Origin of the sequence: Brevibacillus sp. MER 51 (genome assembly GCF_023714195.1) — a bacterium.
GTDB lineage: Bacteria > Bacillota > Bacilli > Brevibacillales > Brevibacillaceae > Brevibacillus.
Genome location: NZ_JAMAUS010000009.1, coordinates 57,672 through 115,342, shown reverse-complemented (window position 1 = coordinate 115,342; position 57,671 = coordinate 57,672). Strand labels below are relative to the sequence as shown.

The window sequence follows — 57,671 nt, the reverse complement described above, 5'->3', positions numbered from 1 at the left end:
ATTGGAATTGGGAGCAACCATTCACAATCTGATGATGACCGATGATGCTCGTCAAATATGGGTTGGTACGAATGCAGGGTTGTATAGCTCAGCTGGCGGTGGAACGTGGGGATCTCTCTCGACAGATTTAGAGCAGTATGCGATCGAAGGTTGGTTTGTGGACCCGGATGATCCGAAGCAAATATTTGTCGGCGGGATTGATGGGGTTCTTCATTCAACAGATGGTGGTAAAAAGTGGACTTCTGTCAACAAGGGGTTGCCAGAGCCAGCGAATATCAGCAGCTTTGTAGGGAATCGCCAAGGAGACGAAGTGCGTCTGTTTGCCTTTGTCTCGGGTGAAGGCATCTATCAGTCGACGGACGGGGCCCAATCATGGAGTTTGTGGCAGCCGATGGATCAGGAAGTATTTGCCATGGACTTTGATCCCGAACAAGACCGACTCTATGTAGCGGCCCAATTCAGCTTGCTCTATAATGAAGAGGGGCAGTGGAAGACAGAGGAGATTCCCGGAGCACAGCAGATCTATTCGCTAGCCATTAACAGACGAACTGGCACTCTCGCTGTCGCAACCGAAAAAGGTATCTACGAGAAAATCAAGGGCGAATGGCGTTTGCTTGATGCTCGCTCACCGGAAAAGCTGATTGTCATCGCTTCAGGTGGCGAGGATACAAAATGGGTGGGAATTGGCGAATCGGCATTGATCTACAAGCTCGAAGACAATCGATGGGTCAAGTGGAACGAATGATTTGTACATCGCCCACCTTTGGATACGAAAAGGAGTAATCTATGAAAGTGAAGTTTTTGACAGGATGCAGGTTCTTGACAGCTGTACTTCTTGTGATGGCATTGACTGGCTGCTCGTTGATACCTGGGGGCAAGGACAAAGCTCCTGAGCCTACTACACCGTCCTTGTCGGAGGTAGTGGAAGTATCCGAGGATTACTACGGCAGCATTACCCCGTACCAGCCAAACCAGACACGAGGAATGCTTGCTGATACGAAATATCGCGTCGATTTCAGTCACCTTGAATTAGGCTTGATGGAGTTTGCTCGGGAGACATACCCGACGTCCGATTATTATTTCCAAGAAGGTCAAGTGGTCAAAAAAGAGCAAGTTACCCAGTGGATCGCACAGGAAAAGACGGCTGGGGCCAACGGGAAAAAGAAAAACGGAATTCTCGTGCACGTACTGGAGCATGATTACCTGAGCAAGAAGGATAAGAGCCTGGCTGGCATGGTGTTAGGCTTGTCGCTTTCGCCGAACTATCAGGACGCAACTGGTCAGGACAAGGTGTACACGACACAAGAACTGCAAGCAAAAGGTCAGCAGCTTGCAGCTCGTATCGTGCAGTCTGTACGTGCAACTAGTCCGGAAGTTCCGATCCTGGTTTTGATGTATCAAGTACCGGAGGCGAATTCTACTCTGGTGCCGGGGCACTTCATCATGTCAGGAACAGTAGGGGCGAATGAAGCAACGATATCCAAGTGGCTGCCGATCGAAGAGGAATATTTCCTGTTCCCGAGTCCGGAGGTTGAGCAGAAATACCCAGAGCAGTCGTTGCAGTACGACAAGCTGATGCGCCAATCCAAGGGCTATTTCCCTGAATATATCGGGATGACTGGACTGGGACGTTTCATGGACGGCAAGCTCACGGAAATTACGATTACAGCCACGGCAGAGTATGACTCCAGAACAGAGGTTTTGCAGTTTACGCAATTTGCAGCAGGAAGCATTAATCAGCTCTTCGACAAAAGCGTTCACGTCAACCTGTACGTACAGTCGATGAATAAACCATTGTCGCTCTACATTCGACCGACAAGTGGAGAGCCGTATATGCATATTTACAGACAATAAGGAAAAGCATAAAACACCCGAATGATCACCTGAGAAGGTGAGGAGATCGGGTGTTTTTTTTGTACACAAAAGATAGTGGATTGAACAGATGTGTGAAATGTTGAACGGTGTGTGCACAAAAGTGTTCGGGATACTTCTTGAATCTTGTCGGTGATTTTTCTGCAAAAATGCAAACACTAATAGAGTCGAGCCTTTAATGGTTTTGTTGGTATGATCCTTGCATATGTTTTATGAGTGATCCGAACATGGAAGATATCGATAAGGAGGCGTCACAGATGCAAGTGGAATTCAAAAACGAGGCGTTTACCAATTTTAGTCTGCCAGAAAATAAAAAGGCATTTGAAGAAGCGCTCGCTAAGGTAGAAAGTGAGCTTGGCCGTGAGTATCCGCTTATCATCGGCGGAGAACGCATCACAACTGAAAAGAAATCCAACTCCTTCAACCCTTCTAATAAAGAACAAGTAGTGGGCGTTGTTTCCCAGGCTGACCAAGCACTGGCTGAAAAAGCGATCCAAACAGCTGCTAGCACTTTCGAAACATGGAAAAAGGTTCCTGCACAAGCACGTTCCCGCTATCTGTATAAAGCAGCAGCAATCCTGCGTCGCCGTAAGCATGAGTTCTCTGCTTGGCTCGTAAAAGAAGCAGGAAAAAGCTGGGCAGAAGCTGACGCTGACACAGCAGAAGCAATCGACTTCATGGAATACTATGGCCGTCAAATGGATAAGCTGTCCCAGCGCCATGATCTGCCTCGTATCCCTGATGAGGACAACGAATTGTACTACGTTCCACTTGGTGTAGGTATCGTTATCCCACCTTGGAACTTCCCTCTTGCGATCATGGTTGGTATGACGACAGCAGCTCTTGTAGCGGGTAACACCGTTGTGTTGAAGCCTGCTTCTACCACTCCAGTAATCGCTGCGAAATTCATGGAGATTCTCGAAGACGCTGGCGTACCAGCTGGTGTTGTAAACTTCGTACCAGGTTCCGGTAGCCAAATCGGGGATTACCTCGTAGAGCACAACCTGACTCGTTTCATCAGCTTCACAGGCTCCCGTGACGTAGGTCTGCGCATCAACGAACTGGCTGCGAAACATCGTCCAGGTCAAAAATGGATGAAGCGTCTGGTTGCTGAAATGGGCGGTAAAGACTCCATCGTTGTTGACAACGACTGCGATATCGAGTTGGCTGCACAGTCCATCGTGGCTTCTGCATTTGGCTTCTCCGGTCAAAAATGTTCTGCTTGCTCCCGTGCAATCGTTCACCAAGACGTGTACGACCAAGTACTGGGCCGTGTAGTAGAACTGACAAAACAACTGACTGTGGGCGACATCAGAACCAACGATTTCTACACAGGTCCTGTGGTTGACGAGAAAGCATACAACAAAATCCTCGAGTACATCGAGATTGGTAAAACAGAAGGCAAACTGGTTGCAGGTGGCGAAAAAGGTCCAGAATCCGGCTACTTCATCATGCCAACTGTATTTGCAGATGTAGATCCACAAGCTCGCATCATGCAAGAAGAGATCTTTGGCCCAGTGGTAGCGTTCTGCAAAGCCAACGATTTCGATCATGCAATGGAAATCGCGAACAACACTGAGTACGGCTTGACTGGCGCTGTCATCAGCCGCAACCGTGAGAACCTGGAGCGCGCTCGCGAAGAGTTCCACGTAGGTAACCTGTACTTCAACCGCAAGTGCACAGGCGCTTTGGTGGGTGTACATCCATTCGGAGGCTTCAACATGTCCGGTACAGACTCCAAAGCGGGTGGACCAGACTACCTCCTGCTCTTCACACAAGCAAAAATGGTGTCCGAAAAACTATAAGCTACGCAATAAAAAAGGCTGCCTCTTTTACAGAGGCGGCTTTTTTGTTTCCATTTTGTCCACACTAAAGACAAAATGAAGGGCAAAGCAGGTGAGGGTAGCTGTTTACTTATATCGTGTCAGGACTCTCCTCGTTTTTTGTTGTGTATTTGTTGATGCCAGTAGCAAATTGGCTGGCTTGGAAAACAAAGCTGCTGGATATGCCAAAGGGGAGAAAGGGACATAGCAGGCCGATCCCATTATCTGGTGGTTTGGCGATGTTCGTCGGTCTCTTGTTGGTGTCAACTTTTTTTGCAGGGGCGCAAAAATCCGTTGCAGTTTTGGCAGTTGGAGGGGCCGTGTTGGTGGCCATTGGATGGGTAGACGATACGTTTAAGTCGCAAAAAAAAGAATTTCCGGCACTGCCGAAGCTGATGGTGCAGTTACTGGTCGCGACGATGACCTTTCTCATGGATATTCGCTTTCGGGGAATCAATTTGATGTGGCTGGGGGGAGAGGATGGGACGTATATCTCATTTCCAATCCTTGTCTCCCTGCTGATGACCGTGCTGTGGATCGTCGGTTTGATCAATATGGTGAATTTTTTGGATGGAGTCGACGGGCTTGCTGCCGGTGCTACCGCAATCTCAGCAGTGACCTTGTTCTTTTTGTCGATGCTCAAAGGTCAAGAATTAACGGCATTATTGGCAGTTGCACTGGCAGGTGCTGCACTCGCTTTTCTACGCTTTAATTTTTATCCGGCGAAAATTTTTATGGGTGATGCGGGTTCGATGTTTTTGGGATTCGCTCTCGGCGTGATCTCGTTGGAAGGAACGATGAAAGGGGCTACAATCATTTCATTAGTCGTGACGGTACTGGCAGTAGGCTTGCCCGTCATAGACACTGTACAGGTCATCATCAGTCGGCTTTTGGCGGGTTCCCCCATGTACCAAGCGGATCGCCGACATGTTCATCATCGGCTCATGTCCCGGGGGTTGTCTACGAAGCAGACGGTTATCATTCTGTATGTGGTGAGCTTGCTGTTTTCCGTCTTGGCCGTGTTTTTGTTTTACAGCCAATAATCAAATAGGGTTAAAGAAAAAGAAACGATTCCGCCCTGTCTTTTTGGCCTGATAAAGTGCTTTGTCCGCATTGCTCAGCAGTTGTTCGGCTTCGCTTGCAGATGCCGGATAGAGGGCAATGCCTATGCTTGTCGAAAACGGTATAGTCCGGTCCTCGATCATCCATGGCTCTTGCGTTGCAAGCAGGATACGGTTCGCAATTTTTTCAACCTGACGTTCGGAGTGAATGCCGGTCAGGACGATGACAAACTCGTCTCCACCCAGACGTGCGACGATATCTCCATCTCGAACAGATGACTTGAGGCGAGTAGCCAGCATTTGCAAAAACAGATCGCCTGTGTCATGACCCCATGTGTCGTTGATTTCTTTAAAGCGGTCACAGTCCAGATAGAGGGCAGCTACTATTTCCTCTTTTGATTGGGCAGCACGTAGAGCTTGCTGGAGCTTTTCGGAGAGGAGCCGCCTGTTTGGCAATCCCGTGAGCACATCATGATACGCCATGTAGGCCAGCTGTGACTCCAGGTTTGTTCGTTCCGTAACATCGCGGGTAATGGAAAAGACATGCGTGCATACGCCATGGCTATCGTAGACAGGAGATAGAATGGATTCGCCAATGATGTCACCATTCGCAGTAAAATGGATCGGACTCCCGCTTTTTACTGCTTGTGTGTACATGTGCTGTAATAAGCTGGCTTTTTCATGAGGATAGACGTCCTCAAACTTTTTTCCGTATGCTTCCTCGCTCAATTGGGCGACGTGCATCGCCGATGGATTCATCAATACATAGCGAAACTGATACTCCCCGTCCACATCTTGTTCGACAGCCATGAGAAAGAACATGTCCGACATATGATCGAATAGACTGGTTAGGATATCACCATGCTGACTGATAAGTGTAGTAATATCGAGTTTCTTCACCATAACCGATATCTCCTGATAAGTGGCTTCTTAGAATGATTATAGTATAGCAAGACTGCCGAAGAAAATGATGAACCTCTGGTAATAGTGCGGGGTTTACTGGCTGTTAGCAGAAGTGGTAAAGTAAGGGTATTGTTGTTTTACGAAGGAGCATTTCTTATGGGCAAAAAGCTGCTCCCAGGTCTCATCCATCGCTTGCCACAAAACGCGATGTCCCGGACTATGGGCAAAATTACCGCTACTCCCTTTAGTCGATTAGCCATTCAACGATACATAAAGCACTATCAAATTGATACGTCGATCATAGAAAAGCCGGCGTCAGAATACCGCACGCTGAAGGAGTTTTTTTCCCGACGCCTGAAGCCCGCAGCGAGACCGATTGCACCTGGGCTAGACACTATCGTGAGCCCGGTGGATGGAACTGTTTCGCAGTTGGGTGATATTTGCGAGGGCACCTTGATTCAAGCAAAGGGAAAAGATTTCAGTGTAAGTGAGTTGTTGGGCGGTTCGGAGGAAGAGGCCAAGCGTTATTATGGTGGTAAATTTATCACCATTTATTTGAGTCCAAGGGACTACCACCGGATTCATATGCCAGTAACAGGCGATTTGAGCAGTTACTGCTATATGCCAGGCAGACTCTATCCCGTCAACAAGCTCGGGATTGAAAATGTAGACCGTTTGTTTGCTCGGAATGAACGCTTGGTAACTCACATCAAAACAGATAGCCTGGGCGATATGGCTTTGGTTAAAGTAGGAGCCTTGTTTGTAGGCAGCGTGAAGGTCTGCTACAACACAGCGACGACGAATATCAAGCACGGTCGACAAACCCACGAGAAGATTGCTGGGACACCTCGTTATGAAAAAGGCTCGGAGCTGGGCTGGTTCGAATTTGGTTCGACCGTCATCTTGCTGTTGGAGTCCAACGAGCTCGAATGGGCAACAGGCGTTGAAAAAGGGAAGTCTCTCTTGATGGGGCAGGCGCTCGCGACAAAGAAGGCGGAATAACGAACGACTGAAGAGATCACGGTCCAGGGCAAATGCCTTGGACTTGTTTTTTCTTAGTCTTCTAATGGATGTGGCTGCGGTGGGGAGAAGAATATTTCCAGACTAGGCTCCAGGCTTCGTCCCGCTGGGGGTTGAGGCTGTCCGCTCCGAAGGGATTTGCGGGGAAACGCAAAAGTGGTAGCCGCTACGTAGCTCGGGCACGTTGCGTTTCTACTTCCCGCAAATCCCTTCTCCGCTTGGTAGGACTCCACAAGTCGCTACGTCTGGAAATATTCTTCTCTGTCGTAACTGATTACTTTCTTCCATCTATTACGGCATTAAAAAATCGAATCAAACTGTTTCCTCCCCACCACAACAGCCGGACAGAGTGTTTTTACTGGTTAATAATCGATCAATATTTTTTTGCCGAAAACATTATTTGTTTTCCCCGTCGAAATCCCTGTGAAAATTGACTGAACCTGCTCTTTTCAAGTAAGATCAAAGTTATGTGATACGATTCGGAGGTGGAAAGAATGAGTGCCATAACTCGCAAAGAAGTGGAACACGTAGCTAATTTGGCCCGTTTGCAGCTCACTGAGGAAGAAGCGGAGCGGTACACAAAAGACCTGAATGCGATTCTTGATTTTGCAGCCAAACTCAATGAGCTCGATACATCCAATATTGAGCCAACCAGTCATGCTACAGACGTGAAAAACGTCATGCGCGAAGACGTAAACAGACCGTCCCTGCCACGTGAAGACGTGCTGAAAAACGCACCAGATCACGAAGACGGGCAGTTTAAAGTACCGGCTGTATTCGAATAACCTATTGGATAACGAGAAGGGAGGAACCCACTGTGTCGCTGTTTGACAAGCGATTGTCTGAGATACATAGCGCGCTGCGCGCAAAAGAGATTTCGGTAACGGATCTGGTGCAGGCTTCCATCGCTAGCATCAAGGAGCATGACGAAGAAATCAAATCCGTCCTGCATGTAGATGAAGAGGGAGCCTTGGCTCATGCCCGCCAATTGGACGAGCGTCTGGTCAAGGGAAATGAGGAGCTGGGTCTTCTCTACGGCTTGCCTGCCGGACTGAAGGACAACCTGGTTACAAAAGACGTTCGCACGACTTGCGCGAGCAAATTTTTGGCGAACTACGATCCTGTCCATGACGGGACTGTTTCCAAAAAGGTGAAGGATGCCGATGCAATCATCGTCGCGAAGCTGAACATGGACGAGTTTGCGATGGGCGGCTCCAACGAAAATTCCGGCTTTTTCCCAGCCAAAAACCCATGGAACACCGACTACGTTCCGGGCGGCTCCTCCGGTGGCTCAGCGGCGGCAATGGCTGCGCGTCATTTTTATTTCACCCTTGGTTCTGATACAGGCGGTTCCATCCGTCAGCCTGCTGCTTTTTGTGGCGTTGTCGGCTTGAAGCCTACTTATGGACGCGTATCCCGTTTCGGGCTGGTTGCCTTCGCGTCCTCGCTGGATCAAATCGGACCTGTGACGAAAAATGTTGAGGATTCTGCCTATGTGCTGCAAGCGATTGCGGGACATGATGAATACGACTCTACCTCTGCAAATGTGGACGTACCGGATTACTTGTCCGCATTGACTGGAGATGTAAAAGGACTGCGTATCGGGGTACCAAAAGAGTTGATCGGAGAAGGGATTGACCCTGAGGTTCGCGATGCGGTTCTGGCAGCATTGAAGCAGTTGGAGAGCATGGGTGCTACATGGAGCGAGGTTTCCATGCCGCACACGGAATATGCTGTGCCAGCTTACTACCTCTTGTCTTCGTCTGAAGCTTCGTCCAACCTGGCTCGTTTTGACGGCGTACGTTATGGTGTGCGCGCAGACAATGCGGCAAACCTGATCGAGCTGTACAAGGAATCCCGCAGCCAAGGCTTTGGCCCAGAAGTGAAGCGCCGCATCATGCTCGGAACCTACGCGCTCTCGTCTGGTTATTACGATGCTTACTACAAAAAGGCCCAGCAGGTACGTACCCTGATCATTCAGGACTTCAACAACATTTTTGCTGACTACGATGTAATCCTGCACCCAACCACGCCTTCTACGGCTTTCAAAGTAGGCGAAAACGTAGATGATCCGGTGAAAATGTATCTGGAAGATATTTGTACCGTTCCTGTAAACCTGGCTGGACTGCCAGCAATCAGCGTGCCGTGCGGATTCTCCAAAAACGGTCTCCCGATTGGTTTGCAGATCGTAGGTCGTGCATTTGACGAATCCACCGTATTGCGCGTAGCCCATGCGTATGAGCAAACCGCAGGCTTCTACGGGCGCAAACCGGAATGGGTGAGGGGGTAAGAGCATGAGCAAGTACGAAACCGTCATCGGCTTGGAGGTTCACGCCGAGCTATCGACCAACAGTAAAATCTTTTGCGGCTGCCCGACTGAATTCGGTGCACCGCCGAATACACATACATGCCCGATCTGCTTGGGACATCCAGGTGTACTGCCTGTAACGAACAAGCAAGCGGTAGAGTTCGCGATGAAAGCAGCACTCGCCCTCAACTGCGAGATTTCCCGCGAGACCAAGTTCGACCGCAAGAACTACTTTTATCCAGACTCGCCAAAAGCGTACCAAATCTCGCAGTTTGACCAACCAATCGGCTACAATGGCTGGATCGACATTGAAGTAAACGGTGAGACGAAGCGCATTGGGATCACTCGTCTGCATCTGGAAGAGGATGCGGGCAAGCTGACGCACAGCGATTTTGGCGGAGAGTCTCTGGTAGACTTCAACCGTGTCGGGGTACCGCTCGTCGAGATCGTTTCCGAGCCGGACATCCGCACACCGGAGGAAGCACGTGCGTATCTGGAAAAGCTGAAAGCGATCATCCAGTACACGGAAGTATCTGACGTTCGCATGGAACAAGGTTCCCTGCGTTGTGACGCCAACGTATCGATTCGTCCATATGGTCAAGAAGAATTCGGAACCAAGGCTGAGCTGAAAAACATGAACTCCTTCCGCAACGTACAAATGGGCTTGGAGTACGAGGTGCAGCGTCAAACGGAGGTAGTTTCTTCCGGTGGCAAGGTCGTTCAGGAAACGCGCCGTTGGGATGAAGCAAACAAGAAGACGTTGACGATGCGTTCCAAAGAGGAAGCGCACGACTATCGTTACTTCCCAGACCCGGATCTGGTTCGCATGCAGATTTCCGAGGAGTGGATTGAAGCGGTTCGCGCAACCATTCCAGAGCTGCCAGATGCTCGTCAGGCTCGCTATGTGAACGAGTTTGGCTTGTCTAAGGATGATGCCGGAGTCATTACGATCTCCAAAGAGACGGCTGATTTCTTTGATGAGACTGTGAAAACAGGAGCAGAGCCGAAGTCAGTAGCAAACTGGCTGATGGTTGACCTGTTGGCACACCTCAACGCCAACAACCTGGTGTTTGCAGATGTAAAAATGACACCAAAAGGCTTGGGTGAGATGATCAAGCTGATCGAGGACGGAACCATTTCCTCCAAAATCGCCAAAACCGTCTTCAAAGAGATGGTGGAGACCGGCAAAGAGCCGAAGCAGATCGTCGAAGAAAAAGGACTCGTTCAAATCAGCGATGAAGGCGCTCTGCGTCAAATCGTCGTTGATGCGGTCAATTCCAACCCGCAAGCCGTGGCAGACTTCAAGTCCGGAAACGAAAAAGCAGCTGCTTTCTTTGTAGGCCAAGTCATGAAGCAAACCAAAGGTAAGGCAAACCCGGGAATGGTAAACAAGTTGATTCAGGAAGTATTGAACAGCTTGTAGGGCAAAACATATGACAGCACTTTCTCTGTAAAGGGAAAGTGCTGTTTTTTTGTGCGGGGATCTATGCTAAATAGTGGGAAAAAAGTAAGATAGAATGCATAGCTATCATCATAATTGATTAGGAGAAATGTTCATGACACCAAATTGGAAAAGTGCGACGGCTGCTTTTGCAGTGACAACCATGCTGCTGGGAACGGGTGCGCAGGCTTTTGCTGCAAGTCCGGAAATGATTTTGAAAAATGCTGAAAACCCATCCAAAGAACAAGTCAAGCTGCCTGCTCGTGCGGTAGAGATTGTCGCTGCACTGGAGAAGCTGGAGCCTGCTTTAAAAGCTCTGACGCTCCGAGAGGTCGTTATTTCTGATTACGATGAAAATCAAGTGGATTTGTATATAAGCCATCCTGACGATACCGAAATGAGTGCATATCTGCTTTTTGATCGCCAGAGCGGTGAATTACTTGGTTACGAGGCTTCCCCATTCATTTGGGAAGAGAATGAAAAAGTAACAGACGAAGCCATCGTGCAAAAGGCTGAGAAAGCTGTGAAAGAGTTGTTCGGAGAAAAGAAGCGAAAAATGACAGATGCTCCACAATTGTCGAAAACGGTATACGGTGAAGAAGTGTCGTTTATATACCCGAATGTCTATTTTCCGATTCTGCTAAATGGTCTGGAAATAGACGAAGCACGCTACGGTATCGAGGTGGAAATGGATTCAGGCGGGCATTTGTTGGGCCTATCTTTTCAACCGCTCGATTTGACGGGTATACAGGTGGCTGATCCGAAAAAAGCTGTTACAAAAGAAGAGATTCAGAAGCAAATATTTACGCCCGAACGCCTTCGTTATGGCTATGTATGGGAAGGAACAGATGGGAAACCCGGTATTGAATATACCATGAGGACGTCACCAGTATTTGATGCATTGACGGGAAAGCAGATCGAAATGGAATGGGGAGCAGACGAAGGGGATGGAAATCTCCATGCATCTGATATCAAGGACATCTCTTTGAAACCCCAAGGAAAGCCATTCATTGCAAAAGGCGCAACGGATCAGCAAATTTTAGAGAACTTGTTCGGGGTTGATACCAAGAAGCTGTATACAACCTATCGAAAAGACGAACAGCAGGGTGAAATCACTTATGACTGGTCGAACACTATCGATTATAATCGGGCATCTATTGTGGTGAATGAAGTGACTGGCGATATCGGCGGATACGTAAATTGGGCACATATCGAAAATCTCTCAGTGCCCCTAACAAAGGAGCAATCCTTGCAAAAGGCGATTACGTTCCTGGAGCCTTATGCTAAAAAAGCCGAGTGGCAAGTCGAAATGTATGAGGAAATCAAGCAAGAGGACAAGAAATCCGTTGAGCAGTATGGCTTTTTATTTCTCGAAAAACAAAATGGGATACCACTCATGGAGTATTCCTACGGAGTAGCAATTGATCCAAATAAGGGAAAAGTTGTTGAATTCGTGGCATCAGTTCCAGCAGAGGATCGTAAATATCCTGTGTTCAAACCATCTGTAACGGCCCAACAGGCAGCAGATATTGTTTCCAAACAGGTACCGGTCAAGTTGACCTATATCTGGCCGAGGTCAGGAGAGAAGAATGCACCCATTCTCGTTTACAAGCTCGATACCAGCAAAGGCTGGCCAACCGTCGATGCCGTAAATGGATCGTTTAAATGGGGAGAGTACGAGGATTAGGAAAGAAGGAGGGGAATTAATGAAACGAAATGGAAAACGCACAGCAATCGCTTTGACAATAGCAATGATGTTGGCAGGAACAAGTGGAACAGCCTTGGCTGCAAGTCCTGAAATCCATCCTAGCCACATTGCAAATGTTACAAAAAGCGAGGAAAAGCTCCCGGAGCGGGCCACTCAGATCGTAGCTGCTTTAGAAAAGCTGGAGCCTGCATTGAAAACGTTGACGAAACGAACGATTGTGAAAAGTGAGATGGATGAAAATCTGTTAAACCTCAATCTGGAAAGTCCCGAATCCAATGACATGAGTGCCATTGTTGTCTTTGACAGAAAAACAGGTGAGTTGATCATGTACAGCGCCAGTTTGCATATTTGGAAACAAGGGGAAATTGCGACAGACGAGATTATTTTGCAACGGGCAGAAAAAGCAGTGCTTGAGTTATTAGGGGCAGACAAAAGAAAACAAGTAGGCTCGCCTACATTATCCAAAGCTGTTAACAAGGAAGACTCTGAAGATTTGACTGATAACTCAACAATATACCGCTCCGTTTATTATCCAGTTGAACTAAATGGGCTGGAGATATTGGGGAATAGGATGGGCATATATGTGTCGACGGATTATGCTGGTCATATCTTGGGTGTATCCAGTGAGCTACTTGATTTGAAAGAGACCAAGGTCCCAGATCCGAAAACGGCACTGACACCAGAAGCTGTCAAAAAGCAGTTTTTCACTCCTGATCGTCTTGAGTTGGGCTATGTGCTGGAAGGGAAAGATGCCAAGCCGGGCATGCAATACTTATGGATGAATAACGCTTACATCGATGCCATGACAGGAAAGCAGATTGACTTCATTCAGGGAACAGAGATTGCAGGGGATGGAAAAAGAAATCCTGCCAATTTGAAGAAGCTCACGCTATCGCCAAAAGGAGAGCCGCTTATTGTCAAAAGCAGGGCAGATGGAGAAAAAGTCGTCGCGGGCTTGTTTGACGTGGATACGAAGGTGATGTTCACAGAATACTACACAGGAGAAGTTGATGGTGAGATCATACATTCCTGGAGCGATGAGTTTGGGTATGAAGACGTGTCCATTTCGGTGGATGTTTCTACGGGAGCGGTCACTAGTGCGGATATTTTTATGGAAACAAAAAGCTTGCCTGTTCCCTTATCGAAAGAAGAAGCCTTGAAAAAAGCAATTTCCTTCATCGAGCCATATGCCGCTAAATCCTCTACTGAATGGCAGGTTGAGATATTTGATCCATATAAACAGCCGAAATTGGCTGATTGGATGATCGCGTTGAATGAAGGAGAGGGTGAAGAGGAGGAGGACACAGGAACAGGAGCGTATACCTTCATTTTTTATGAACTGCACGATGGGTTGCCTGTGTTCGACCGTTACTATTGGCTGAAGGTCGATATAGAGAGTGGACAAGTATTTACTTTCATTGTGAATATGCCGGAAAAAGAGGGTACTCTTCCCATCCTGAAGCCATCCGTAACGCAGCAACAAGCTGCTGAAATCGTAGCCAAAAATCTCCCTGTAAAGCTGTCCTACTTCTGGCCAACCTACAAAGGCAAACAAGCTCCTTTTCTCACCCTTGTCTATACGGTTGACAAGAGCAAGAGCTGGCCTTACGTAGATGCTGTAAAAGGCACACTTGAATGGGGCGAATACGAGGAATAATTCGAACGAAAAAGAACGCAGCTTTTCTGACTGCGTTCTTTTTTCTATCCCTTTTATGTGCGCGCCTGATTTGCAGTGAGTCCCGCCTGTATTTGTTCCAGTACCGATACGGCAGCACGTTCATTTCGCTCAATCGCCTGCAACAACGCAATAGCCTGCCTGCCCTTCTCCGCATCGTTCGGATCGCCCCCAGCCGGGAATGGGAAAAGCTTGCTTAACGTGTCAAAGCCATCAGCAATCGCCCCGTACAAGCCAGCTGCTTCTTTCATCAGCGGACGAACCTCATCAAATACAGAATCTGTCCACGTATCAACGATTTCGCTCCAGAAAAGAGAGGCGTAGCGACGTGCATCTCCGTTCACCACGGTCGTATATGCGTTGCCATTCGGCTCAACCGTTCCCTTTTCATAGGCCTCCTGCCAAGCAGCATAAGCGGCTAGACCATTGACACAGCTCGGGTCCTGCGGCTCTTCCCCACGATAATGAACGAGTGCAGATTGGAGAGCATTTGCGAGCATCGTACGTTGATCGATCGGAAACGCACGGTCGATGGCAAGGACAAATAACTCCTCGACGATACCCCGCCCCAAGTTTTCATAGGGAATGGTACTGTCATTTCGGCAGTTGTCTCCTGCGTAAAACACTCTTTTTTCATCATCATAGCCGTAGATCAATCCGAACTCTGGCATGAACAGGTCCCAAGCAAGCACAGCATGCCCTTTGTCGATGGAGCGGTGAACCAGCTCTAATGCTTCCGGCAAGAGGACAGACAGCTGGCGCTTTTCGCGGGCCTCTTGGCTTAATAGCGAGGGAGCAACTTGATTGGCATTCATGCTTGGTTCGCAGGAAAGATGATACGAGGTGACGGCACGAGATTCAAAGCCCATGTTTTTCAAACCCTGCTGCAAGACTCGTTGAAAGTGAAACATTGTCGGGCCCGCAATATGGATATTTCCAGGGACGATCGTCAGGCGAAAGGCATGGCCGCTCAAGCCAAGGATCATCGGCAAAGACATTTTTCGTTCGGTCGATTCTACCATTCCGTATAGTGCCGCTGCGCAAGTAACCCAAGTAGGCATCGTGAATGCTTCTGGTTTATTCAATACGGCTTGTTTCATACTCCCCGCAACCTTTCTCGTCTTCATGTATTGATCAACAACGACACGAGTTTTTTCCTGAATCAGTTTTTTGCGAGAACGCGATAGCACTTGATAGACATTCGCCTGGGACATCTGGAACATGTGGGCGATCTCCTGAGGGGCCAAATGATCAAAAAAATGAGATTCCACAATGCGTCTCTCCCGAGGATTGAGGCAGTACAGCAGGCTTCTGATCGTCTCAAACAGTTCACGCCGCACCATGACCTCTTCGGGATTGGTGTTCTGCGCAGAATGCGACCAAGATCGTCCCAGTCTGTGCAGGATACTATCGAGGTCCTCCCAGTCAGTCGGTTCCTGCTCATGTGTTTGTTTGCCCAGACTCGAGAAGAGGGTTTCTCTTTTTTGCGAACCCTTCGAAAGCCGTGTGTACGCCTGATTGCGTACAATCCGATGCAGCCAAGGAAGGAAACGTCGGCTGTCCACCAATGTTCCCAGGTGCAAAAAGGCGCGAATGAGAGCATCCTGAACGATGTCTTCGGCAAGAAAGGCTTCTTGTGTGTACGACCGAGCATAGCCGTATACTTTGGAGCGATGACGCCTGACCAGCTCGCTAAACGCCTCCTGATCTCCGGCTTTTGCCTGTTCAACCAAAGTTTCGTCTTCTATCTGGGTGTGTTCCTCATGAGTCTTGGGGCTGATTATCAAGTGATCCATCGCAATAACTCCTCGTGATTTGTTGATATACTGTGTAGACTTCGGGTTCACGGATTTTCTGACACGGGATGCGAAAAAAATTTTGGAGTTTTTTGACCGTTCTATTTAGTGTATCAGACAAGTAAACGAAGGGATTCTCCAACGGCAGATGACAAAGCAATTTGTAACAATTTCCACTCTCCCCTATAATGAACGTACAGGAAGAAAAAGGAGGATGGAAGTACATGAAGCTCATTTCTGTTGCAGGAGAAAGTGTGGCACCTGGAAAAGGTGGTTCACCGTCTGATACATTTGATCGTTCCATTGCTACGTGGCAAGAAAACGGTCAAGAAAAAACAATAACCGTCACCTACGTGCGTTATTTTGGCAAAGTACTTGCTGAGCGGGGCATTTACGATCAAGAGGCAGAAGGTGTTCCTGTCAGCCATTTAGTAGCGACTCTGTTTCTTGAAAAGCATCCAGAGGTAAAAGAAACCCGTCATTATATTAACGATACGGAAGCTTTCGTCGCGCTATTTGAAGGCTTTTCCCTGACCAAATGGAAAGAGCGGTATCCGCTGTAGGATACGAGAGTTACCGTTCTTGAAGTCAAAAGATTCTGATTCGCCAAAGGCACATACGGGTAACTTTTATGAGGGCATGCTAAGAGCAACCAATTATTGGAGGGAATTAGCATGTTTTCTATTTGGTTGCCACTGGTGATGACGTCTTCTTCGCTTGTGTTTGGTACAATGTCTTCGCATGTCCCTGCGACTACGACATCCTCGACGGCGTGGATGGTTGCTGTGCAGGAGTTTGACGCGTTTTTGCAGGACTGGAAAAAAGGACAGACGCTTGCGAATCTGCGTCACCCGCTTTTTGACCTCACGGGAGTGTCAGCGGTGTCAGGAATGATGGAGATCATCCGGTTTTCGGGAGAAGCCCACGGGCAATCGGGAGAAATCACCCTTTCGTTTTACACACTGGAAGGCGACAAGGTCTTTTTGCCTCCAGGCTCCGTGTCTGTCGCGCGAGTCGATGAGAAGCGAAGGGAATTTCATGTCACGGGCGTTATACCGCGAGTTTTTAGCGGGCGGACGGGTGTTGTACAGGTGACGTTTACGGGAGAAAAGCGAGCATCGTACTTGCTGAAGGTACAATTTTAGTGAAAATAAGGGAGAGGGGGGCTGCTGTTGATTGAAGTCAAGGATGTCAGCAAGCGATTCAAGGAGATCGCAGCGGTCCAACATGTATCGTTTCGGGTCGAGGCAGGTGAGGTATACGGACTTCTCGGCGAAAACGGAGCGGGTAAGACAACGACGATGCGCATGATGGCGACGGTTTTGACCCCGACCGAGGGAGACATCGAGATTAGTGGGTTTTCCGTTCGGCAGCAACCGCTTGAAGTGCGCCGCAGAATCGGCATTTTATTCGGGGGAGATGTGGGTCTTTACAGCCGTTTGACAGCACGGGAAAATATCGCGTATTTCGGTCGTCTATACGGTTTGGAGCAAGCGAGGCTTGAGGAGCGGACCCTCCGTCTGAGCCGGATGCTTGAGATGGACGCTTTTTTAGACAGGCGAGTGGGTGCCTTTTCCCGGGGAATGAAGCAAAAGGTAGCGATTGCCCGGACGCTCGTACATGATCCCGATGTCATTTTGTTGGATGAACCGACGACAGGATTGGATGTAACGGCTGCCACAATCTTTCGAAGAATGGTCAGAAAGCTGCAAGAAGAGGGGAAGACGATTCTGTTTTCCAGTCACAACATGGGCGAGATTAACAAGCTGTGCAAAAGAGTTGCGCTCATGCACAAGGGGAAGCTGCGGTTCGCCGGGGGATTGGATGCGCTGCGCGAGCAGTTTGGGACAGAGGATCTGGACGACATTTTCATGGCTGTCGTGGAAGGGAGCGAGGGCTGATGGGCTCACATGTCGTGTGGACCGTATTCAAAAAAGAGCTAATGGACTTGTTTCGCGATCGCAAGGCGTGGATAGGAACGCTCCTGGTGCCATTGCTCGTCATTCCGTTCGTCTTCTTTTTGCTCGGGACGTCGTATAGTAATGTGGAAAAAGAGGCAAGGGAGTACATCCCTATAGCTGTACAAGGATCATCTTCATTGATTGCTGTTTTGCAAAAAAATCCTGCTGTTCAAATCCTGGAGCCGCCCGATCCGAAACTGGCACTGCAAGCAGGTCAGCTACGTGCTATTTTGACAATTCCGGCTGGTTTCGATGAGGAGATCGCGGCGGGAAAAACAGCGCAGTTATCGGTTGCCTATGACTCGACTAATCAAAAATCTGTCTATGCCCGTGCGTTGATCGAGCAGACAGTAGAGGCTTACAGCAAAGACGTCGTAGCGAAAAGGTTGAACCAAGCGGGTTTGTCCGAGCAGACGATTCAACCGATTGTCTCCACCTTTCAAAATACAGCCTCTGAGGAAAGGAAGTCGGGAGGGATGCTGGCGGGCATCATTCCGTTGATGTTGGTCGTCTCGCTAGCATCCGCGGGAATGGCTGCTGCGAATGATCTCGTCGCTGGTGAGAAAGAGCGGGGAACGCTCGAATCGTTGTTGACGGCACCGATTGCACCCCAGCACATCCTCACGGCAAAGCTGTTGGCTGTGATGATCATGAGTGCCATGGGGGCAGTAGCGTCACTAATTTCTGTCACACTGGCCATGCGTCTGGGACCAATGGGGACGGAAGGAGATCATTTTACACTCGCCTTTTTCTCGCCTGTCACTTTGTTGGTGCTTATCGTGACCATTTTGTTGTTGGCGGCGCTCTTTGCAGGGTTGGAACTTCTTTTGAGTACGATTGCCAAGTCTTTTAAAGAGGGGCAGACGTACATGAGTGCGGTCATATTTTTGGCGATGGTCCCGTCGTACATGCTGATGCCAATCAGTCCGGTCGACATCCCCGCGCATTACTACGTGATGCCTGTTTTCAACGGTGTCGCATTGTCCAAGGAAGTGTTTTATGGCAAGGTCGACCCGATGCATGCGCTTCTGGGGATTGGTTCCTTGCTTGTCTATGTGGTTTTCACTATTTTTCTCGCATCGCGCATATTCCGCAGAGAAGGAGCGGGGTTAAAGCACTGATCGTAAAATTTTTCCCAGACCTGTCGCGTCACTCGTCGCTGTCATTTCGAGAAAGCTGGTGAAATGTTGTGAATCCGCTGTATGTCGGAGTCTTATATATTTTCGGATCGGCTGCTGGCTTTGGCGTCATGTCTATTTTTGCTGTGTACGCCTACGAAGCGGGTGTGTCTGTTTCGACGCTTTTGTTTTTGCGGTTTTTATTGGCGACTGCCCTGTTTTTTGGTTGGTTGCTCTGGCGCAAGGAATCGCTTCGCTTGGAGAAAAGACAGGTGCTGGCGATGTTTTGTCTGGGCGGGATTTTGTACACGCTGCAATCCCTTAGCTTTTTCTCTGCGGTACAGTACATCCCGACCTCCATGGCGGCCTTGCTTCTGTACACATTTCCGGTGTTTGTTGCCATACTGGGCTACTTCGTCGAGAAGGAGCGGTTGACGAAAAAGACTGTCATCGCCATGCTGATTACACTCGTCGGTCTTGGACTGGTGCTTGGTTTGTCATTTGGCGGGATTCAGCCGATTGGCGTGCTGTTGGCTCTTGCTGCGGCGTTGTTTTATTCCGTTTATATTGTGGTGGGGAATCGGGTGGTAAAAGGCGTTTCGTCCTATGTAACATCCGCGTACATCGCCCTGTTTGCTGCCATTTCCACCTTTTTCATTGCGCTAAAAGACGGAGGTGTTGACCTGTCTTTTGCGGCACAAGGGTGGTGGGCGTTGTTGGGGATCGTCGTTTTTTCTACGGTGGTCGCCATCAGTTTTTTCTTCCGCGGCTTGCAACTGATCGGGTCAACCAAAGCGTCGGTACTAAGCACACTGGAGCCGGTTGTCACGTTTGGGTTTTCGGCGTTGTTGTTTGGCGAAGCGTTTAGCTTGCTTCAGCTGTTGGGAGGATGTGCAGTGCTCGTCGGTGCTGCGCTGATTGTTTCGGGGAAAGGCGGAGAACGAGAGCTGGCGTCTCGGCAGGCTTCTTCATAAGGATATTCCAAAAAGACGCTCTTGCTGTGAGGCTTCATGTGCAGGAGCGTCCATTCTTTTTTATGGCTCGATCAGGTTTCGTGCATCTGTGAGCGGATTAACCAGCCCGCACCGTACACACCGGCATCATTGCCGAGTTTGGCCGGAACGATCTCTGTGGACTCGACGACGTAGGTGAATGGAACAAAGCGTTTGAATGATTCGCGGATTCGGGAAAAGAGAAAGTCACCTGCCGCGGCCACGCCTCCACCGATCATAAACTTCGCAGGATTGAGCACATTCGCCAAATGAGAAAGGGCGAGGCCGAGATAGAGCGCCACTTGATCGATAATCGCGAGAGCAGCTGCGTCTCCTGCTACGGCTGCCTCGAGGACATCCTTCGCGGCAATGTTTCCTTTGGTGGCGAGTACTGCGGCAAGCGCCGGGCTTGATCCATTTGTAGCGGCAAAACGCCCTTCACGAATGATGGCAGTCGCAGACGTGTATGTTTCGAGACAACCTGTTTTGCCGCAATTGCAGGGGGCACCACTATCCGGAGTCATGGTGATGTGACCGATTTCGCCGCCAACACCGTTAATGCCATGGATGACCTTTCCATTCAAAATGACGCCTCCACCTACACCTGTGCCGAGTGTAATGAGAACAAGGTCTTGTGCACCTTGGCCTGCACCTTGCCACATTTCCCCGAGGGCTGCGACATTGGCATCGTTGTCGACCGCGACCGGCAACCCTGTAAGGGCTTCCAATTTTTCTTTTAGTAAAACGGGCTGGCGCCAGTGAAGATTTACCGCTTGGAAGACGATCCCCTTTCCGCCATCGACGGGGCCGGGTACGCCCACACCGATTCCGCAGACTTGTGAAAGAGAATAATCATGCTGCGCAAGAAGATCATGAGACATGTCTACGATTTTTTGCAAAATGCCATCCTCGCCGTCCGCAACAGGCGTAGGTTCTTGCATTTTTGTAACCAGCTCGCCGTCTGGCGTAATCAAAGCCATCTTGATTGCAGTGCCACCCACATCTACTCCCACGATGATCTTCTTCACAAGCGTCTCCCCTATCTCCTTGTTTTCCATCTTTTTCTATCTTATCACGCTATATGGAGCATAGCGATTCCCAAAAATGGCTATACAGGATATGATGGAAGAGAGTACCCCCGTGAGCGAGGGAAGGAAGAAGGGATCTGCCTTGAAACGAGCCAGATTAATCTACAATCCAAGCTCCGGCCGGGAGATCGTGCGTCGGCGGTTGCCGGAAATCCTCGATTTAATGGAGTCGGCCGGATATGAAACTTCATGCTATGCGACCAGAGGGGAAGATGATGCGACAGAAGAAGCTGCTCGTGCAGTAGCTCGCGGTTTTGACGTCATCCTGGCCGCTGGCGGAGATGGAACCATATACGAAGTAGTCAATGGGATGGCAGAGCATAAAGCGCGTCCATCTCTTGGAATAATCCCCTGCGGAACGAGCAATGATTTTGCCCGGGCGGTCGGTATACCAAAATCGATCACACGAGCAACGGAGATTGTCGCCAAGGGCAAGAAGAAACGCATTGACCTGGGGCGCATCAACAACCGCTATTTTATGAATATCGCGGGTGGCGGCTCGCTGACGAACCTGACCTACGAGGTTCCGAGCAAGCTGAAAACGCTGATCGGACAAATGGCGTATTACGTCAAAGGTTTGGAGAAGCTGCCATCGCTGCACCCGATCCGTGTTCGTCTGGAGAGCCGCAAAGAGGTGCTGTTGGATGAAGAAATCATGGTGTTCCTCATCGCCAATAGCCGATCCGTAGGCGGGTTCGACTGGCTTGCCCCAGATGCGGACTTGTCAGACGGCAAGCTGGATGTCATCGTTGTGAAAAAGACGAATATCGCGGAGTTTATTCGCTTGGCGACACAGGCGGTTCGCGGTGAGCACCTAAAGGACCCGAACATCTTGTATTTCCAGGCAGATTATATCAAAGCCACTTCGCCGGGCGGAGAGAAGGTTCAGCTCAATCTGGACGGTGAGCTGGGCGGACAGCTACCTTGCGTGGTGGAAGCATTGCCGGGGCATATCGAGTTGTTCGTCCCGTAAGAAGATAGTAAAATGAATAGCAATAGCCGTGGGGATGCCGCTTTTCGCAGTGCATCCCTGCATGCTTCCTGGAGCGAAAACGAAAACCTATAGAGCAAGATAAAAGGAGCAATAGATAGTGGCGAAGACAACAAAGAAGCGGCGCGGTCCGCACCCGACAGCCAAAGTGGAGCTGGACGTCCCTGTACGTGTCGGACAAACCGTGGAAGTGGAGATAACCGGACTGAACCACGAAGGAGCAGGAGTCGGCCGGATTGAAGGATATACGCTGTTCGTGGATGGTGCACTTGCAGGAGAGCGGGTTCATGCGCGCGTCGATCATGTGAAGAAAAACTTTGGCTTTGCAAAGCTCACGGAAGTAGTAGAAGCGAGTACCCATCGCTTCCAGCCGCCCTGTCCGCTGTACGACCGTTGCGGAGGCTGTTCGTTGCAGCATCTCGCATACGAGGAGCAGCTGCGACACAAGCAGCAAATCGTGCGGGACAACCTGCGTCGCATTGGCGGTTTCCAAGTCGAAGGGGAAGGGGCCATTACCGTTCATCCAACACTCGGCATGAGCGATCCATGGCGCTATCGTAACAAAGCGCAGGTACCAATCGGAGAGGAAAACGGGGCGTTGGTCGGCGGCTTTTACGCGGAGAAATCCCACTCGATCATCGACATGAACGAATGCCTCATCCAGCATCAGGTGAATGATGAAGCAGTGGCAGCCGTGAAGCAGGCGGCGACCAAGCTGAATATCACGGCATATGACGAGGTGCGCCATTCAGGCTTGCTGCGTCATGTTGTTGTTAAGGTTGGCGTCAAGACGGGGGAAGTCATGGTTGTGCTCGTGACGACGGAGGAGCAGATTCCGCAGCGCGATGAGCTGGTGGAAGCGATTCGTGCACAAGTCGCGGGCGTGACGAGTATCGTGCAGAACATCAACCCGGACAAGACCAACGTTATTTTTGGTAAAAAGACGGTCACGCTTTGGGGCAGTGATGTGATTTACGATTATATCGGTCCGATCAAGTTTGCCATTTCGGCGCGTTCGTTTTATCAGGTCAATCCTGCGCAGACAGAGGTGCTGTACAACAAGACGTTGGAGTACGCGGGTGCGACTGGTACGGAGACGGTCATTGATGCGTATTGCGGTATCGGGACGATTTCGCTGTTTTTGGCGCAGAAGTCCAAGCATGTGTATGGGGTAGAGATTGTGCCGGAAGCGATTGCGGATGCGAATCGGAATGCGCAGTTGAATGGCGTGGAGAATGCGACGTTTGAGGCAGGGCCTGCGGAGGTTGTCATTCCTGCTTGGAAAGAGAAGGGCATACGGGCGGATGTGATTGTGGTAGACCCGCCGCGCAAAGGCTGTGATGAGGCGTTGTTGACGACGATTTTGGAGATGCAGCCGGAGAGAGTGGTTTATGTGTCTTGTAATCCTTCTACGTTGGCGAGGGATTTGAAGGTGCTTGCTGACAGTTACGCGGTGAAGGAAGTGCAGCCGGTGGATATGTTTCCGCATACGGGGCATGTGGAGAGTACAGTGTTACTTAAATTAAAAGGGGCTTCCTATTAAGCCCCTTTTAATAGTTCGCTCATTTCCTGAGGGTGAGCAAGATTGTAATGAATCTTGATAGAGCCATCTTGATGGACTTCTATCTTTCCAATTACCTGATGGAGCAATTGTTTTAGAACTTGTTCATCATCAATGTCAAGCTGTGCAAACAACGCAATTTTCTTTTGAAAGGCACTGAATTGTTCTTCCGTGTCTTTTTGCGTTTCGAGAATGGTTTCTTCTCTAACTGTTCTTGTTGCTTATTCAGCTTGTTCAACTCTTTTATTAGTGCGGATTGTTTTAGACCGACATTCCCTTTTACAGCATCGAATAGCCTGCCCAATCTGACGTTACTGCCAATCAAAGGTTCACTTTACCGTGAACCCTCGTTTGCTCCGTACCAAATTTATTTAAGAATTTGTTGTACGCACAAGGTCCTTTCTTAAAGTTACGGGCAGGATAGTTCAAAAGTTTTCGAGAATACCCTACATATGGGATTATTTAGGGAGTTCGTGAATAAGACGTTATGCGCCATTACCGGTAAATAGTAAAGATAATAGTTAAGGAGATAATTTATGAAAGGTAAGATACTCTTATTACTTTTTATTACGATAATGTTGTCATCTTGTCAAAATATTAGTCAATCGACTCCTTCGAACAGCGAAACTAAATCAATAATGAATTCTGAACTGCCTCCTGATGTAGTGAGTACAGGTAATGGGACAGAATCGAAAGAAATAACTGAAGGTCGATCAGATCCTTCTAACAATGAAGTGTTATCCATGAACATTGGGAACTATGATTTGACTGGAAAATTTTATGATGAAATGCTTCGGAATCCTATCGATCATGATTATGAAGTGGAATTTAATGAACTTCAAAATTCCAAAGAGATAATTACAACATTGGGATGGGGGGCTTTGGAAAGCAAATATACAGAGATTTGGGATAAAGAGTTGAATCAAATATATAAAAAGCTTCTTTCTAAGTTGGATAAAGAACCAAGAGAAGCACTAATTGAATCGCAGAAAGAATGGTTACAGTATCACTTAAGGGAAACAAAATTTGTAGAGAAGACATTTATTGATAATCGTTACCTTGGATCACAAGGATCGGTAAGCCTGGGCAGGGCTATACGGGAGAGAATTAGGGAAAGAACAATGCAATTATTTGAATATCGATATTTGCTAGATCGTGAAGTTGAGTTTTTATACCAAAGTAAAAAATAGAGTTGGAATCTTGATCAAAGGTTTTTAGGTGATGCTTCGAAGACAGTAACGGCGCATAACACTGTATTCACGCTGCGGGGCTATCACCCCTACTGTTTACTCGTCACATGTGGAGTGCTGTACACTGTTAGTACGGAAAAATGAAAGCAAGAAGCATTGGTGTCTAGACCCTTCCTAAATGTGGAAGGGTTATTTCGTTGGAAAAGAATTCCCCTACGCTCGCCTCGTAACAAAGGTTAAACATCCCTAGTTAGCATAATTTTTAATCCTCATTTACCTACCTTCGTTTTCTTGTATTTTCCTGAAAATATTTTATTTTCAAAAAAATCAAAAGATTGTTGACAGTCAGAAAAATACAAGCTATCATTACCAGTATATACCATACATTCGCGAATATGGTATAAATAACAATTTATCGGAGGCATTATTATGAAAAAAATTACTGTGCAAAAAACCGAGCCTGTAAAATTGACTTCAGTAGCTAACACAATGTACGACTGCACTTGTATGGAAGCATAAAGATTTTTTAGTAACACGGAAAAGTGGGGCATTTGCCCCTCTTTTTCAATTATGAAGATAGCATGACAACATCCGGGAGGAAAGTCATGAACGAAAATCGCATGATCCAATTACACCCGTTAACATTTCTGGAGGATAAGCAAGGAGTCCTGATTGGGCGGTTTGGAACGGATACGTTTGCTGTTTTTCCTGAGGATGGAGCAGCACTTGTACGAAAACTGCAAGAGGGCATGGGGGTTGCCGAAGCGCATTCCTGGTATCAAGATACCTATCACGATGAAGTGGACATGGATGATTTTTTGCAGACATTGCGTGACCTGACATTTATTTGTGATGTTGAGGAAAAGGAAACGAAAGCGCAGAAAGTATCGGGGCAATGGTTGGGTAAGCTAGCTTTTTCTCCACTTGGTTGGCTGATTTATGGTGCCATCATAACCTGTGCCTTGTGGTTGTTATACCAATATCCACAGATTCGTCCGGGTCGACAAAGCATCTTATTTTCTGAATACGCCATGGTGATTTTTCTTGGCATGACGATCGGTCAGATTCCAGGGATCTTGTTTCATGAAATGATGCACATGCTTGCCGGACGAAGACTGGGTATCCCGTCAGAACTAAGTATAGGCAGAAGAATGTACTTTTTGGTCTTCACTTCTTCCATGCCTGGTATTTGGGGATTCCCAAAACGAAAGCGTATTCTTCCATTTTTAATTGGAATGTTCGGTGATATTTTGTGGTATTCCTTATTGGTGATCGTTGCTGGTGCAATTTGGATAAATACAGGTGAGAAGACAATCATAGCTGCATATTGTATGGGACTAGCATTTACAACATTGTTGCGTTTCTTCTGGCAATTTTATTTTCATCTTCAAACAGATATCTATTATTTAATGATTACGATGTTGGGGTGTGTAAATCTTCAGGAGGCTACACGTTCCTATTTGAAAAATATATGGTATGGACTAATTGGAAAAAAGAACAAGATGGTCGATATGTCCAAGTATACGGAACGGGATCATCAGGTAGCAAGATGGTACAGCTTTTTTTACGCAACTGGCTGGATGATGATGGCAGGAATGATACTCTATATGATTCCGGTCGCTATTCAACTTTTAACGAATATTTTTCTCTCCATATTTACAGGAGAAGATATGAAATTCTGGGATTCCGTTGTTTTCTTGTCTATAACGGGAGTTCAGTATGGAATTGTATTTTATCTATACCTAAAAGAGCGTAAAAACAAAAGGGAACTTCGGAATTTATCAATGGAACAGAGGGGATGAGTCGAAATGAAACAATCGATGACACACCAATGGCTGATTGGATCTCGGCGCAGCGACCGAGAAAAGAAGTACTTCGAAGAGCAATACTCCACATGTTATGTCAGCAATTGTCATTGCAATCTCCGAGGACCCTATACAGGTACTGGTGACCTTCTGCGCCAGATTATTCCCGAAGCTTATTCGAAATGGCCAGACCTGATTTTATCACACTGTATTGAGATCTTATCCATAGCACCAGAACTGAAAGCAGTCATTCCTGTTAGTGTAGAAACACTTACCTCTCTTGCTATTCCGAAAGAGAGAACACGTTATTATTCGAAATTGCGTACACTTCGCATGTCGAATGGTTTGATCGATCTTTTATTGGCATTAGCGAATCGGGAACGAATGGGAAAACTGACCCTGGTTTTTGAAAATGTGCAGGCCTGTGATCCACTTGATGCAGAATTTATAAGTACACTTCTGCGTCGTGCGAAGTCTGACCTGATTCAGGTGATCGTAAGTTCAAGTGAAATAGCGGAAAAGGAAGCCCTGAAAAAGGCGTTACAAACGTATACGGAGCCTATTACTATTCTTTCTGACATCGAACAAGATAGGGGGATAGTAAATCTATCTGACGAACAGCGACTTGAGCTAACGAAACGATACATATTTTCTGACTGCACATCAGATTGTGAGCAGGAATTGCTCGCCTATGAAGCAACTCCTATTGAAATTCGTCAGAGCCTTCACGAAGAGCGGGCAGAATCTCTTAGAAAAGAAGAGCAGTGGTCACTGCACTTAGGCGCCATTCCGTTTCATCTGGAGCGCGGCACTTCTGAGAAATCAGCAAGCGAAGCGTTGTTTAAAGCAGTTAGTTATAGCATTAACATGGGTTTTTACGATGCGACTATCGATATGAGCCTACGTGGCCGGAAACTGACGAATTGGAGCAGCGAATTTGATAATAGCCGGTATTTTACAATGAAAATGGCTACGTCTCTGGCTGCATTGGGTGAAACTGATGATATACCGACGCTTTTAGGAGAAGTGTACGCAAACACTGATGATTTTAGAGTTCATATGCAAATTTCATATGGATTTTCGATGTACTATACGAGGCATCACCGAGAACGAGAACACGAGAAGGCGAGAGAATGGATACAAAAAGCCATTGATTTGGCAGAATTGATTGAAGATGAAAAAGAACGTGCATTTCAACAAGTATTTAACCAAAATGGATTGGCTTTAGTAGAGTTGCATATGGATAATCCTGAAGAAGCGCTTCGATTGGTTACGGAAGGCTGGCAAAGGTTAAATCAGACTCTTGCTCCTGATGAACATATGTTGCATCGCTCGGTGTTGCTTCATAATAAAGGGCTGATTTACGTAGCTTTAAAAAGGTTTGAAGAAGCAGCTGAAACATTTAGCCAAGTGATACAGATTGATTCCAATTATCCAGAATATTACTTTGATCGTGGAAACCTTTATAGCCGAATGGGGCGAATGGATGAAGCCATTGAAGATTATAACCAAGCGATAAAGCTTAGTCCTCCGTTTCCAGAGGTTTATTTCAATCGAGCAACTGCCTTCAATCGTCTTGGAGATGTGGAGAAAGCAATGGCGGACTATGACTACTTGCTTGATATAGACCCCGAAAATCTTGATGGATTACTTAACAGGGCTACATTATTGTATCAAGTGGAGAAATTCGAATTGGCCCGAAAAGATGCTGAATTCGGTTTAGAAATAGAGCCTGATCATGCGCGGCTCCTGTGTACACTAGGTTTAATTGAAATGTCGGATGGCAATAATGATCAAGCACTAAAAACGTTTACTGCTGCCCTAAACAAGGATAGGGAAATGATGGCCGCTTGGACAAATAGGGCTGTCCTGTACTATGAGATGGGGGAGTATGACAGGGCCATAGCTGATCTAACCGAAGCTATTGCACTAGAGAAAAATGCAACCGTCCTTTACAACCGTGCATGGGTCTATGAAGCACAGGAGGAGTGGCAATTATCCATTTCCGATTATACAGAGGCCTTAGTGTTTTCTGATGCAGACGAACAAGATATTTACTATCGGAGAGGTTTGTGTTTTATCAAAATGGGTGATAGGGAACTTGGCACGGAAGATTGGAACAAGCATCTCATGTTTGGAGAATCACCGCATGTGGATGAAATGATGCAACTGTTACCCTCCCTGTTCGTTTCGAAATAATGAAATATTTGTGAGATGATATGTGACTTACTTATCGATTGGGTGGGAAATACATCATATTTATTCTCACTGGATACTCGACACATGTGGAGTTTTGCTCACTGTTGGTCAGGAAAACAAATAATGGAGAGGTATTGGCATAACAGAGAGGTGAAACCCTCTCTGTTTTTTTATAACTCAAATAATCGAAGCGAATTCATATAACCAAAAAGAGGGGGAAAAGGGCAGTAGCGCATATTCCCCCCCTCTCAAATTTTACTTCTTCCTGGCGGGTGACCATTTGAAGCCGCAATTCATACAGCCGTTTACGATTTCATTTCTTCCGACAAAGCCAACTAGGATGCTGACAGGTATAGATAGACTAATTGAAATTTGACAAATTATTACAATAATAGCGAGAATAATTTCAGTCAAATCATATGGTGATTGATTCATGAGTAATACCCATCCTATTAATGCCACTATTACAAGCAATAAGGTAGGGAGCAACACCATCCATCCAAGAGTTTTAAACAGGTTAACAAAGCTGTAGCCTTTCTTGTTGGCTACAATTTGCGGTGACTTACATTTGCGGCACAAAACGGTGTTAGGACTGTTTGTTCCATTGTTTTGACTCCCTGCTCCCCCTTGGTTTGTTGCCCTATTTACCTGTGAGACAGCCGGCCTTGTTTGACCACCTACCGTCCTATTCGCTTGGTTGGTGGCTGACTTGTTGGGTTGATTAAGTGTTGTCCTAGAGGTACGTTGTTGCATTCTACGAACTCCTTTCTGACTGCAAATGCATGCAGGAATAAAGAACTATGACTAATTTCGACAAAGTTTTCCAATTACCCTGTTTTTAGCCCCATTTTGCGTTGCACCTTTTCCCCCTGCATAGGAATAAGAAAAAGAAAAACGGCTGAAGTCCTAATAAAAAGGATTTCAGCCGTTTCTTTTCATAACTATTTAAATGTAATACCACCTGTTGGGTTTAATGTCGTTCCGCCAATTTCAACTTTAATTTCATTCGATAATGGGATGTTGTACTCATCAATAACGGTTCTCCACCACTCCCAAGCAAGACCGGTACATTCTTTCGCAAAAATCCTTATGTTTTTTGCATTAGGTGGCAGAGGAATGACTGTCGTGAAAGGAGCGGTTCTGTCTTGGTTGCTTCCTTCCCACGTTTTATGTGTGAGTACTTCTTCCCCATTTTTATCATAGGAAACTTCATCCCAGGATACATCAAATTGAGCGACATACCAGCCATAATGACCAAGCGATATTTTACCTTTTGAATATTCTGTAGCGGTAGTCTCAATATAATCTGTATTGTTATGAACGGCAGCAATGGCATTATCTCTTAAGAAAACACTTGTATAGGAGATTGGATATGCTGGGTTCTTTAGGCTAAATTCCGCATTATCTTTGATGATATTCCGGATTTCACTAAAGTCTTTTGTAACGACCTTGTTATGCTCTTGTGAATCTCCGCCTAATACTACAGCTGTAAAAGAGCTGTCTTCAAAAATATCCTTGTACTCGGCATTCGTTTCTACATTGGCCGTATTCTGTAGCAAGGCTTTAAAAGCTGCTTTTACGTCTTTGCTCTTAGAGGTTGTTTCTAATTTTACATAAATGGTTCTACCATAAGCTACATTGGATACCATAACAGGCGGGGATTCGTCACTGACCCCTTTACGTTTTAAATCTTTGAAAGTAACACTATCATCGAAAAGATCGGATGGATCGTTAGGCAGTTCTGCACTTACCGTATAAAATATTTGTTTATAGGCCGCAACCATCACTTTTTTCTCTCCATTAGCAATCGCATGAAAGTCAATTCCTAAGGTAGAATCAAGATATTTGGCATTAACATTCAGAGCGCTACCAATTTGGGATTTGCTATAAACCATTGATTCTGCATACTGCAATCGGGCAGGTAAAGTATGTGTTGACGAATAATTATCGCTCCATTTTGATACAAGCTCATCTACTGCTCCAGAAACATTCCCGTATGTTGGATTATCCACAGTAATGGAATTTTCCTTTTTCAATCCCGGTAAATCAATACTAATCGTCAAAGGTTTTCTTGGTACCAGTAATAAACTCGGTTTATTTTCTGCAAAAGCTCGATTTGCAAGTTGTAGTGCTCCTGGGTAGGTGCGATTAGCCATAGAATCAATAATGGAAATATCTACTGGAGAAGTGGAAAGTGACTTCTTTTTACGTTCGACGACGATAAACTTACCATGTGGATTGAGCGCTTCTTTTGGAACAAAACTATCTATCTCATCACCACTTACTGCTAAAATTTCGTCATTATCATAGTCCAAGTCTGCTATACCGGTATTAATGTCATCTGCATTGCTTGTTTCACTGACTGCACTAGAATCAACTGTTTCGGCAAAGGAGATAACTGGATAATTAACAGTCGCGAAAATAACAGATAAACTGGCGATTACTTTTAAAATTCTAGTATGATTTCGAATCCTCATAAGATATACCCCTTTGAGATGTGAGCATAACGTCAATTATTATACTCCCATTAAATATATTTTTTGGAATACTAACTATATCGGTAGTTTCTGGAAAAATCTTTAGGGTGTGCCAGAAAAGTATAGGGTGGGACATATCTTTTAGCTTGTTCATACTGTCTACTCCGCACGTGTGATGCAATAACTGTTTTAACCTACTCATCTTCAAGGTGAAGTGGTGCAAATGACACAATTTATTTCGAAAAGTCACGGAATTGCTGTCCCGTGTCTTTTGGTGTTTCGAGAATGAAATTCCAATCGTTGCGGTTGAGACGGATAGCGTTATCATATAAGAGGTTGATTCTGAAGGCTTATGCAAAATATAAAGGATTTTGTCGATAATCTAGAAATTAATATTAGTATACAAGCTAATAAGTCCGATAATAGATAAGGATGACGATACTAACTGAAAACTGAAAGGACATTCTAATGCTACTAAAAAAGGTACAGATTGGATTTGAAGATCAGTTTAATGAATTCCCATTTGAAATAGAATTAGAGGGTTTCCATTATTTCTTGACTAAAGATGTAACCGGCTACAAGCTATTGTCTAGCACATGCCCTCATGCAGGTGGGAAAGTCGTGCACCAAGGCTCGTGCTTCAATTGTCCCATACATGGTTGGAAATTTGATTATTCAGGTGAGTCTATTAATGTGCCTAAACAAAAGTTGGTCCATTATAATGCCTTCGTTGAAAACGGCATACTTTTCGCTGAAATTCCACAGCCTATAATCACCAGTAAACCGAAACAAAATGCATTATTAGAACAAGACTTAATCGTAAAACTTCATTCTCATGCTTGTCTTGAGTTCAAGTATAAGGATTTCTCGTTGCTTACCGACCCCTGGTTAGTAGGACCTGCTTTTTTGGGAGCATGGCTTCAATATCCTAATCCAATGGTAGACGTAACTACACTAGAGCCATCTGCTATATGGATTTCACACGAGCACTCCGATCACTTCCATGAACCAACTCTAAAATATTTCAAAAGAAACACACCAATATATTTCCCCGATTTTCCAAATAAGAGAATAGAGGAGAAGCTAACTCAATTAGGTTTTCTAAACATCTATCCAATGAAGTTCGGGAGGACCTATAAGATTGGCCCACATGTAAACATTACGTGCTTCGAACCTTCCAGTCTATGGAACGATGCGATCCTACTTATTGAAATGGATGGTTTTAGGGTTCTGAACCTTAATGATGCAGGATTGAATCCGAGGATTGCCAAATATATAGGGCCGGTGGACGTTGTAGCTTCAGGATTTTCACCAGGGGCATCGGGATATCCTTTGACATGGACACATTTGGATGACACAAAGAAAGAACAAATACTGCAAAACTCGAGGCTTGGCTTGTTAAAAATGCTTAAACAAGCTGTTGATCTTTATGGGGCCAAATCAATCATCCCTTTTGCATCACATTTTACTCTGTGGCACCCTACTCATCGAAGTTATGTAAAAAAGTTGAGAAAAAATACAGTGATGGACGTTGTTGAAGCTTTTAAAGATACTACAATCAATGTCATAGATTTATTGCCTGGCGATTATTGGAACGCAAAAGAAAACAATGTAGTTTATGTTAAACGGGACCGCTCTAAATTATATAATCAGTCGGAGGTTTTAGCTTATGTAGATGAAGCATATAATGATGACCACTTTCTGGAACATCATCCGAATGATTATTCAATAACAGCGACAGAAGTTGAGGAATATTTTTTACTTTTAAATAAAACAAGTGAAATTGCTTACTGTGAAGACTTAAGAGTACGTGTTAAAGTAACGAATATTGATTCTACGCAACACTTTTTTGAAGTTTATTTTGAAATCGAAAATGGAATTTTAAAAATTGAAAAAGAAAGCCAAGATATAAACTTAACTATTGAACTCTCCGCAAATATATTAAAGAAAATTATCACTGAGAATTTATCATGGGATGAGGCTCATATTGGGTATTGGTGCAAATTTAGTCGAGATCCAGATGTATATCACGCTGGTTTTTGGCGTTTGTTGCAAACGCCATATCTTCGTAAAAGTCCGCAAATGCCGAAGAGCGTACATCCTCGAACGATTACAGGAGATACGGTGATCGCAGATGTATTGGAGTTCTACGGGGATGAGGCAGATAGAATCCTACGGCGATATGGCTTATATTGTTTGGGGTGTCATCATTCTACAAGCGAATCTATTTCAATAGGAGCTAGAAATCATGGACTAAATGATATTGATGTAGATAAGCTGCTTCTTGAATTAAAAAAAGCTTTCTTACCGGGGGGAAGGTAAATGGATAACAAAATGAGAGAGTGGGATAGCTCTTACTTAAATCGTGATAATTTTTTATTTTATCCTCACGAAGAAGTAATTCGGTTTGCAGCAAAATATATTGTCAAACAAGTAGGTTTAAATGAATTTAGTTCTATACATTCCCTTAGAGAACAACCCAAGATATTAGATGTAGGATGCGGAATCGGAAGACATATCTATTATTTTCATAATATGGGTTTAAATTCGTATGGAATAGACTTGTCAAATGAGGCGATAAAAGTTGCAAGACAATGGGGCTCAAATTTAAATATACCTGAAATAGAAAATAAAATTATTCAAGGTGATATACAGAATATTCCATGGGGCGCTGAGACTTTCGACTATGCAGTTAGTCATGGGGTATTTGATAGTACTTATTTTAGTATTGCTAAGAATGCATTTAGGGAGACGGCAAGAATCCTTAAGAAAAATGGACTGTTTTATTGTGATCTTGTTTCAGGAGATGATTCTAATCATGCCCGTGAATTCTGGGGCGAAGAAGTAGTAGAAACACAGCACGAAAAAGGAACTATTCAAATGTTTTATAATTACGCTAAGATTCAAGAGCTAATTCAGGATGAGTTTGATATTTTAGAGGTAAATCTTATTCGTCGAGAAAATGTTTTGTCAGGTTCATTCCATACAAGATACCATCTTGTGCTGAGAAAAAAGGATGTTGAGTGACGCATTATCTGTAGATGACAACTCATATCGCTATGTTAGGAGGGCTATCAGGCCCTCTTTTTTATTTGGGCAAAAACTAGCCGTGTCATAAGTAAGGAAAAGTCTTGTTGAGTCAGTTACGTTGTTAGTGAGAAAAAATTAAAGCAAGATGAATCGATGTCTAACCTATTTAACAGTTGATCGATAGCCTATGGTTTTAACAATTTTTCTGATGAAGAGCCTGCAGAAATGTTCTTGAACGAGGAGAGGGCTAGGAACGGGGGAGAGCGGAAAAACGAAAAGATTTGTCACAAAGAGGATTTCTATTGGATGGTTTGAAGATCCGATTCCAGCGAAAGGACAACCACAGCAGGGCCTTTAGAATTGGGAAACTACTCATCGCGATAGATAAGATGAAATTTTACTTGTAGAAAGCAAAAGATTTAGAGAAGCTGCTTGTACCACGTTTCTAAGCAGCTCTCTAAATCTAATAACAAACCTAGTTCCACCAAGGACGCTCACTCAAGGAATTGATACATTTCACATTGGGGTCAACTCTTATTGCATCTTGAGCACCAACTTTTATTCTAAATATCACCGTTAGTAGGCAAATACAATAGTCCATTTCAAAATCTGATAATCTAGGCTACGATTTCGATAGGTGTCAACATTGATGTAAAATGATTTTCCTTACACAGTGTTGTTCGCCCATCTAAAGTAGCCTCGATTCATTCCATATTCTTGTTTTGCGAAACTGTGGAAAAGAGGCTGATGTAGCACCAGCCTCTAAGCAAAGATTTAGCAGACTTTAATTCGTTCTACCTATCAACTAATTTGTGGACATTGAGGAACACCGATCAGTTTAAGCAGGTTATAAACCTCGCTCGAAATAGGGACAGTAACTTCTATCCCATTGAGCTTAACAACAGAAAAGAAACTTCCGTCAGATTCAAATATGCAGACAACTAATGTTACCATTTATCCTCTTCCTTTCTCCATAAAGCAGGGAGATATTTTGTTTTGTCCTCCCTGCTATTAAGTTATGGAGTTGGGAAGTTAAGTGACAGTGCTTGTATCACGTCATGGTAATTTTTGGGTATTTAACAGAAAAATCTGAGGAAGTGTTCCAGTAATATGAAAACGATAAGTGGCTGCTGTCCTATCCTAAGAAAATAGGATGGGACAGCCAGCATGGCAGATATCAGTTACTCCGATAGGTAAAGATATAATCGATATATTCTTTTGCACTATGATTGATTTCCTCATCGCTAGCTTGAAATGAAGCTCCGAAGACAGAAAAATAGGGTAATGCCACAGCACCCACATGTACTGTACTAGCTTTAAAAGGCGTAATCACTTCATCCACGGTAAAAGAAACAGAGCCCTTTGGCGAATAATTTTCTTTTTTATCGCCGATGGACATGGCAAGACCCAATTTCTTCCCTTTAAGCTTGTCCCCTTTCGATCCTATCATCTTGCTAGAGGATAAGTCACCGGAGGACGTTGGAGATTTCGAAAAGAGAGATTAATTGAATGAAGTTGGAATAGAATACAAGGGGCTAACGTTTAAGCCCCTTGTAGTGACTCACCCGTATAGTAATGTCTGGGCCGTTTCGTCTGCAAAATTAGAAGGTATTATAGACATTTTCACATTCTTTTGCGGTCGGCTCATAAAAACAATGAAGCTTGTATCGTCCTACATTTGGCTGATTATACCAGGTCGGCGGACAAGGCAGGGGATTTTGTGCTGTTCCCGGACGAAAATACCAGAGGGAGAATTTGCCCGGCCAATGCCGCTCTCCATTCACAGCCCGTCGTGCCAGACGGCGTTCTTTATCTCTAGCCCTTTGGTAGTACATACCATGTTGCAGAGCTTCAAACGCATGCGGCTGGTTGATCATTTGAGGAATTGTCCGTATCCCCTTAAAATCGGAGCAATTCGCTCTTATTCGGTTGATTCCAACGTTTCCCACAAGGAGCATACCCATTTCGCCTTCACCTACAGCTTCGGCTCGAAGCAACCTTGCCAACATGTCAATGTCACTGTTCCTGGCTTTTACGACTGCCATCGGCTCACCTCTTTAGATTGTTCTAGGCACATCATATTGTAGATGGAGCAGATATGTTACGCTTCAAATCGCTCTGAAGAGCAAAAACCAATCCGTGGACATTTTCTTTGTTGTTTTCACAGTCGAACCAACACATGTGGAAGGCATTGCATTTGACATTCTGCCGATAGCAGATCGTACTGATACCGTAACGTGAAAGTAAGAGGACTGTCTTAAGTAGAAATTGATCTTCTACCTAAGACAGTCCTCCTTATTTGCTTCAAAGTCATCCGTCCTTATTTCCAAATGAGCTATACGGCGTCAAGCGCAGTAGATCTTCCTGTTTTTTTGCCAATTTCGATAATGGGATCCGGTATGCCATTTCGATAATTTTGCTTGCGACCTCAGCCCCGTTAGTTGGGATAAGGCTAAATCTTTTTTGAATGCCCTCTTTATTGGCTAACGCATGCTCTATCTTTGGTACAATCTCATCCGGCTCCTGGATCGATACCTTATCACTATTAGCTATTTCTCTTAGCATATCTAATTTTTGCTCGCGTTCCGCATCATCCGGCGGGAGGAAAAGCAATGGTGTTCCTGTCGAGATGCAATCTCCTAAAATGCCCATGCCCGGTTTGCTAATGACCAGACTGGCCGCCTGAACAAGATTTTTGCCATTCGGGATGAGGGGGGCTTTGATGATTCTTTCATCGAATGGGTAATCTTCATCTGCCAATTGACCTGCCACAACAAATCGATAGCGGCCGGCAAGTGAGTTTATTTCATCATACCACTTCACGATCTGTTCATAACGGTTAGCGAGTCCGCCGCCCATGTGAACCAGAATAAACGACTCGTTCTGCTGAAGGCCGAGTATGCGTCGCACTTCTTTCGGAGACTGGCTGATTTCCCTGGTGATTAAAGGAATAGGGATATAGATGCAGTTCATTTGCGGATGGGTCTCTTTAGGCGGTATAAGATTCATGTGGAGAAAGATATCGGACTGATTGGCGATTTCTACAATGCGATTTTTGTATTCCTGCATTGGAGCTGAATCATTATGACCGATGATAAAGTCACTGTGGTAGAGGGTCACGAGCTTTGTGTTTCCACCGACTTTCCCCTCACTGCGAAAGCGAGGCACATCAGAGCGCCAATCATTTATTAATAGTGTGGTTTGTTTACCATCCTCGAATTTTTTGGATTTAAAGGCTTTTAATTGGACGTCATTGTGCAGGTTTTTCGATAAATAGGCATGTGTTTCCCGAAAAGCAAACACGTGAATGGGAAGATGGTGTTGCTGCAATTTTTCCGTTATGCTAATGCATCTACCGAGATGGCCCATACCTCTGCCAACCACAAAGGAGATCATATTTCATCACCCTTTTAAATAGGTACTTTCTTGTGCCCTGTCTGGAGCTTGGACAAATTACCCCCATACCGCAACTTATGGGATAAGGTCAGTGCCGAATTCGAGTCGTTCTCACAGCTTATATATTTTATGGGGATGGATGGAACATGCTCTAGTCGTATAACGGTTTTCTTATCGATCACAGAAAAAAGCGGCATCAGCGGAGGTTTGCAGCTGTGAATTGTGCTCCCATCTAGAAATAATTAGGTATTTCCATCACACAAACCAACGTTGTCCATGAATAGTGTGTATATATAGCTCAATTAGGATATGGGGTGGGAGAATAGTGGGCACGATTCATATTGTAACAGCCGTTAATGATGGTTTTGCTATACATCTCGCAGTTATGTTATATTCCCTTTTTGAAAATAAGGTTTCGAAAAACCCAGTCATCGTTCACGTTATCGACAGTCAAGTCTCTGGGAAAAATAAATCCATCTTAACGAAAACTGTGAAACGATTCCATGCTCAAATTAAATACGTCACTATTGATCCGACCCTATATGATGGATTCCTCGTCCGTGATCATCTTACGCAGGAAACCTATCATCGAATTTCGATTCCAGACCTGCTGGACAAAGAAGTTGAAAAAGTGATTTATTTGGACAGTGATATCGTTATTAAAAAAGACATCACTCCATTATGGAACACAAAAGTTGATCAATATTACCTTGCAGCGGTGATGGATTCTTGGCAAGGTTTAAACAAGTTAAGACATGCGGACCTTGCTATTCCGGATGACTGTGATTACTTTAATGCGGGAGTATTAGTCATGAATTTAAAAAAATGGAGAGAGCATAACATCACAAGCAAGATTATGGATTACATGAAAAAGAACCAAGGTATTATTCGTTATCCCAGTCAAGATCCGATGAATGCGATTCTTCATGATAATTGGCTTCAACTTGACACAAAGTGGAATTACCAGTCCAAACATCTTTATAAAAGCAACCTGCGAATAGACCCGGCCATTATTCACTACACAGGGGAAGATAGCAAACCGTGGTTGAGTAAAAAGCACCCGCTTCGAGAGGAATATTTTAAATATCTCAAAAAGGTAAAGAAGCTAAACTCCTTGTAGGCATCGAGCTTTTAAGGCTTTCCTAATTAAATAATATGGTGGAAATCCCTTCACATGGAGAAATGTTGGCTGGAGGGATTTTTGTGTTGGAACTTTTTTGGAATATAAGGGTTTATGCACAATACTAAACATCTTCATATAAAATATTGAACAAATTATGAAATATTTGGATTTTAGCCATTTTCACCACTGATCTAGCCTATAATGAAATGGAAACATTTTCTAGTTAGGTATTCTTTTGGAGGTGGAGTGAGTGGCACGCGTATTGTATGTTACGATTCCAGCAGATGGTCACGTGAATCCTACATTGGGATTAGTGAAGCAGCTAGTCGACAACGGAGAAGAAGTCGTCTATATGTGTTCAGAAGAATATCGGGATAGGCTTGCCCAGACTGGAGCGCAATTCCGAGCTTATCAAATGGATGAACTAGTATCTCGTGATTTAGGCTTTAACCCGACAGAATTCAAACACCCTCTTCATTTCACCGATTTTATGCTGCGTGGCATTATTGAACCCCACATTCCCGAGATTCTCAGGCAGATAGAAAACGAATCATTTGATTACCTGATTTTTGACTCTTTGTTTGGATGGGGAGGGGCGATTTTAGGCGAGAAATTAGGAATTCCGACGATCTGCTCCGTGACCAACCTGGCCTTTGCTGAACCGCTCAGCCAGATTGTCGAAGTGTTTGATGCAAGTGATGTAGATGTAGATGCACTAAACGAACGAGTGACGCAGACTGCACAGAGCATTGCTCGTATATGCAACGTAGCCGTCCCTGCTCTTGAAGATATTACCCGTCAGTATGGGGACATGAAAATTGTCTTTACCAGCCGTGAATTCCAACCGAATGCTGACAAGCTGGACGATAGCTACGTTTTTACAGGGCCTTCGATTACGTCGCGTCCCGATGCCCCTTCTTTTCCGTTTGAAAAGCTTCGTGCTCCATACGATCAGGTTGTATACATTTCCATGGGCAGTATTTTGACCAAAGATGTGGAATTTTACAAACTGTGCTTTGCAGCCTTTCAAGATGTTCCGGCACAATTCGTACTTTCTTGCGGAAGAGAAACGGAACGGGAGTCGCTCGGAGACCATATTCCATCCAACTTTATTGTTGAACCGTACGTTCCTCAACTGGAAGTGCTCCAGCAAGCCGACGCCTTTATTACACATGCTGGCATGAACAGTGCGAGTGAGGCTCTCTATTTTCATGTGCCCCTCGTCATGATTCCATTAAGCTCCGATCAGCCGATTGTGGCGAAGCGGGTGGAGGAGCTGGGAGCGGGTATCATGTTAGATAGAGGGAAGCTCACACCGACAGCTTTGAAGGATGCCTTGCTGCAAGTGTTGAATGAATCCACTTATAAAGAGCGTGCGATACAGGTGGGGGACTCTTTGCGAAACGCTGGCGGATACCAAGAAGCTGCAAGACGTATCATGTCTTTGTATTCCGTGCCGAATTAAAAGTGAAAAGCTTCTTGCCTCCTCATCATGAGCGGCAAGAAGCTTTTTTACTATACAATCTTTGTTCCCCAACACTCTCACCTCTTTTAACTCGTCCTTGTGTGGGGGTCAATCCGTTCGCGGCTTTTACATTGGCTTTGGACTCTGTTCCGACGCTAGTAGAAGTACCTGAATCATCTCCTGTACGGAACCATCTACGGTTACGCCCACGAAGCTACTGTCCACAAAGTTGCGGATACATAGGTGATCGAGCCGGGAGCAGATCTAGTTTTTCGAGCAATTTATATGTAAGCAGGGGGTGTTATTCGTGTGATGTAATGCCATAATAGAAGGATGATAGTCAGAAGGAGATAGATTTGATTGAATAAACCTGTAATGAAAAACGAGCTTCCTCTAAACTTTGAGGAATTAAAGAAGGCTGCCAATCGTACATCGAATTGGAGAGAGCGCTTGGAGGCTGTTGAAGAATTGGGTCAGTGGAAGCATGAAGAAACAATGAAATTACTGACTCGAATCATGGAAAACGATACGGTGTACAAAGTGCAAGAGACTGCTTTTCAAAAACTGAAAGCATTTGGGGAAGGTGTTCGATTACCTGCTCAGAAAAAAGGCGACTTGATCAAAGGAGCAACGAAAGCCTTGGTAAGAATTAAGAAAAGCTTGCCAAAAGGTCATACCTTCGAGGAATTCAAAGAGAAACTGCAAAAAATGAGAAGCGATATCTATGATACGTACGAGGGAGAAAAAGGTGCTGATTTTGATCAGTGGCTTGAAAACACCTGGGCGTCGTTATAGTTATTTGGAAAGAAGAAGCCCTGCCACTTTCTGAAAGTGCAGGACTTCTTCTTTTGCTTCTTATTTCAAATCCTTACCCACTTTAATCATATACATCTGCGTAGGATTGCTATTAATTTTAATCTTACCCTTCTCGTCATATCCCTCAACGCCGAAGTCATTGTCATTCACAATGGCAATCGTGTTTTTATCCACAATCGCTAGTCCTTCCAGCTTTTCATGCGGATAGTTCAGCTTGGCTACATCCACCAGCAATTCCTTGGAAACAGGTACAATTCCTTTTTCTTTCACTTGGGAAACGGTGAGTTTTTCGAAGTCATGCTCACTTGTTGGCGTACCGAGTAAATTGGTTGCTTTCGAAAAATCTGCTCTGTAAATTCGCTTAAGCTGTGCGTCTGCACCGGCGTTTTTGTCTCGCTCGTCGATCAGTAACACATCCTGGCTGAGTGCCGCCAAGTCGCTGATAACGACGTCTTTCTGTTTCACTTTCACGAAATCTTTTGCGTTCTCTGCAATGTACATGTACTCGCCTACGACTTTTTTGGTGGCGAGATCCATCTTTAAAATGCGCAGATTACGGGAAGCTTCGCCTGTCTTTTTATCAGGAAGTGCCATCGGACTTTGGATCGAAGTATACAAGAACTTGCCATCTGGCGAGATGGTGATACCTTCGAAGCCACGGTTTGCAATGCGTTTGGAATAGACAGCTGGCAGTGTATCAAAAATCTCCATTTTTGCACCTGCGGCAACCAAGGCTTCTTTCGTGCCCTTTGGTACATAGCGGCCCAGGATTGTGCCGTCACGCTTTACTTGAATAATGGATGGGCGGTATTCGTCGGATAACCAAAAAGTATCGTCGACCGGGCTGTAAGCGATGCCTTCCAAATCCAAACCGTCTGGATCGTAACTAATCTTTTTTGTCCCCGTTACATCGTAGGGAACTTCATCAGGGCCAGCGAGGTTTGGCAATCCACTGATATAGGCAGTTTTTGAAAAAGCGTTGATCTTGCCCTGTGGCAAATGCAGTTTGATTGTTTCCAAAACATGAATGTTTCCGTTCTCTACTTTGATTTTGTACATGCGTGGTGTGTAGTTTTGGTCAGGGAACGTACGCAGCTCGTCCTTGCCATATTGACCATTTGGTCCACGGTCAGCCAATGTATAAAAGATAGAAGGAGGATCGTTAGGGAGATGTACCAAACCGGAGAAACCGCCTTCTTTAATCCCTTCAGCGAGCGCAGGAGGATTTTTCCATTCGTGAATTTCGGCTACAACAGGTGCTTCCGTTACATTTTGCGTTGCACCTGCTCCTTGTGTTCCGATCAAGGAGATAGCCGTGATTGTTGCGATCAGCAAGCTTTTCTTTTGAAAGTGAATCTTCATCATATCCCTCCGAATGAAAAAACGACGTTATGAACCACTTATGTTAGACTACCCGATCTATATTGGGAAAATATGAAGCTAAAATGATGGTTTTGTAAAAATTAACAACAGAATATTGAATTCTGAATAATCGTAAAACTAAATTGACACACGCTCTTTGGATCTTATAAAATGCAAGGAAGGATTGAGGACTAGTTATAGCTGAGGAGAGATGAGCATGTCGTTGACAGAACAGACAAAAAAGGGATATTTCGGTGAGTTTGGAGGAAGCTTTGTCCCTCCACAATTGCAGGAAGTATTGGACTATTTAGCTGAGCAATTTGAAAAGTATAAAGATGATGAGGAATTCGTCGAAGAGTACAAGTATTATCTGAAAGAATATATAGGGCGTGAGAATCCGCTGACGTTTGCTCGTCATTTAACGGCAAAACTCGGCGGTGCCAAAATTTACCTAAAACGAGAAGATTTAAACCATACTGGGGCGCACAAGATCAATAATGTCATCGGTCAAATCCTTCTGGCAAAGCGAATGGGTGCACAGCGTATTATTGCCGAGACGGGTGCAGGTCAGCATGGAGTTGCTACCGCGACTGTTTGCGCGATGTTTGGCATGGAATGCGTGATCTATATGGGCGCGGAGGATACGAAAAGACAGGCCCTGAATGTATTTCGAATGGAGCTTTTAGGGGCAAAAGTGGTAGCGGTGTCCAAAGGGCAAGGAAGATTGAAGGATGCAGTTGATGAAGCGCTGAATGATTTGGTACAAAACTATCAGAACACGTTCTATCTATTGGGGTCTGCGGTTGGTCCGCATCCGTTCCCTACGATGGTAAAGCATTTCCAATCGATTATCAGTGAAGAATCAAAACAACAAATTTTGGAAAAAGAAGGTCGTTTGCCGGATGCGGTTATCGCCGCTGTTGGCGGTGGCAGTAACGCGATTGGAGCTTTTGCCCATTATATAGAGGAACCATCTGTTCGTCTGATTGGTGTGGAGCCTGATCAGGCACCTACCTTGACCAAAGGGGTTCCAGCCGTCCTTCATGGTTTTAAATGTTTGGTGCTACTAGATGAAAATGGGGAACCTCAAAAAACGTATTCGATTGCTGCTGGTCTGGATTATCCTGGCATTGGCCCAGAGCATAGCCAGCTAAAAGTCAGTGGACGAGCGGAATACTATACGGTGACGAATGAAGAAGTGTTGGCGGCTTTTCAAGAACTATCGAGAACAGAAGGAATCATTCCCGCCTTGGAAAGCGCTCATGCCATTGCCTATGCTTTGCAGTTGGCTCCCACTCTTTCACCGGAGCAGATCCTGATTGTTAACCTTTCAGGACGAGGTGACAAAGACGTTGAGCAAGTTTTCCATCTGTTAAACAAATAATAGATGCAGAGGCCGTCCTGAGGGATAGCCTCTTTTTTCGTCTAGTAGTGATTGTGTTTTTCATTGTGATTATATATTTTTTAGTGAAACTTTAGTATTATTTTTTGAAGGGTTCCAAATAATAGTGGTTTCAGTGTACTTTCTTACAAGTTCATGTATGAGATTGGAGATCATAATGATGAAGAAAAACATTTACTTTAACCATGATGGCGGCGTTGATGATTTAATTTCTTTATTTTTGCTGCTCCAAATGGACAATGTGAATCTGACGGGGGTATCCGTCATTCCAGCGGATTGCTACTTGGAACCAGCGATGTTTGCCAGCCGGAAGATCATTGATCGTTTCGGTAACGGCGGTTTCGATGTAGCAGAGTCCAATTCCCGCGGGAAAAATCCTTTTCCCAAAGACTGGCGCATGCATGCATTTTATGTAGACGCATTGCCCTTGCTCAATGAATCGGGACAAGTAATCACGCCAGTAGCTGACAAGCCTGCACATCTTCACATGATTGAAACGCTACGTGCAACGGAAGGAAAAACGACCTTGCTGTTTACCGGTCCTTTGACTGACCTTGCGCGTGCATTGGATGTCGATCCGACCATCGAAGAAAAAGTAGAACGCCTGGTGTGGATGGGCGGAACATTCCGTGAAGAAGGCAACGTGCACGAGCCTGAGCACGATGGAACCGCAGAGTGGAACGTATTCTGGGACCCGGAAGCGGCTGCTCGCGTATGGGAAAGTGGAATCGAGATTGATTTGGTCGCACTGGAGAGCACGAACCAAGTCCCACTGACGCTGGATGTTCGTGATCGCTGGGCAAAGGATCGCAAGCATATCGGTGTCGATTTCTTGGGTCAATGCTACGCAATGGTGCCACCGCTTGTACACTTCTCGACCAACTCGACTTACTACCTGTGGGATGTATTAACCACAGCATTTGTTGGCAATAGTGATCTTGTAAAGGTGCAAACGGTTAACAGCATCGTCATTACAGAAGGTGCTAGCCAAGGTCGAACCGTTGAGACGACTGAAGGACGCCCGGTACATGTGGTTTACGACGTAGACCGTGATGCATTCTTTGATTACATGACAGAATTAGCGAAAAAAGCGATCTAAAACAAAGCAAGTCATCTTAGAAATCGACACAGCTGGCGATACAGAAAGGGTATGTTCATGCAATATATTTGGGGAGTTCTCGGCATCCTGGGAATTTTTATAATAGCCTTTGCGTTTTCGAAAAATCGCAGAGCGATTCAACCGAGAACGGTCATTGGCGCGTTTGCCATTCAGTTTATTTTTGCTTTGGTCGTACTGAAATGGGATTTTGGGAAAAAGCTTCTGGAGTACTTGGCGTCGATTGTTCAAAGCATCATTGACTCGACGAATGCGGGAATTCAGTTCTTGTTTGGCGGGATACTCGGTGCACAGAATGCAGGCTTTACGTTTGCGCTGCAAGTATTGCCGATTATTATCTTTTTCTCTTCCTTGATTTCGGTCCTGTATTATCTCGGAATTATGCAGTGGGCTACGAAAATTATTGGTGGATTTTTGTCTCGGGTGCTCAAAACGAGCGAAACCGAATCCATGTCAGCTTCTGCAAATATTTTCTTGGGTCCGATTGAGGCGCCACTTGTCGTAAAACCTTATATTGAGAAAATGACCAAGTCAGAACTGTTCGCTGTAATGACAGGTGGACTGGCGTGCGTTTCGGGTTCGGTGATCGGTGGGTATGCGATGCTTGGTGTGCCGATTGAATATTTGCTGGCGGCAGCATTCATGGGAGCGCCGGGTGGTCTGTTGCTCGCGAAAATTATCATGCCAGAAACAGAACAGCAACAGAGGGTAGCACACGTAGAAGTAATGAAGGATACGGAATCCAGAAACGTCATTGACGCGGCTGCTCGAGGAGCTTCGGACGGGCTAAAGGTAGCTGCTGGTGTCGGGGCGCTGTTGCTCGCGTTTATCTCGTTGATTTTCTTGCTGAACTCGATTATTGGCTGGCTTGGCGGGTTAGTGGGAATACAAGCGTTGACGCTCGAGCACATTTTAGGCTACCTGTTCGCGCCGATTGCTTTTATGATCGGGGTTCCATGGGAGGAAGCGCTAAAAGCCGGTTCTTTCATCGGGCAAAAAATTATTCTCAACGAATTTGTGGCATACACGGCTTTTGCCCCTGAGATTGCGCATTTGTCGCAAAAAAGTGTTGTGATCATCAGCTTCGCCCTTTGCGGCTTTGCCAATCTGGCTGCGCTGGCTATGGTCATTGGCGGCTTGGGCGGATTTGCTCCGTCAAGAAGATCGGACCTTGCGGAGATGGGCTTGCGTGCAGTAGTTGCGGCAACCTTGGCGAATCTGTTGAGCGCAGCGATTGCCGGGATGCTCATTTAGATGAGTGAGTGGGTAGAAATAAGACGAGGGCTGGAGTGATCCATGCCCTCGTTTTTTTGGGTACTACCCGAAGTTGGTACTACTCGCTTTTTGTGTTCCCGGCTACAATCTTGTTAGTAAAAACAAGCCATGATTTGGTGGGGATACGATGAAGCATGTACTGTTATTTCTAGGGCCAACAATCATGATCTTTTTGGGTTTACAAGTCATGAGTAGCGTGCCAATAACGTTTCTGTTATTTTACGGATGGCTGTTTGCGGTTCCGTTTGTGGACATGATCGTTTTGAAAAGAAATACATGGCGGGACACATTTAGGCTAATGGGATTGGGAATCAACCGCCCCAATATATATCACGGCATTTTGACTGGATTTCTTTTCTTTCTCACCATGATTGTTGCGGGATATTTCTTTCACAGCTTTTTGTTTGATAAGGATGATCTGCAAAATTTATTGGTACAATGGGATTTCTCAGGCAATCTTGTCGTTTGGCTCATCCTTGTTTTGCTAGTGATCAATCCGTTTCTTGAGGAAATCTACTGGAGAGGATATTTATTTAAAAAGCTGGAAGGAAAGCGGACAAAGCGAACCATGATTTTGCTGACGTCATTGTTTTACAGCTTGTATCATTTCCTCTCCATCATTCCTTTGTTTAGCTGGCCGTATAATATTGCGATGATTTTTCCGGTTTTTTTGGCGGGAATGATTTGGGGATATATGCGAGACAAGAGCAACTCACTGATGGGTTCGATCATCAGTCATATCCTTGCAGATTCAGGGATTATGGCTGTCTATCTACTATTCTTGAAATGAATGATGCGGGTATGGAGGCAAGCTTCCATACCTTTTTCTATTAGGTGGATAAGGAGGAAAAAGGGGCATGTTGGAAAAAATAAGAAGTTAGAGAATATCAAAAGATGGAGCTGAAATCATGAACGTTGACGTACTTTTTAACCAATTTCCCATTCTAAGTTCAGATCGGTTCACCTTGAAGAAAATCGAAGAGCAGCATTTGGAAGAAGTATTTGAAATCTACAGCAATGACCATGTATTTGCATACTGCGGGATTATCCCCAAGCATAATAAAGCGACAGTGAAAAACATGATCGGGCATTTTGAGAGAGACTATTTGAAAAAATCCAGGATCAAATGGGGGATATTCGCCAATGATAACCCAGATCACTTGCTTGGCATTATCGAAGCTTTCGACTTTCAGCAAAAGGTAAGCATGGTGACGATTGGCTACTTCTTGTCCGAAGCGCATTGGGGAAAAGGGATTGCGACAGAAGCAGTAAACATATTGCTCCATTTTTTGTTCGTGGATGTCAACGTTAACAGAATACAGGCGGAAGTGATGCCTCCGAATGAGACCTCCAAAAAAGTATTGTTGAAGAATGGCTTCATGAAGGAAGGAACACTTAGACAAGCAACGCTATGGTCGGGCAAAGGGATTGTAGATGTAGAGATATACGGAATGCTGAAAGATGACTATGAAAAAGGTAGGGGATGAATTTGCCCCTTACGGAAGCAAGCGGATGAAAAAATCGGATACTATGACGCAGACCTTGATGTCTATATAAGGCGTGTAATAAGGATCGAGTGAGGCGAGATTTCGTTTAAACCACCAGAATACACCGTTACCTGTAAAAGCCCTCCTATGTTACTATGATGGGTATAATCAATCATAGGCATCGGGAATGGGGAAAACATCTTGAAAACCTTTAAGAAAGTCTATATAGAAATCACCAGCGTTTGCAATCTTGCCTGTACCTTTTGTCCGCCAACGGAACGCGGTAAAAGTTTTATTAAAGTAGAAGACTTTGCGAAAAGGCTGGATGAGATCAAACCGCACACGGATTACATTTACCTGCACGTCAAAGGGGAACCGCTTCTTCACCCCAAAATTGATGAGCTACTCGATATCAGCCATGAGAAAGGCTTCAAGGTCAATATCACCACAAATGGAACGCTGATCGCGAAAAATCGGCATAAATTGCTGGGCAAGCCTGCTCTCCGACAAATGAACTTCTCGCTTCACAGCTTTGACGGGCATATCGGCTCAACCAACCGTGAAGGTTATTTGCGCGAGATTCTTTCATTTGTTCGGGAAGCTCGGGAGCATCAAGTAATTTTTTCTTTCCGTCTGTGGAATTTGACACAGGATAACGCCACGAACATTCAAAAGAGTAGAAACCGCCAGACGCTTGAAATCATTGAGAAAGAATTTGGGCTGGACTATCGGATCGAAGAAAAAGTAGTGCCGGGCAGCGGGGTAAAAATCGATGACCGCGTTTATTTGAACCAGGATTACGAATTCCAGTGGCCGAGTTTGACAGCGCCTGAAGATGATGGAAAAGGCTTTTGCCATGGATTGCGCACGCAAGCGGCAATTCTCGAAAATGGAACCGTTGTGCCATGTTGTCTCGATGGGGAAGGGGTCATTAATCTAGGGAATATCAACCAGAACTCTTTCACCGATATTGTGGATGGCGAGCGGGCCAATAATCTGGTAGAAGGATTTTCTCGCAGGGAAGCTGTCGAGGAATTATGTAGAAGATGCGGGTATCGCCAGAGGTTTGGAGCTTAATTTTGGGTAAGGAGATGTGCAAGGAGTTACAAATGTAACTCCTTATCTTTAGATTGATATTAGTATGTCTTAAAGATTAACGCTTACGTGATAATAAATTTATCTTTAAGTTACTTAAGTCATGTAAGTATTACTTTTCCAAACTCAATGTTTTTAATGGCGTATTTTCTTCACAGCAGGTTCTAATAGGAGTGTTTTTGATAATTTCTAGTTTCCATTGTTCATTTGAAATATAGATTATGTCATTTTTCACTGCTACAATTTTACCTCTGATAGCTATGTTTGCTTTTTCATCTTTTATAGTCACTAAAGACCTAGTTGGAGTATTACTCCTAACATGTTCTCCAGCAGTTGCAACAAGTGTAGTAATCAATGTCCCCATATAGAGAGTAAGAACTATAAGAATACTAAAACCCCACCATTTATTTGAAAAAGCCTCCATAACAGTAATAACGGGATCATTTACATTATTCTTTTGTATTTCAGTATCTTTGAGTTTGTACATTCTAGAAATAATAATAGAAATAATAATAGATAAGACTAATAACCATGTATCGGATATCTTAAATTCAAGTAAACCGTTGACCACAATAAAAATTATAGCTGGAAAAGGAAAGCAAACAAAAGTTCTGTATAGTCTAGATGTGTAAATAAACTTCTCAAAAAAAGAAAGAATAATAGCAAACGTAATCATTGGAAGGAAACTCAGGAAAATGTATTCTTTTCCAATATTTAAATACTTTGCAGATATGTATAACGAAACTATTCCGTACAAAATTCCAGAAAAGGAAGAAATTGGATTCATGCTAAGTCTTAAAAATGCTAATAAGGTTATTGCAATTAACAGAGGTGCCAACCAAACTATAATAAATTCTTTCGCTTTATCCATTAAATCAGTAAAACCACTCACAAAAAATATCGATAAACCAATATGTAAACCAGTTAGAAGAAAAAATATAAATACAACAAAACTTATTGAAGTAATGATAACTTCTTTCCCTCTTATATTTTTTAGATCATTAATTAACTTAATAATACCTTTTACAACAAGAATAAAAAAAATTACTCCGGCACTTAATATCATACTTACTAGGAGAACTGAGGTAAGGCTAAAGGGAACTGGATAAATAATCATGTCTAATGTAGATATAGAGGAACTATTTTCTCCCCCAAAATAGTATCCATACAAAAATGAATAGCCAAGTGAATAGAATATAAAGCCGAATAATGTTACGGCAAGCCCAATTGCGTTTATTATTCTCAAAAGGTTTAATACAAACTTAATTCTTGAATCATTTATGATTGTAAAAATACTCTGTGTAAATGGGAAAATCCTCACTATTTTCTCTTCAATTGTAACGTTTTGCATTATCCAATCCCCCAAAAATACGGAATCATATAAAATGGATAGAATTATTACATGATCTAAGACAAAATCTTATTAAGAGAAACAATCTTACTGATGTGGTTGACTCTCAAAAAATATAGGCGTACACGTAATCATAACTATATACTTGGTATATATTCCCTTATTTCGAACGAGTGAAACACTTGGATAATCGCTTTTTATAAGGTCTTTTGCAAAATTTCTCAATGATTTCTGTGGGAGCCTATGTTACTACATAACGCTCTATATTAGACTAGATGAACATTTCGTTTCGTCATGGTTAAAGTTGATTAATTCGTTTTAGTGGATTACAGGCTATGAAGCTGAAAAGCTTAGGAATAGGATATCAAAACGTCCGAAAAACACGATTCGGACGTTTTCTTAATCAGGTGAGCGACACTACAAGCAGCGGCGGCAGCGAATGCTACAAAACCGACAATGGCGGCGATGAGGACGTAACAGGTTGTAGCAGAACCGCATGGGCGATGGTGGCGACGGATGCACCAGTCTCGGTCAAAATTTTTGTAGCTGTTTCTATCTCTACCCCCTTCTATGTCTCCATCAAACTCTCTTTCTATAAACGCACGGTCATTACGACCACCGCTCGGCATAGGTCCACCTCTTTGTTTTTGATACGATATTTTATGAAGCTTGTTTGGACATGACTGGACGATCTATAGGGGAAATAAGCTTGTTTTCAGAAGCGGAAAAATGGCAAAGTTGCTATCCTATCACAAAGTCATGGACAAAAGTGTTGGTAAAAACAAAAAGATAGCGGATTTCATAGCTGAAAGGAAGCTAATGAGATCCGCTATCTTTTTTTCTATGTCATACGAGATAGTAAACTGAAGGTAAAAAGCCCTCAGCTATGTGAGGGCTTGTAGCCTGTATTACTTTGCAGATGTATCGGTGGAGTCTTTATCCTGCTCGGATTCGTTAGCGGCTTGAAGGTCGTCGATGATGACGATTTTGCCTTCTTCTTGCCATTCTACTTTCGCGTTCAGTTGTTCACTGATGAAGCGCAGAGGCAGGAATACACGTCCATTTTTCAGTACAGGTGCAGTGTCCAGAGAAATGGTTTTCCCATCAACAGTTGCTTCTTTTTTATCGAGGTACAGCGTGATGGATTTTTCGCCACGCGTAATTTCTACGCTACGAGTCTCTGGCTTCCAGTTCACTTCCGCTTTCAATGCGGAACTGATAGCACGTACAGGCACCAACGCTCTTCCACCTTTTACAAACGGTGCCACGTCAGCTTTTACCTGTTGTCCATCTACGAATGCACTCACTTCTGTCGAGCCAGTATTCTCAAGGAGTTCTCCAAGCTTTTTGAATGGTGTGTGATCTCCTTTTTGGTACGTGCGCTGAAGAAGCTCAAGCTGTACTTCCAAAGCTCCGTGTTTGTCAGTGGTTTTTTCCAGTTCAGATACCAGCTGCTCGTATTTCGCTTTTTGATCTTCCGTGATTTCCGCTGCATGCTTGAGCTCTTGGCGAAGCTCGATCAGCTCTTTTTTCAATTTTACGTCTTTGATGTTGGATTCTGTGCTAGCTTCAGTTGAGTTCTCATCGTCGCTATCAGTATCGGTATCAGATTCTTTGACAGAAGTTTCTTTCGATTTATCTTTTGCTTCTGCCTTTACTTCGGGCTTGCCATTACCTTTTCCTTTGCTTTCCAGGTCAGCTGCCAGAGCAGCAGGTACACTAGTTGCGAGTAGAATAGCAACCAACGAAGTAGATATTGCTTTTTTCATTTGAATCTTCCTCCTTCTAGGTGTAAGTTTCATGAACTCGACATTCAAGACGGAGGAATATATGAATAAGTTGCGTAGATTTTGAGAAAATATTTTATTTGTGCGAATAGTTACCTTTCCGTGTCATTCCTTCCAAATCCCGTATCTTTCTTACGCGTCCAATTACGATTCCTAGTAGCGCCACAAGTACGCCAGAGAGAATAAACAAAAAGCCAATTCCTCTGCCCGCCCCCGTTCCGATGATCTGTCCGACCGTTTGACCCAGCCATTGATCTGGATAAAAAAGCGGGTTAAATACATGATCCGCCAAAAATCCCGCCGATCCAAATGCCAGTACGAACCCGATTTGTGAAATAGCCGTGATCATCGACCACACTCTGCCTTGCCGTTCATTCTCGACATTCGTTCGAATGAGTACCTCGAGGCTGGTGTTCACAAAGGGAAGCGTGATGAAAAAGAGGAAGCCAAAAACCATAATCAGCCAAACGGAAGTAAACACACCCATCAGGGCATAAAACAAGCCAGCAAGTACGAGAGAGAAGGACAGCATGAACACTTTGCTTTTTCCCATACCGAACAGTCCGATCAAAAGGCTGCTGACGAGCATACCTGATGCAGATACAGAGAGGGCGATACCGAATGTCTTGGAATCAGTGAATGTCAGCATCATAGGCCCAAAAAGCGATGGCAGCAACCCGATGTAAAAGCACACGACGGACATTAACAGAACGAACGAGAAAACGCTTTTCTTTGAAAGGAGATAGCGGAAGGCTTCAGACATTTCGCGAAAAAAGCTTTGTCTTTCATGTGTCTGGGGAGTGGCATCGTGTTTCATAATCATCAGCACGGCGCCTACGGCTAAAAGGAAGGTCATCATATCGATGAGTAAGACGAGCTGGATATCAAAAGCACTGAGAAGAAACCCTGCAATCAGTGGGGAAATAAGATATTGAGCTGAACTTGCCAGTTGGATGAGTCCGCTTGCCTGTGAGTACATCTCTTCCGAAACCAGATCGGAGACGGCTGCTTTATAGGCTGGGTTTAGAATAGCGGCAGAGATCGAGCTGATGCAGACCCCCAAATAGATGTGCCATAATTCCATGCGCCCGGACAGCATGACAAGCAAGATGAACAAGATACCAGCTATAGAACCGAGATCGCCAATGACCATCATTTTCTTGCGGTCAAACCTGTCTGCAAACACCCCGCTAAAGGGGAGTAAAAGGAAGGAGGGGAGAAAAGAGAAGAGAATGATGAACGAATAGCTCATGGTAGATTGGGTCTGTTGAAAAACAAAGACACCCAAGGCAAAAGCGGTAAGTCCACTACCCATAGCGGAAAGCAGCTGCCCTGACCAAATGATCAGAAATCTGCGAAAGGCTTTATCATGAGCGTTCATTGTCTTTCCTCCTTTTCATCCATTACAGAAACGAGAAGGACCCCGGCGCAGCTCCTAGTGACCTTTCAATAATCACCTGCATGGCATGTAGACGTTTTGTCTGCTCCTCTTGCTCCCAATGAAAAATGCCTGATTCCAACAAAAATTGCGAGCCAGCGAGGAGAAACTGAACGGTTTCCAAGGCATTCTCGACATGAAAGACAGCTTCTTTATTTCCTTGTTCAATGACTTGTGCAAGGACAGGAGCAATTTTTAAGATAATGGCGATGTTCAGACGCTCGTGAAGCTCTCTGTTTTCAGGGCGATGCAAGCTTTCCATCCATTCGGCTTGCTTGTCGATGGGGTGGCTTTGGCTGCGCAGCATCTGGCGAACCTTCTCCATGACAGGCAAGGTAGAGTCATCTGCGATTTTTTTATATTCTTCGCAAAGCGTATCGACCATGGACTGGACAAATGCTTCGAGGATTTCTTCCTTCGATTTAAAGTAGTAATAAAAGGTTCCTTTCGCTACGCCAACCTTTTGAATGATCGCATCCACGGTTGTATGGACATAACCCTGATTTCGAAATAGCTCCCCGGCGGCTTCCAATATCTCCGCTCGCCGTGTTGTGGGATCTTTCACGATTCTTTTCATCGGCGCCTCCTTCGATTGACAGTATGTGGTTGGATACAGATTACCATATGACTGACCGTCAGTCTATAAGGGTATGAAAGAAAAAGAGGAGGGAAATCCTCCTCTTTTCGGTATTAGGAATGTAATAAGATGATGGCAAACGTTCATTATAATTTCTCGGCGATAATTGTGAAGGTCTTCGGGATTCCTTTGTCAAAAACTTCCGAGGAGAGATTCGGGAGCTCTTCCAGCATTTTTAGGCACAGCCCTTTGTTTGCAATGGACGTAACAATTTCGCCTAAGGTCCAATTGCGTAACAATACTTTTGATTCAGCGACATTTGTACCGTTCGAGAGAAATTTGGAGAAAGCAATTTCCTTTTCCTCAAGCGAGGTGTCGAAATAATCGCCTGTTACTTTATGTTTGCGAATATTCGCAGTCGTTCCGCGTGAGGAGATGAGTTTTGTGGATACCGGATGGAAATCTTGGAGGACGAGCGCGCCGCCTTTTCGCAGGAGCGAGTTGACCACCTGGAATAATTCGGTTAAGTCCAAAAAGTAATGAAGAATACCAAATTCCATAAAAACGAGATCATACTCACCAGACAATACATCTGGAGGGAGCTGCAATACATCCGATACGATGTAAGTCAGGTCAACATCGGCAGCTGCAGCCAGTTCTTTGGCGTATTGCTCATTCTCATACGAGAAATCGGCGATGGTCACGTCGGCACCTAGCAAGGCGAGCGCAACGGCTTTGTTTCCATTAGAACCGAGTAAATTGATAATCTTTTTGCCGCGAATATCCCCCATGTGCTCATATACCTTGCCGATTCGTTTTTGGGGGTCTTCTTTAATTTTGACCGCTGCCTCAGCAGGTGTTCCAAAGCGTTTCAGCCAAGCTTGATAAGCCCCGGTGTTCCAAGATGTTTTATTCAGTTGTGCTGTTTCCACAAATTCCCCTCCATAGAGTATTCCATTCAAAAAATTGGCCCCGATAGGTTGGTAAGAGGGCTTAGGTAATTTATCATACTGACACATATGATTTGTGTCTATATATTTTCGAAGTGTTAATTTTTCCATGTGTGACCGGAAAGTAAGAACAATTGGGGCGATATTCTACAATTGTGAAGCAAAGCAGGACAGTGGTAATATTGGGAAAAAATATACGTCCGCTCTTTATGCGGTCGAGGGTTTGTTCGACGGGAGGCAAGCTGCTTTGAAAATCAAAGTGTTGATCGCAGACGACAATTCGTTTATACGGGAAGGCATGAAAATCATCCTGACGAGCTTTGCGGAGTTTGAAGTAGTCGGAATTGTGGAGGATGGGGTCGAGGCGGTGACGTTTTGCAAACAACACGAGGTAGACGTCGCTCTTTTGGACGTTCGGATGCCGAATATGAATGGAGTGGAAGCGACTCGTGTGCTGACTACAGAAACTACAGTCAGACCACTCATTTTGACGACGTTCGACGATGACGAATTTGTTCTCGAAGCCATTCAAGCGGGGGCACGCGGTTATTTATTGAAAAACAATGATCCCAACCGCATCCGAGATGCCATTAAGAGTGTCTATAACAACCATCATGTCCTGCAGGATGTCGTCCTGGATAAAATCAAAATGAACCTGAATGCAGGGATAAACGCGACGGATACCATGTCCACTATCGCTCCTCCCAAAGCGACAGCAGCCATCCCTACCGAAAGCAAAATCGACCAAAGCTTATTTACGGAACGGGAGCTCGATGTCATGAAGCAGATTGCCAAAGGGCTATCGAACAAAGAAATCGCCAAGAAGCTGTTTATTTCCGAGGGAACCGTTGCGAATTACATTACTTCCATCTTGAATAAAACAGCGCTTGAACACCGCACGCAGATCGCCATCTATTATTTGACGGGCGAAACGAACATGTCTGACTGAAAGGAGGTCAATACCAATGGAGTTATGGACAATGGCGAATAAGGCAGCGGTGCTTGGGTTTATCATCGTGACTTCTTTTCTGGCTCATCCCACTTCTGAAATTGACCCGTGGCAAATTCTTGTGTATTTGTTGTATTTGGCTAGTAATCTCACTATTCTCATTGTGAAAAAGAGGAATCATAAGCAATTATTTATGGGGCTATCCATCGTGTTCGTGGTAGCAAGTACTCTTATGTTGGACCCGTTATTTGTGTTGCTCTTGCCTGTCCACATTTTGGAGCTCGTATTCTTGGCGAGTAATCAGAGGGTGGTCGTATTTGGCTGTATGCTGTTGCCTTTGTTCATTGTTTTACCTGAATGGATACCCATGTATTTACTAACGGCCTTTCTTAGCTTTTTGCTGTATAGGTGTGGCAGCATGCTAACTGACAAGCTTCGCAGATTAGAGGCTGAACGAGAGAAGATGAGAACGGATTTACAAAGCTTGACCCGCTCCTTGAATGAGAGCAGCGAATACTTCCGCCAGTCGACCTATACGATTCAACTGGAGGAACGCAATCGCCTTTCTCAACAAATTCACGACGATGTGGGGCATGCGGTGGCAGGTGCGCTCATTCAGATGGAAGCGTCGCGACTGCTGATGGCGACTGATCAGGACAAGGCATCCGAGCTACTTCGCAATGCGATTGCAATATCGAAGGAAGGGCTGGAGCGAATCAGAGTGACACTCAAGGATGTGAAGCCACGGCCAGAGGAGCTAGGAATCAATCGACTCCGGTTGTTTGTCGATGAGCTATCTGCGAGAGAGACAGTGACAGCCACGCTTACTTTTGATGGGGACATCGACGTCATTACACCGATTCAGTGGAAAATCATCCAGCAAAATGCAACGGAAGCGGTCACGAATGCACTCAAATATGCGAAGGCAACAGTGATTTCCCTAGAGGTACGGGTACTGAATACATTCATTAAAGCAGTGGTCACAGACAATGGGGCCGGTGCAGAAAAGGTTGTAAAAGGGCTTGGCATTCTCGGGATGGAGGAGAGAGCCGCTTCCGCTGGTGGAACAGTGATCGTAGACGGTACGCGAGGCTTTAGCGTGACCACTCTGCTGCCTTATCGCAACGAATGAAAAAAATCATAAGAAACAACATGAGAATTCTCATGTGTCGAGGATGAACTTATGCACTGACATAGGGGCATCCTTTTTTATTACAATGCAGACATAACCACGAAGGGAGTGAGTTGCGTGAGTCATGTATTGGAAATTCGTCAGTTAACGAAAAAATTCGGTGATTTCGTCGCCGTCGACAATATGTCTCTGAATGTTCGGGAAGGAGAAATCTTTGGTTTTTTGGGGGCCAACGGAGCGGGAAAGAGCACGACCATCAACATGATCGCCTCCCTGTTGCGCGCAACAAAGGGCGAGATTATTCTGCTGGGAAAAAACATTGAGAAACACAGCAAATTCGCCAAAATGAACATCGGTATCGTGCCACAAGATATCGCCATCTACGAGGATATGACTGCCTATGAAAACGTGAGGTTTTTTGCTGGCTTGTACGGACTTCGTGGATCACTGCTACGCGAACGGACGGAAGAGGCGCTTGAATTCGTAGGTCTCGGTGACAAAGCTACCAGTTTTCCCAAAAACTTCTCTGGCGGGATGAAGCGTCGGTTAAACATCGCTTGCGCCATTGCTCATCGGCCGAAGCTGATCATCATGGACGAACCTACAGTCGGGATTGACCCTCATTCACGCAATTATATTTTGAATTCGGTACGCAAGCTAAACGACATGGGCTGCACGATCATTTATACGAGCCATTACATGGAGGAAGTCGAAGAAATCTGCACTCGCATTGCCATTGTCGACCATGGAAAAGTCATCGCGGAAGGATCGAAGGAGGAGCTAAAATCGATTATTACTGACGCAAAGGAAATTTGGATTGGCGTCAGAGCGGATGAACCGTTAAACCTCGAAGGTATTAAGGCGATTCCCGGTGTAAATGCGGTGCTTCAAGAAGAGAATACGATCAAAATCGTATCGAAAACGGAGATC

The 57,671-nt window shown here is 45.0% G+C and carries 49 protein-coding genes (2 of these 49 cut by a window edge); 35 read left to right on the top strand and 14 right to left on the bottom strand.

Annotated elements, in window-relative coordinates; genetic code table 11:
- The 4 genes from M3630_RS19755 to M3630_RS19740 form a co-directional block, all read left to right on the top strand.
- Positions 1-745, top strand: partial view of a WD40/YVTN/BNR-like repeat-containing protein gene (locus tag M3630_RS19755; RefSeq protein ID WP_173610615.1) — the 3' portion only. It extends 185 nt beyond the left edge of the window; 745 of the gene's 930 nt are visible here — the last part of the coding sequence; the start codon falls outside the window, past its left edge; the stop codon is at positions 743-745.
- Positions 746-786: 41 nt separating this feature from the next.
- Positions 787-1,854 (top strand): CamS family sex pheromone protein, encoded by a 1,068-nt coding sequence (locus M3630_RS19750; protein ID WP_221866826.1) that lies wholly within the window; start codon positions 787-789, stop codon positions 1,852-1,854.
- A 275-nt stretch (positions 1,855-2,129) separates the two neighbouring features.
- The gene (pruA, locus tag M3630_RS19745; RefSeq protein ID WP_047072228.1) at positions 2,130-3,677 is read left to right on the top strand and encodes an L-glutamate gamma-semialdehyde dehydrogenase; all 1,548 of its coding nucleotides are present in this window, start codon (positions 2,130-2,132) and stop codon (positions 3,675-3,677) included.
- 155 nt (positions 3,678-3,832) lie between these two features.
- On the top strand, positions 3,833-4,738 hold the full coding sequence (locus M3630_RS19740; RefSeq protein ID WP_232773977.1) for an MraY family glycosyltransferase: 906 nt from the start codon (positions 3,833-3,835) through the stop codon (positions 4,736-4,738).
- On the opposite strand, the gene M3630_RS19735 is transcribed toward M3630_RS19740, so the two are convergent.
- Positions 4,739-5,659, bottom strand: coding sequence for a diguanylate cyclase domain-containing protein (locus tag M3630_RS19735; protein WP_173610613.1), 921 nt, complete (start codon positions 5,657-5,659; stop codon positions 4,739-4,741).
- Between the two features lie 156 nt (positions 5,660-5,815).
- Here M3630_RS19735 and asd point away from each other — a divergent pair, with 156 nt between their 5' ends.
- From asd to M3630_RS19705, 6 genes are all read left to right on the top strand, one after another.
- The gene (asd, locus tag M3630_RS19730; protein ID WP_251253223.1) at positions 5,816-6,661 is read left to right on the top strand and encodes an archaetidylserine decarboxylase; all 846 of its coding nucleotides are present in this window, start codon (positions 5,816-5,818) and stop codon (positions 6,659-6,661) included.
- Between the two features lie 512 nt (positions 6,662-7,173).
- The gene (gene gatC / locus M3630_RS19725; protein ID WP_007717539.1) at positions 7,174-7,464 is read left to right on the top strand and encodes an Asp-tRNA(Asn)/Glu-tRNA(Gln) amidotransferase subunit GatC; all 291 of its coding nucleotides are present in this window, start codon (positions 7,174-7,176) and stop codon (positions 7,462-7,464) included.
- Positions 7,465-7,496: 32 nt separating this feature from the next.
- Entirely contained in the window at positions 7,497-8,969 is a 1,473-nt protein-coding gene (gene gatA / locus M3630_RS19720) for an Asp-tRNA(Asn)/Glu-tRNA(Gln) amidotransferase subunit GatA (protein ID WP_251253222.1), read from the top strand.
- A 4-nt stretch (positions 8,970-8,973) separates the two neighbouring features.
- Positions 8,974-10,410: an Asp-tRNA(Asn)/Glu-tRNA(Gln) amidotransferase subunit GatB gene (gene gatB / locus M3630_RS19715; protein WP_016741203.1), complete on the top strand. Its 1,437-nt coding sequence runs from the start codon at positions 8,974-8,976 to the stop codon at positions 10,408-10,410.
- A gap of 133 nt (positions 10,411-10,543) precedes the next feature.
- Positions 10,544-12,115 (top strand): YcdB/YcdC domain-containing protein, encoded by a 1,572-nt coding sequence (locus tag M3630_RS19710; RefSeq protein WP_251253221.1) that lies wholly within the window; start codon positions 10,544-10,546, stop codon positions 12,113-12,115.
- Between the two features lie 19 nt (positions 12,116-12,134).
- Positions 12,135-13,793, top strand: coding sequence for a YcdB/YcdC domain-containing protein (locus tag M3630_RS19705; protein ID WP_251253220.1), 1,659 nt, complete (start codon positions 12,135-12,137; stop codon positions 13,791-13,793).
- A 53-nt stretch (positions 13,794-13,846) separates the two neighbouring features.
- Here M3630_RS19705 and M3630_RS19700 read toward each other — a convergent pair whose 3' ends face one another.
- Positions 13,847-15,607 carry an RNA polymerase sigma factor gene (locus M3630_RS19700; protein ID WP_251253219.1) on the bottom strand — a complete coding sequence of 587 codons (1,761 nt, stop codon included), beginning with the start codon at positions 15,605-15,607 and terminating at the stop codon, positions 13,847-13,849.
- A gap of 224 nt (positions 15,608-15,831) precedes the next feature.
- Here M3630_RS19700 and M3630_RS19695 point away from each other — a divergent pair, with 224 nt between their 5' ends.
- From M3630_RS19695 to M3630_RS19675, 5 genes are all read left to right on the top strand, one after another.
- A complete protein-coding gene (locus M3630_RS19695; RefSeq protein WP_221866830.1) occupies positions 15,832-16,170 on the top strand; it encodes a hypothetical protein in 339 nt (112 codons plus the stop codon).
- 111 nt (positions 16,171-16,281) lie between these two features.
- Positions 16,282-16,752 (top strand): hypothetical protein, encoded by a 471-nt coding sequence (locus tag M3630_RS19690; RefSeq protein ID WP_251253218.1) that lies wholly within the window; start codon positions 16,282-16,284, stop codon positions 16,750-16,752.
- Positions 16,753-16,779: 27 nt separating this feature from the next.
- Positions 16,780-17,508: an ABC transporter ATP-binding protein gene (locus M3630_RS19685; protein ID WP_251253217.1), complete on the top strand. Its 729-nt coding sequence runs from the start codon at positions 16,780-16,782 to the stop codon at positions 17,506-17,508.
- Entirely contained in the window at positions 17,508-18,689 is a 1,182-nt protein-coding gene (locus M3630_RS19680; protein ID WP_251253216.1) for an ABC transporter permease, read from the top strand. Before M3630_RS19685 ends, M3630_RS19680 begins: the two co-directional genes overlap by 1 nt.
- A 68-nt stretch (positions 18,690-18,757) precedes the next feature.
- On the top strand, positions 18,758-19,660 hold the full coding sequence (locus M3630_RS19675) for a DMT family transporter (RefSeq protein WP_251253215.1): 903 nt from the start codon (positions 18,758-18,760) through the stop codon (positions 19,658-19,660).
- A 71-nt stretch (positions 19,661-19,731) separates the two neighbouring features.
- Here M3630_RS19675 and M3630_RS19670 read toward each other — a convergent pair whose 3' ends face one another.
- Positions 19,732-20,706: an ROK family glucokinase gene (locus M3630_RS19670; protein WP_229087937.1), complete on the bottom strand. Its 975-nt coding sequence runs from the start codon at positions 20,704-20,706 to the stop codon at positions 19,732-19,734.
- A 142-nt stretch (positions 20,707-20,848) separates the two neighbouring features.
- Between M3630_RS19670 and M3630_RS19665 the strand changes: the two genes are divergently transcribed.
- From M3630_RS19665 to M3630_RS19645, 5 genes are all read left to right on the top strand, one after another.
- Positions 20,849-21,739, top strand: coding sequence for a diacylglycerol kinase (locus M3630_RS19665; RefSeq protein ID WP_221866834.1), 891 nt, complete (start codon positions 20,849-20,851; stop codon positions 21,737-21,739).
- Positions 21,740-21,857: 118 nt separating this feature from the next.
- Positions 21,858-23,300 carry a 23S rRNA (uracil(1939)-C(5))-methyltransferase RlmD gene (gene rlmD / locus M3630_RS19660; protein ID WP_251253214.1) on the top strand — a complete coding sequence of 481 codons (1,443 nt, stop codon included), beginning with the start codon at positions 21,858-21,860 and terminating at the stop codon, positions 23,298-23,300.
- Positions 23,301-23,854: 554 nt separating this feature from the next.
- Positions 23,855-24,508 carry a lysozyme inhibitor LprI family protein gene (locus M3630_RS19655; RefSeq protein ID WP_251253213.1) on the top strand — a complete coding sequence of 218 codons (654 nt, stop codon included), beginning with the start codon at positions 23,855-23,857 and terminating at the stop codon, positions 24,506-24,508.
- Positions 24,509-25,113: 605 nt separating this feature from the next.
- Positions 25,114-26,310 carry a hypothetical protein gene (locus tag M3630_RS19650; protein ID WP_251253212.1) on the top strand — a complete coding sequence of 399 codons (1,197 nt, stop codon included), beginning with the start codon at positions 25,114-25,116 and terminating at the stop codon, positions 26,308-26,310.
- A 6-nt stretch (positions 26,311-26,316) separates the two neighbouring features.
- Entirely contained in the window at positions 26,317-28,512 is a 2,196-nt protein-coding gene (locus M3630_RS19645; protein ID WP_251253211.1) for a tetratricopeptide repeat protein, read from the top strand.
- A 255-nt stretch (positions 28,513-28,767) separates the two neighbouring features.
- Here the strand turns inward: M3630_RS19645 and M3630_RS19640 are convergent, their stop codons facing one another.
- Positions 28,768-29,265 carry a hypothetical protein gene (locus M3630_RS19640; protein WP_251253210.1) on the bottom strand — a complete coding sequence of 166 codons (498 nt, stop codon included), beginning with the start codon at positions 29,263-29,265 and terminating at the stop codon, positions 28,768-28,770.
- Positions 29,266-29,453: 188 nt separating this feature from the next.
- Positions 29,454-30,989, bottom strand: coding sequence for a thiol-activated cytolysin family protein (locus M3630_RS19635; RefSeq protein ID WP_251253209.1), 1,536 nt, complete (start codon positions 30,987-30,989; stop codon positions 29,454-29,456).
- Between the two features lie 468 nt (positions 30,990-31,457).
- Here M3630_RS19635 and M3630_RS19630 point away from each other — a divergent pair, with 468 nt between their 5' ends.
- Complete coding sequence (locus tag M3630_RS19630; RefSeq protein ID WP_251253208.1) at positions 31,458-33,311, top strand: Rieske 2Fe-2S domain-containing protein; 1,854 nt, start codon at positions 31,458-31,460, stop codon at positions 33,309-33,311.
- Positions 33,312-34,016, top strand: coding sequence for a class I SAM-dependent methyltransferase (locus tag M3630_RS19625; RefSeq protein ID WP_251253207.1), 705 nt, complete (start codon positions 33,312-33,314; stop codon positions 34,014-34,016). It abuts the gene before it with no gap.
- 1,180 nt (positions 34,017-35,196) lie between these two features.
- On the opposite strand, the gene M3630_RS19620 is transcribed toward M3630_RS19625, so the two are convergent.
- From M3630_RS19620 to M3630_RS19610, 3 genes are all read right to left on the bottom strand, one after another.
- Positions 35,197-35,469: an NAD(P)H-dependent oxidoreductase gene (locus M3630_RS19620; RefSeq protein WP_285861451.1), complete on the bottom strand. Its 273-nt coding sequence runs from the start codon at positions 35,467-35,469 to the stop codon at positions 35,197-35,199.
- Between the two features lie 151 nt (positions 35,470-35,620).
- Positions 35,621-36,064, bottom strand: a complete 444-nt coding sequence (locus M3630_RS19615) for a cell wall hydrolase (protein WP_173610584.1) — start codon at positions 36,062-36,064, stop codon at positions 35,621-35,623.
- 265 nt (positions 36,065-36,329) lie between these two features.
- Positions 36,330-37,415: a glycosyltransferase family 28 protein gene (locus M3630_RS19610; RefSeq protein WP_251253205.1), complete on the bottom strand. Its 1,086-nt coding sequence runs from the start codon at positions 37,413-37,415 to the stop codon at positions 36,330-36,332.
- Between the two features lie 325 nt (positions 37,416-37,740).
- On the opposite strand from M3630_RS19610, the gene M3630_RS19605 reads away from it, so the two are divergent.
- The 3 genes from M3630_RS19605 (at position 37,741) to M3630_RS19595 (ending at position 40,798) form a co-directional block, all read left to right on the top strand.
- On the top strand, positions 37,741-38,535 hold the full coding sequence (locus M3630_RS19605; protein ID WP_173610582.1) for a glycosyltransferase family 8 protein: 795 nt from the start codon (positions 37,741-37,743) through the stop codon (positions 38,533-38,535).
- Between the two features lie 253 nt (positions 38,536-38,788).
- Complete coding sequence (locus M3630_RS19600) at positions 38,789-40,003, top strand: macrolide family glycosyltransferase (protein WP_251253204.1); 1,215 nt, start codon at positions 38,789-38,791, stop codon at positions 40,001-40,003.
- Between the two features lie 375 nt (positions 40,004-40,378).
- Entirely contained in the window at positions 40,379-40,798 is a 420-nt protein-coding gene (locus M3630_RS19595) for a HEAT repeat domain-containing protein (RefSeq protein WP_370646690.1), read from the top strand.
- A 60-nt stretch (positions 40,799-40,858) separates the two neighbouring features.
- Here M3630_RS19595 and M3630_RS19590 read toward each other — a convergent pair whose 3' ends face one another.
- Complete coding sequence (locus tag M3630_RS19590; RefSeq protein WP_251253203.1) at positions 40,859-42,184, bottom strand: esterase-like activity of phytase family protein; 1,326 nt, start codon at positions 42,182-42,184, stop codon at positions 40,859-40,861.
- A 214-nt stretch (positions 42,185-42,398) separates the two neighbouring features.
- On the opposite strand from M3630_RS19590, the gene trpB reads away from it, so the two are divergent.
- The 6 genes from trpB to M3630_RS19560 all read left to right on the top strand — a co-directional run bounded on the left by trpB (position 42,399) and on the right by M3630_RS19560 (position 48,539).
- Positions 42,399-43,565 (top strand): tryptophan synthase subunit beta, encoded by a 1,167-nt coding sequence (gene trpB, locus M3630_RS19585; protein WP_251253202.1) that lies wholly within the window; start codon positions 42,399-42,401, stop codon positions 43,563-43,565.
- A 178-nt stretch (positions 43,566-43,743) separates the two neighbouring features.
- Complete coding sequence (locus M3630_RS19580) at positions 43,744-44,682, top strand: nucleoside hydrolase (RefSeq protein WP_251253300.1); 939 nt, start codon at positions 43,744-43,746, stop codon at positions 44,680-44,682.
- Between the two features lie 57 nt (positions 44,683-44,739).
- Positions 44,740-45,954, top strand: coding sequence for a NupC/NupG family nucleoside CNT transporter (locus M3630_RS19575; protein ID WP_251253201.1), 1,215 nt, complete (start codon positions 44,740-44,742; stop codon positions 45,952-45,954).
- A 148-nt stretch (positions 45,955-46,102) separates the two neighbouring features.
- Positions 46,103-46,765, top strand: a complete 663-nt coding sequence (locus M3630_RS19570; protein ID WP_221866848.1) for a CPBP family intramembrane glutamic endopeptidase — start codon at positions 46,103-46,105, stop codon at positions 46,763-46,765.
- A gap of 118 nt (positions 46,766-46,883) precedes the next feature.
- Positions 46,884-47,462, top strand: coding sequence for a GNAT family N-acetyltransferase (locus tag M3630_RS19565; protein ID WP_251253200.1), 579 nt, complete (start codon positions 46,884-46,886; stop codon positions 47,460-47,462).
- Positions 47,463-47,663: 201 nt separating this feature from the next.
- On the top strand, positions 47,664-48,539 hold the full coding sequence (locus tag M3630_RS19560) for a radical SAM/SPASM domain-containing protein (protein ID WP_173610575.1): 876 nt from the start codon (positions 47,664-47,666) through the stop codon (positions 48,537-48,539).
- A gap of 130 nt (positions 48,540-48,669) precedes the next feature.
- On the opposite strand, the gene M3630_RS19555 is transcribed toward M3630_RS19560, so the two are convergent.
- Positions 48,670-49,908, bottom strand: a complete 1,239-nt coding sequence (locus tag M3630_RS19555; protein WP_251253199.1) for a V-type ATP synthase subunit I — start codon at positions 49,906-49,908, stop codon at positions 48,670-48,672.
- 335 nt (positions 49,909-50,243) lie between these two features.
- On the opposite strand from M3630_RS19555, the gene M3630_RS19550 reads away from it, so the two are divergent.
- Complete coding sequence (locus M3630_RS19550) at positions 50,244-50,591, top strand: hypothetical protein (RefSeq protein ID WP_251253198.1); 348 nt, start codon at positions 50,244-50,246, stop codon at positions 50,589-50,591.
- A 225-nt stretch (positions 50,592-50,816) separates the two neighbouring features.
- On the opposite strand, the gene M3630_RS19545 is transcribed toward M3630_RS19550, so the two are convergent.
- From M3630_RS19545 to M3630_RS19530, 4 genes are all read right to left on the bottom strand, one after another.
- Complete coding sequence (locus M3630_RS19545) at positions 50,817-51,677, bottom strand: copper amine oxidase N-terminal domain-containing protein (RefSeq protein ID WP_251253197.1); 861 nt, start codon at positions 51,675-51,677, stop codon at positions 50,817-50,819.
- Between the two features lie 94 nt (positions 51,678-51,771).
- Positions 51,772-53,076, bottom strand: coding sequence for an MFS transporter (locus tag M3630_RS19540; RefSeq protein ID WP_251253196.1), 1,305 nt, complete (start codon positions 53,074-53,076; stop codon positions 51,772-51,774).
- 22 nt (positions 53,077-53,098) lie between these two features.
- On the bottom strand, positions 53,099-53,710 hold the full coding sequence (locus tag M3630_RS19535; RefSeq protein ID WP_251253195.1) for a TetR/AcrR family transcriptional regulator: 612 nt from the start codon (positions 53,708-53,710) through the stop codon (positions 53,099-53,101).
- A gap of 146 nt (positions 53,711-53,856) precedes the next feature.
- Positions 53,857-54,642 (bottom strand): class I SAM-dependent methyltransferase, encoded by a 786-nt coding sequence (locus M3630_RS19530; RefSeq protein ID WP_173610571.1) that lies wholly within the window; start codon positions 54,640-54,642, stop codon positions 53,857-53,859.
- Positions 54,643-54,907: 265 nt separating this feature from the next.
- Here M3630_RS19530 and M3630_RS19525 point away from each other — a divergent pair, with 265 nt between their 5' ends.
- The 3 genes from M3630_RS19525 to M3630_RS19515 all read left to right on the top strand — a co-directional run.
- The gene (locus tag M3630_RS19525; RefSeq protein ID WP_251253194.1) at positions 54,908-55,609 is read left to right on the top strand and encodes a response regulator transcription factor; all 702 of its coding nucleotides are present in this window, start codon (positions 54,908-54,910) and stop codon (positions 55,607-55,609) included.
- Between the two features lie 16 nt (positions 55,610-55,625).
- Entirely contained in the window at positions 55,626-56,741 is a 1,116-nt protein-coding gene (locus M3630_RS19520) for a sensor histidine kinase (protein WP_251253193.1), read from the top strand.
- Positions 56,742-56,858: 117 nt separating this feature from the next.
- Positions 56,859-57,671, top strand: the 5' portion of a protein-coding gene (locus M3630_RS19515) for an ABC transporter ATP-binding protein (RefSeq protein WP_173610568.1). The gene runs 126 nt beyond the window's last position; 813 of the gene's 939 nt are visible here — the first part of the coding sequence; it begins with the start codon at positions 56,859-56,861; its stop codon lies off the right edge, out of view.

Excerpts from the sequence above, each read along its gene's own strand:
- M3630_RS19750 (WP_221866826.1), top strand. The coding sequence starts at position 787 with ATGAAAGTGAAGTTTTTGACAGGATGCAGGTTCTTGACAGCTGTACTT.
- pruA (WP_047072228.1), top strand. The coding sequence starts at position 2,130 with ATGCAAGTGGAATTCAAAAACGAGGCGTTTACCAATTTTAGTCTGCCA.
- M3630_RS19740 (WP_232773977.1), top strand. The coding sequence starts at position 3,833 with ATGCCAGTAGCAAATTGGCTGGCTTGGAAAACAAAGCTGCTGGATATG.
- M3630_RS19735 (WP_173610613.1), bottom strand. The coding sequence starts at position 5,659 with ATGGTGAAGAAACTCGATATTACTACACTTATCAGTCAGCATGGTGAT.
- asd (WP_251253223.1), top strand. The coding sequence starts at position 5,816 with ATGGGCAAAAAGCTGCTCCCAGGTCTCATCCATCGCTTGCCACAAAAC.
- gatC (WP_007717539.1), top strand. The coding sequence starts at position 7,174 with ATGAGTGCCATAACTCGCAAAGAAGTGGAACACGTAGCTAATTTGGCC.
- gatB (WP_016741203.1), top strand. The coding sequence starts at position 8,974 with ATGAGCAAGTACGAAACCGTCATCGGCTTGGAGGTTCACGCCGAGCTA.
- M3630_RS19710 (WP_251253221.1), top strand. The coding sequence starts at position 10,544 with ATGACACCAAATTGGAAAAGTGCGACGGCTGCTTTTGCAGTGACAACC.
- M3630_RS19705 (WP_251253220.1), top strand. The coding sequence starts at position 12,135 with ATGAAACGAAATGGAAAACGCACAGCAATCGCTTTGACAATAGCAATG.
- M3630_RS19700 (WP_251253219.1), bottom strand. The coding sequence starts at position 15,607 with ATGGATCACTTGATAATCAGCCCCAAGACTCATGAGGAACACACCCAG.
- M3630_RS19695 (WP_221866830.1), top strand. The coding sequence starts at position 15,832 with ATGAAGCTCATTTCTGTTGCAGGAGAAAGTGTGGCACCTGGAAAAGGT.
- M3630_RS19690 (WP_251253218.1), top strand. The coding sequence starts at position 16,282 with ATGTTTTCTATTTGGTTGCCACTGGTGATGACGTCTTCTTCGCTTGTG.
- M3630_RS19680 (WP_251253216.1), top strand. The coding sequence starts at position 17,508 with ATGGGCTCACATGTCGTGTGGACCGTATTCAAAAAAGAGCTAATGGAC.
- M3630_RS19655 (WP_251253213.1), top strand. The coding sequence starts at position 23,855 with ATGAAAGGTAAGATACTCTTATTACTTTTTATTACGATAATGTTGTCA.
- M3630_RS19650 (WP_251253212.1), top strand. The coding sequence starts at position 25,114 with ATGAACGAAAATCGCATGATCCAATTACACCCGTTAACATTTCTGGAG.
- M3630_RS19645 (WP_251253211.1), top strand. The coding sequence starts at position 26,317 with ATGAAACAATCGATGACACACCAATGGCTGATTGGATCTCGGCGCAGC.
- M3630_RS19640 (WP_251253210.1), bottom strand. The coding sequence starts at position 29,265 with ATGCAACAACGTACCTCTAGGACAACACTTAATCAACCCAACAAGTCA.
- M3630_RS19635 (WP_251253209.1), bottom strand. The coding sequence starts at position 30,989 with ATGAGGATTCGAAATCATACTAGAATTTTAAAAGTAATCGCCAGTTTA.
- M3630_RS19630 (WP_251253208.1), top strand. The coding sequence starts at position 31,458 with ATGCTACTAAAAAAGGTACAGATTGGATTTGAAGATCAGTTTAATGAA.
- M3630_RS19625 (WP_251253207.1), top strand. The coding sequence starts at position 33,312 with ATGGATAACAAAATGAGAGAGTGGGATAGCTCTTACTTAAATCGTGAT.
- M3630_RS19620 (WP_285861451.1), bottom strand. The coding sequence starts at position 35,469 with ATGATAGGATCGAAAGGGGACAAGCTTAAAGGGAAGAAATTGGGTCTT.
- M3630_RS19615 (WP_173610584.1), bottom strand. The coding sequence starts at position 36,064 with ATGGCAGTCGTAAAAGCCAGGAACAGTGACATTGACATGTTGGCAAGG.
- M3630_RS19610 (WP_251253205.1), bottom strand. The coding sequence starts at position 37,415 with ATGATCTCCTTTGTGGTTGGCAGAGGTATGGGCCATCTCGGTAGATGC.
- M3630_RS19595 (WP_370646690.1), top strand. The coding sequence starts at position 40,379 with ATGAAAAACGAGCTTCCTCTAAACTTTGAGGAATTAAAGAAGGCTGCC.
- M3630_RS19590 (WP_251253203.1), bottom strand. The coding sequence starts at position 42,184 with ATGATGAAGATTCACTTTCAAAAGAAAAGCTTGCTGATCGCAACAATC.
- trpB (WP_251253202.1), top strand. The coding sequence starts at position 42,399 with ATGTCGTTGACAGAACAGACAAAAAAGGGATATTTCGGTGAGTTTGGA.
- M3630_RS19580 (WP_251253300.1), top strand. The coding sequence starts at position 43,744 with ATGAAGAAAAACATTTACTTTAACCATGATGGCGGCGTTGATGATTTA.
- M3630_RS19575 (WP_251253201.1), top strand. The coding sequence starts at position 44,740 with ATGCAATATATTTGGGGAGTTCTCGGCATCCTGGGAATTTTTATAATA.
- M3630_RS19570 (WP_221866848.1), top strand. The coding sequence starts at position 46,103 with ATGAAGCATGTACTGTTATTTCTAGGGCCAACAATCATGATCTTTTTG.
- M3630_RS19565 (WP_251253200.1), top strand. The coding sequence starts at position 46,884 with ATGAACGTTGACGTACTTTTTAACCAATTTCCCATTCTAAGTTCAGAT.
- M3630_RS19555 (WP_251253199.1), bottom strand. The coding sequence starts at position 49,908 with ATGCAAAACGTTACAATTGAAGAGAAAATAGTGAGGATTTTCCCATTT.
- M3630_RS19550 (WP_251253198.1), top strand. The coding sequence starts at position 50,244 with ATGAAGCTGAAAAGCTTAGGAATAGGATATCAAAACGTCCGAAAAACA.
- M3630_RS19545 (WP_251253197.1), bottom strand. The coding sequence starts at position 51,677 with ATGAAAAAAGCAATATCTACTTCGTTGGTTGCTATTCTACTCGCAACT.
- M3630_RS19540 (WP_251253196.1), bottom strand. The coding sequence starts at position 53,076 with ATGAACGCTCATGATAAAGCCTTTCGCAGATTTCTGATCATTTGGTCA.
- M3630_RS19535 (WP_251253195.1), bottom strand. The coding sequence starts at position 53,710 with ATGAAAAGAATCGTGAAAGATCCCACAACACGGCGAGCGGAGATATTG.
- M3630_RS19520 (WP_251253193.1), top strand. The coding sequence starts at position 55,626 with ATGGAGTTATGGACAATGGCGAATAAGGCAGCGGTGCTTGGGTTTATC.